This window comes from Synechococcus sp. RedBA-s (assembly GCF_024345495.1).
Classification (GTDB): Bacteria; Cyanobacteriota; Cyanobacteriia; order PCC-6307; family Cyanobiaceae; genus Regnicoccus_A.
In genome coordinates this window covers 1-48892 of record NZ_JAGQBF010000024.1, presented here as the reverse complement: position 1 = coordinate 48892, position 48892 = coordinate 1, and the positions used below count along the sequence as shown (strand labels likewise).

Genomic DNA, 48892 nt, shown 5'->3' with positions numbered 1-48892 from the left:
CCAAGAAGCGCTGGCGACGCGTCCTCTTTTTGGCGTAGATCTGCTCGTAGTCCGTGAAGCCCAGCTGGAGGGGGTCGGCCATCCGTTCCAGTCTCAGTCCTAGATCTGGACTGATTTTAGCGGGTTTTTCAGGGGTTCCCTAGGAATAGGGACCTAGCTGGCCAAGGCGACGGTGAGAGTTTCGCGCAGCTCACCGGAGTTGTACATCTCGATCAGGATATCGGAGCCGCCGATGAATTCACCGTTCACATACACCTGGGGAATGGTGGGCCATTCCGAATACTCCTTGATAGCCTGGCGCACCTCCTGATCGGAGAGCACATCGAAGGTTTCAAACGGCAGGCCCAGAGAGTTGAGGATCTGAACCACGTTGTTAGAGAACCCGCACTGGGGCATCAGCTTCGAGCCCTTCATGAACACCACGATCGGGCTGCTGCTCAGAAGGCTGTCGATACGTTGCTTGACGGCGATGTCCATGGATGCAAGGGGTGAAAAAGTTGGAAGAGTTGGGAGGGATGATCAGGCCACGCCCACGGGCGTGGTGGTCTGCAGGGCGAGGGCATGGATCGCCTCACTGGCCAGTTCCCGGCGCAGGGCCGCGTACACCAGCTGGTGCTGCTTGATCCTGGAGAGGCCTGCGAAGGCCGAGGACACCACTTTCACCTGGAGGTGATCGCCGCCACCGGTGAGATCCTCCACCTCCACCTCGGCATCGGGGAGGCTGGCGCAGATCGCTTCTTTCACCTGCTCCGATTGCACCATGACTGAGAATTCATCCACACAAAGGCGAATCTAGAAGCCAGAGCGCTGGCCTGCCTTACGGGGTGGCCGGGACGTCGCCGCCGCCGGTGTAGGGGATGGTGGCGAAGCCCAGTTCCACCAGGGTCTGGTAGGCACGGCGTCCCTCCTCGCGGGTGGGGGTCATCACCTTCACCACCTCCACCAGCAGCGGCACGGCCACCTCGGGCTGGTTCTGGCGACGCAGCAACGCGGCCAGGCGCAGGTTGGACTGGGCCAGCAGCTCCAGCGACTCGCGTCCCTTCTGGTCCATCTCGCGGGGGATGCGCGCATCGAGACCGCGGAAGGAACCGCTCAGGTCGCGATAGAAGCCCAGCAGGCGCAGGCTGGCGTCCCGGGCCTGGTCGTAGTCCTTGCGAGCGCCGGCCAGATCACCCCGGGCCACAGCGGCATCCCCGCGGCTGAGCAGATCCTTGACGGCCTGCAGGTTGAAGGTGCCAGCCGATCCTTCCAGCACCTTCGGCGGCTCCCCCTGGGCCTGCAGGGGCAGGGTCGGGGTGAGGGACAGCAGGGTTGCCGCCAGGGCAAGTCCGAGGGCAACGTGGGGCCGGCGCACAGAGACAACACCGAAAGTTCGTCGGACTCTACGGGGAAGCGATGGGACGACCCACGGCCAGGCGGGCCGCTTCCTCAGCTGATTGCATCCCCTGCGCCAGCCGCTGGTTGAGGTCGCGCACGGCGGCGCGGCCGCCATCCCTCTCCACCCTCAGGGCAGGGGCAAAGGCCAGGGCGGCCTGGCCCCGGCAGCGCGGGGGGGCGTGGCTGTAGCCGATTCCCACCGGAACGACCCGCACATCCACCCCCTGGCTGGCGGCCAACAGCGCCAGCCGCCCCAGTCCCTGGTGTACCCGAATCGCCCCATCCCGACGCCGGATCTGCCCCTCGGGGAACACCACCAGCTGCTGCGAGGCAGCCAGCAGATCAACGGCATAGCGCAGGGCGCTGGTGCCCGGCCGCCCCTGATCGATCGGGAAGCAGCCCAGGCGATCAAGAAACCAGCCCTGCAGCCCCCTCATCTCCGTGACGGTGACCATGAAGCGGCAATCGCGGCCACTGACCCGGCGGCCGGCGGCATGGGGCAGCAGCAGGGCATCCCAGCGGGCTCTATGGGTGGGGGCCAGCAGCACCGGACCCTCCAGGGGCAGATGCTCCGATCCCAGCACCTCAATCGAGCTGAAAAATCCTTGCAGGGCGATGTCCTGGGTCACCAGCATCGCCAGCGGTGACAACAGCGGACTGATGCCCCGGCAGACGCTGCTCTCCCGGGGCACCAGGCTGGAGCGTCGCTTCGGCTCAGGGCGCCTGGGCTCGGTCCTGGGTGGTCCCTCAATCACTTCCGTCGTCTCGGCCTTCACCTGAAGCCGCATTCGCCAGTGGCTGCAAGATAGAGCGCGCCGCCGTGCTTCGTCTCAGGCCACGGGCAGTTGCCTCTGCGGTCGAGCCAGCCCCCGCCGCGGCCCCTGAAGCACCGGGCCTGATCCATAGGATCAAAGGTCCTTCAAGCCCCTGAGCGAGCCATGGCCAGCCTTGGCGTGAACATCGATCACATCGCCAACGTGCGCCAGGCTCGCCGAGCCCTGGAACCGGATCCGGTCACCCTGGCCCTGCTGGCGGAACTGGGCGGCGCCGATGGCATCACCGTGCACCTGCGCGAGGACCGGCGCCACATCCAGGAGCGTGACGTGGAGTTGCTGCGGGCCACGGTGCGCAGCCGCCTCAATCTGGAGATGGCCGCCACCCCTGAGATGGAGGCCATCGCCCTGCGGATTCGCCCGGACATGGTGACCCTGGTGCCGGAACAGCGTCAGGAGGTGACCACCGAAGGGGGCCTTGATGTGGTGAGCCAGCTCGGCACGCTCCAGGCCCTGGTGGGCCGCCTGCAGGCTTCAGGCATTCCCGTGAGCCTGTTCGTGGATCCGGACGGCCCCCAGCTGGAGGCCTGCCGGGCCAGCGGCGCCCGCTGGGTGGAGCTGCACACCGGCGCCTACGCCGAAGCCGCCTGGGCTGAGCAGCCGCGGGAGCTGGCGCGGCTGGAAGAGGGCAGCTTCGTGGCCCGCTCCCTGGGCCTGCGGGTCAACGCCGGCCATGGGCTCACCTATCAGAACGTGGAGCCGATCGCGGCGATTGAGGGCATGGAGGAGCTGAACATCGGCCACACGATCGTGGCTCGGGCCCTGGCGGTGGGATTGCAGAGTGCCGTCAGGGAGATGCGCGCCCTGATTCAGAATCCCCGTCGCGACCCCCTGTTCAGCGGCAGCACCCCATGAGCGCCTCCCCCACCACCACGTATCACTTCATCGCCGCCAGTGAGCAGTTCCTGACGGTGGAGGAACCCCTGGAGGAGGTGCTGCGCGAGCGGGTGCGCAACTACGGCGAGGTGGGCAAGGCGATCGATTTCTGGCTGCTCAAGCGGCCGGCCTTCCTGAGCGCGCCTGAACTGTCGGCCCTGGCCACCACCGTGCCCAGCCCTGCGGCCGCCGTGGTCTCCACAGACCCCAAATTCATCGAATTTCTCAAGCTGCGGCTGGAATTCGTGGCCAAGGGCAGCTTCCAAGCCCCCAGCCCCAGCATTGAAGATGCCCTGGCTCAGCAGTCGAGCTGAGCGGCTGACGGGGTCAAGAGGCGCTCAGGCCAGCTGCTTCTGCTTGTTGACCACCCAGCCATCCAGCAGTTGAAGCTGCACCGGATTGAGAGCTGCATCGGCGAGAATCCGCTCCCTCAGACGCGCGAGATCGTCGGGATGCAGCTCTCCATTTGTCTGCCAGTGGAGATCCGTGGTCATCAAGGTGTTGAGGCGCTGACGTGTTGATCAATCCATGGTGTCAGCTCACACCCAGCCAAATCGGACTCAAATCCGATGATTTCCTTGAGAGCTTCAAACCACCCGGCGATCAGCCCAACCGGAATCCCGCCCCCCGCTCAGAACAGCCCAAGGAAGCGGCGGCGGGGCTCCGCCTCGCCCTCGCCGGCCTTCGGGGCACGGCCCTGCCCCCCGTCCTGCTGATAGCGGGGAACGTTGTCGCCGATGGTGAGCAGCGCTTCTTTGTTCTTCCACCAGATCCAGTCTCGGATCGGCGGGGTCCTCAGCAGATCCTCGCGGCTGAGCCCAAGACCGAGCTTGCGGGAGGCGTCCACCAGCACAACGATCATCTCCTCACCGTCACGGCAGCGGGCCAGCGCTTCATTGGTGCGCTGCGCTCCATTCAGGGCCTTCACCAGAGCCTGAACTTTCTGGGACACCGGCAGGGAAGCAGGATTCATTCAGACCCCAGCGGCACGGCTGGACCGTACCAGTTGCTGACAGAAGTGGAGCTCAGAGGTCACACTGGTGGCAGCGCAGCTTCACTTCGGCGCATCTTTTGCATGGCGTTTCCACCGCAGTCCCCCCGTCACTGGGTGATCGGTGACGTCCACGGCTGCGCCACCGCTCTTCAGGACCTGATCAGCCGACTGCCCACCAGCGACCGCCTGATCCTCTGCGGTGATCTGATCAATCGAGGGCCCCAGATCGAGCGCACCATGCTGCTGGCCTGGAGGCTGGTGGAGCAGGGGAGGGCCATCTGGCTGCGGGGCAACCACGAGCAGAACCTGCTAAAGGCCCTGACCAAGCAACGCGGTGCCAGTGATCCGGCCCTAGCGGGCTCCGACACCTACCGGCAGCTGGGGGGCCGTCAATGCCGCCTCTGGAGGACGCGGCTGGAGGGCCTGCCCCTGGCCTATTGGGGCCAGGGCTGGGTGGCCACCCATGCCGGCTTCGATCCCAGCAGTTGGAAGCCCGACCTCTCGATCCGCCAGCCCTTCTGGACCAAGTACGACGGCAGGTTCGGGGACGTGATCATCGGCCACACCCCCGTAGCCCGGGTAGAGCGCAGTGCCAACGGCATTGTCAAGATCGACACCGGCGCCTGCTACGGCGGCCGCCTCAGCGCCTACTGCCCGGAGAGCGGTGAGCTGATCAGCGTGCCAGGGCTGCGCAGCATCGGCTCCCAGCTGCCGGGCCGGCGCCGTTCAGCCAAGGCGGGGGCCGGCTCCCGCTGACGACCACCCCATGCTGACGGTGTATCGCAGCAACCGGGCCGACCTGCTGGCCCAGCTGCTGGGCCAGCACTTGCGCCTGATCCCCCCCGACCCGTTCGAAACGGTGTCGGTGGTGGTGAACACCTGGCCCACCAGCCGCTGGCTGGGCGAGCAGCTGGCCCTGGAACTGGGGGGCATCGCCGCCAACATCCGCTTCCCCTTTCCCGGCAGCCAGCTGCGCGCCGTCGTCGAGCAACTCCTGGGCGAGAGCGCCGAGGGCCCCGAGGGCAGTGGCGATCCCTGGCGAGCGGGTGATCTGGTCTGGCCGGTGCTGGAGCTGCTGCCCCAGCTGGTGGAAGCCCCGGAAGCCGCGCCACTGCGCCGCTGGCTGGACCAGCGCAACGACAGTGGCGAGCTGGATGAGCCCCTCTGGCAACTAGCCCGCGCCATCGCCGATGGCCTCGACGACCTCAGCCTCTACAGGCCCGCCATGGCCCAGGCCTGGTGGCAGGGCGGTTGTGGCGACAGCCGCGGCAATCCCCTGCCGGAGTCGCTGGCCTGGCAGCCCTTGCTGGTTCAGCGCCTGGGGGAGCGGCTGGGGCGGAAGCCCTTCGGGCTCAGGGCCCTGGAGTTGATCGAGCGCCTGCGCCAGGGCCAGCTCAGCGCCGAGGGGATCCCCGCCCCCCTGCGCCTGTTCGGCCTCAGCAGCGCTCCGCCGGTGCAGGTGCAGCTGCTGCAGGCCCTGGCCCTGGTGTTGCCCGTCGACCTCTACCTGCTCACCCCCTGCGCCGACCTCTGGCAGCGCTGCGTGGAGCGCCGCCGCGAGCTCCAGGATGCCCTGGCCCTGGAGCAGCCCTTCGGCCTCGACTGGTTGCTGCAGACCCCAGGACTGGAGGCCCGCTTCGGCCGCCTGGGGGGCGAATTTCAGCAGCTGCTGGAGGGCACCGGCGAGTCGCAGCTGGGCAGTTCCAAGGAGCTGGATCTGTTCCTGCTGCCGGCCACGGCGGCGGCCGGCGTCCGCCGCCAGCCCAGCCTGCTGGAGCAGCTCCAGGAGCACCTGGCCCAGCCCTCGGCCGCCGCTCCCCTGCAACGCTCCATCAACGACCACTCCCTGGAGTTCCACCCCTGTCCCGGTGGGCTGCGGCAGGTGCAGATCGTGCGTGATCGCCTGCTGCAACTGCTGGCCGCTGACCCCAGCCTCGAGCCGCGCCACATCTTGGTGATGACTCCCCAGGTGGATCAATTGGCGCCTCTGCTGGCCTCGGTCTTCTCGGACAGCGAGGCCACGGGGGTGGAGCTGCCCTGGCGGCTCACCGACCGCAGCCAGCTCGATGACGCCGGCATCGCCCAATCGCTGCTGCAGCTGCTGCGGCTGACGGGGGAGCGCCTGACCGCCTCGGGCCTGGAGGGCCTGCTGGAGGGCGCCGCCCTGCGGGAGCACCATCAGCTGGAGCCCCGGGAGGCCGCCGCCATCACCCGGGCGCTGCAGGCCTGTGGCTTCCGCTGGGGCCTGGACGGCGGTGAGCGGGGTGGTGGTGGTGAGCGGAACGGCGCCGAGCAGCACAGCCTGAGTTGGGCGATCGATCGACTGCTGCTGGGCCTGGTGCTCCCGGATGAACCCGGCCTGGCCATCGGCGACTGCGCCCCCCACCCCCTGGCCGGCACGCCCGAAAGCCAGGGCCGCTGGATCCTGCTGCTCAGCCGTCTGCGGCGGGCGATCACCGAGCTGCGCCGCAGCCGCCGCGCCGAAGAGTGGGGCCCCTGCCTCAGGGCGCTGCTGGAGGAGCTCTTCGGCGACGGCGGCGAGAGGGCCTGGGAGCTGGCAACGATCCACCAGGCCATCGCCGAGTGGACCACCGGCGCCGCCGGCTGCCACCTGACGATCCCGGCCACGGTGGTGGCGGCGGTACTGCAGGAGCGGCTGAGCGCCGACAGCGGCCGCTTCGGCCACCGCAGCGGCGCCCTGACAATCAGCGCCCTGGAGCCGATGCGGGCCATCCCTTACCGAGTGATCGTGCTGATGGGCCTCGATGCGGAGGTGTTCCCGCGTCGCCGTCAGCGGCCCAGCTTCCATCCGATGGAGCACCAGCGCCTGCTGGGCGACCCCGATCCCGCCGACCAGGACCGCTATGTGCTGCTGGAGGCGCTGCTCTCGGCCCGCGATCACCTGCTGATCAGCTGGAGCAGCCGCGATGAGCGCAGGGGGGACCCCCTGCCACCGCCGGCGCCGGTGCGCCAATGGCTGGACCAGCTACGGGCCGAGCTGGGCGCCGAGGGCTTCGAGGGGCTGGTGGTGGAGCACGCCGTGAACCCGCTCGATCGCCGCAATTTTCTGCCAACGGGTCTGAGGGCCCCCTCCAGCTGCGACCAGCGCCTGCGCCAGGCCCGCCAGCTCCTCGAGGATCCGGCCATGGCCGCCCAGCCGCTGCAACCCCTGGCCCGGCGCCAGTCGCCCGAGCCGGCGGCCGCCCCCGAGGGCAGCAACGTGCCCCGGCCGGATCCAGGCGTTGATGGTTTTGAAGATCTGCGCCGCTGGCTGATGGCGCCCCAGGAGAGCTGGCTGCAGCAGCTGGGGCTGCGGCCGCGGGAATGGGCCGAGCCTGTGGAGGACCTCGAAGCCCTCAGCCTCGATGAGCTGCGCCGCTCGCGGCTGCTGCGCGATCAGCTCGCCAACGGCAGCGATGACCCCTCCCCGCCCGACTGGCTGCGGCTGTGGCGGGGCCGCGGCCTGGCCCCTCCCCTGACGGCGGGGGAACTAGAGGGCGATGCCCTCAGCCAGCGCTGGTCGTCGTTGCAGCTGCTGTTGGAGCAGCTGGGGGAAGCCAGACGGCGGCGGCATCAGTGGCCAGGCCTGCAGGAGCGGCCGAACCAACCGCTGGGCGTGACCCTGGAGGCGGAGCTCGAATGGCGCGAGGATCGGCTGGTGCTGGTGCACACCGCCCAGGCCCGCACCCCCCACCGGCTCGATCTCTGGCTGCGCCTGCTGCTGGCCTGCGCCAGCGACCAGGCTCCGCGCCAGGCCCTGCTGATTGCCCGCGAGCAGGATCGTTTCGTGGTGGTGCAGCGCCTGCAGGCCCTGCAGGCGCAAGACGCGGCCGAGCAGCTGCAGCAACTGCTCAGCTGGCACCACAGTCACCACCAGTGCTGCTGGCCGGTGCCCCCGGAAACCGGCTGGGCCTACGCCCAGGCCGAGCACAGCCGCCCCGGCAGCGGTTCCGCCAAGGCGCTGCAGTGCTGGGAAGGGGCGCCCCCCTGGAGCGAGGGCGAACGGCAGCAGCAGGCGATGGCCCTTTGCTTCGGCCGCGACTGCCCGGCGGACTCCATCCTCCAGGGCGAGTTCGGCCCGTTCGTGTCCCTGGCCCTGGCCCTGCATGAACCGCTGCTGGAGCAGCAGCTGAAACCATGAGCAGCGCCCGTGCCCAGGGGCCGGTGGCGGCGGAGCTAGCGGCCAACGGCGTGTCCCTCGACCCCGGGGTGCACCTGATTGAGGCCAGTGCCGGCACCGGCAAGACCTTCACCCTTGCCCACCTGGTGCTGCGGCTGGTGGGCGAGCGGCAGCTGTCGCTGCGGGCGCTGCTGGTGGTCACCTTCACCAAGACCGCCGCCGCCGAGCTCCGGGACCGGATCGGCCGGCGCCTGCAGCAGGCCCAGCTGCTGCTGCAGAACCCTGATCCCGCGGGCCAGGAGGGTCTGGATCAGGAGCTGAGGGAGTGGCTGGGGAGCCTCCCCGCCGAGCACCACGAGCGGCTGCGCGCCCAGCTGCTGCTGGCCCTCGAGGAGCTCGATGCCGCCGACATCACCACGATCCATGGGTTCTGCCACCGCAGCCTGCAGCGCCAGGCCCTGGAAGCCGGCCTGGCACCGGAGGTGGAGCTGGAGAACGACGGGGCGCTGCTGCAGGAGCAGGTGGTGCACGACTACTGGCAGCAGCAGGTGCTGCGCCTGCCGGCCCATGCCCTGCGCGGACTGATCAGCCGGGGGGTCCAGATCGAGGCACTGCAAAGCCTGCTGGCCTCCCTGGAGGGGGATCCGACCCTGGCCAGCCCGGACCTGCCGCCGGGCTGGGACCCCGAGCGTCCCCTCGCCCCCCAGTGGCTGGCCCAGTGGGCCTGCGACTGGGATCGTTTCGGGACGCTCTTTGAGCAGCAGGGAGAAGCCCTGGAGCAGGCGATCTGCGCTGCAGCGGCGGAGCGCAGGCAGGCAGGCCTCAAGAGCAAGGCGCCGTACAGCGCCAACCCCCGACACAAACGCGTCCAGTTGCTGGGCGCCTGGCTGCAGGCGCAGCCCTGCCCAGGCTCCTACGCCGAGCTGCTGAACGACAAGACCAGCTGGATTCCCGACTACTTCCACCCGGGGCCCATCAGCCAGGCCTTGGCCGCCCTGGAGGGCCCGCGGCCGCGGCTGCCCCAGCCCGAGCTGCTGGCGGCGGCTGCGGCACTGGTGGACGGTCCAGCCGAAGCGGTGCTCAGCCATTTCTGCCACTGGGCCCGCCTGGAGCTGGCACGGCGGCGGCAGCGGGGGGGGCGCATGAGCTACGGCGACCTGCTCAGCGGCCTCGATCCCGGCGCCGACGGCAGCCAGCGGCCTGCCCTGATCGAAGCCCTCTCTCAGCGCTACCGGGCGGCGCTGATCGATGAGTTCCAGGACACCGATCCCCTGCAGTGGCGCATCCTGCAGCGGGCCTTCGCGCCGCCTGGAGCCCAGCCGCGCCAGCTGCTGGTGCTGGTGGGTGATCCCAAGCAGGCGATCTACCGCTTCCGCGGCGGCGATCTCGACACCTATAGGGCCGCCAGCCGGGCCGCCAGCGCCAACCACCGGCTGGCACGCAACTTCCGCTCCTCGCCGGCGCTGCTGGAGGCCCTCAACCAGCTGATGGCCCCGGGCCTGCCGCGCTCGCAGCTGCCGGTGCCCCCCCTGCGGCCCGCCCGAGCGGATGGGGGCGAGCCCCTGCTGCTGCCGGCGGATCAGCACCCCCTGCAACTGCTCTGGCTGGGGGATGAGAGCGGAGCCGTTGATGAACTCCCCAGCCGCAGCGAGCTGGAGGGTCGTGTGGGGGATCGGGTGGCGACCCTGGTGCTGGATCTGCTGCTGCGGGGATGGCGGATGGGCGCTGGGGAGACGAGCCGGCCGCTACGACCCTCCGACCTCTGCCTGCTGGTGGACCGACACCAGCAGGCCGAAGATCTGCGCGGGGCCCTGGAGCGCCGGGGAATCCCCAGCCGCCTGCTCAGCCAGGGGGATGTGTTCGCCGGCGAAGGAGCAGCCCTGCTGCAGCGCTTGCTCGATGCCCTGGCGGAGCCCGGCAGCGGCGACCGCCTGCGGCTGCTGGCCGCCTCCCCCCTGCTGGGCTGGAGCCCACAGCGGTTGGCGGCCGCCGACAGCCACGACTGGGATCGGCTCTCCGGCCAGTTGGCCCGCCTGGCGGAGCGGCTCCCCAACGATGGTCTGCTGGCCACCCTGGGGCGGCTGCTGCGCAGTGAGGAGCTCGCTCGGCTCTCCCTGCACGGCCGCTGGCTGGCCGATCTGCAGCAGTGCGCCGAGCTGGTGCAGGAGCGGCTGCATCAACAGCGGCTCGGGGCGGCCTCCGCCGCCGACTGGTTGCGGCGACGGCGGCTGCATCCACCTGAAACCGTGCCGGACCATCAACAGCCCCACAGCGATGCGGTCAGCTCAGCGGTGGGAGTGGTGACGGTGCACCGCAGCAAGGGCCTGGAATTCCCCGTGGTGATCTGCCCCTACTTCTGGCAGGGGGTGGGCAGCCCCACCCGCCGGAGGGGCAGGAGCCTCGGGCGCCGCTGGAGCCCGACCAACGCCAGCGGGCCCCAGCTGGATGTGCATCTCGATCCGCGCTGGGGTCTGGCTCAGGAGGCGGCGGAGCAGGAGCAGGCCGCCCTGGCGGCGGAGCGGGAACGGCTGGCCTACGTGGCCCTCACCCGGGCCAGGGAGCTGCTGGTGCTCGGTTTCGCCCCAGCCCGGGGCCAGGCCAGCAATCCCCTGCTCCCCTGGCTGTTCAGCGACGAGCCCCTGGCTGCGCTCGATGCCGGCGACGAGACCTGCAGCGATCGCTCCGATCGCGACTGGCTGGAGCATCTGGACGCAGAGATCCAGCGGCGCTCCCTGCCGGTCACCCTGATCAGGGGTGATCCCGAGCAGCCGGCCGCGCGGCGCTGGCAGGCGCCGGCGGCGGCCGGAGACCTGGGCACCGGGCCGGTGCCCCGCTGGTCACTGTTCTCGGGCTGGGGGCGTAGCAGCTACTCCAGCTGGACCCAGGGGGCCCACGCTGCCCCCCTGGCGCCAGAGACGATCGAGGAGGGCCGTGAAACCGATGGCCTTGATCGCACTGCCAGCGATGGGGAGAACCCAATCAGCCCAGGCCCTCAGCTCAGCGGCCCCGCCGGAGCGGAGTGGCTGCCGGATGCCACGGCCCCGCGCAGCGGCCCCCTGGCGCTGTTTCCCCGCGGCGCCGCCGCCGGAGATGCCCTGCACCGCATCCTGGAGCGGGTGGATCACCGCATGGGCGGTCACGACCCGCTGCACCGAGAGCTGGTGGAGCGGGAGCTGGAGCGCGCTGGACTCGACCTGGAGCACGCCCCGGCCACCCTGGAGTTCCTGGAGCAGCTGCGGCACACGCCGATGGGCGGGGCCCTTGGGGCGCTGGGGCTGGCCCAGCTGGATCCGCGGCGGCAGCTGCGCGAGATGCCCTTCGATCTGCCCCTGGCCCTGGGCGCAGAGGCCTCAGCGCAGCACGCCCTGGTGCGGGCCCAGGGGTTGGCTGCGGTGTTCAGCGGCCACCTCGAGGGCAGCTTCGGAGAGGACTACGCCCAGCGGCTGGCGGAGCTGTCCGTGGCTAGCCGCGGCTTCCTCACCGGCTCGATCGATCTGGTGTTCACGGCGCCGGGGCCTGACGGGCACGAGCGCTGGTGGGTGGCCGACTGGAAGAGCAACTGGCTGGGCCAGCGCGATCCCCTGGGCCAGCCGATCGCCTGCGGGCCCCTCGACTACGGGCGCGCCCAGATGGCCGCTGTGATGGAAAGCCACCACTACCCGCTCCAGGCCCACCTCTATCTGGTGGCCCTGCACCGCTACCTGGGCTGGCGCCTGCCGGGCTACCGCCCTGAGCGCGATCTCGGCGGCTACATCTATCTGTTTCTGCGGGGCGTCCCCGGAGCGATCCGCCCACCAGCCGGCCTGACGATGGCGGAGCTTTCGGTGCCCGGCATGTTCGTGGAGCCAGCCCCGCTGGAGCGGCTTAAGGCCCTCGATGCGCTGCTGCGGGAGGGCCAGCAATGAGCCCACAGCCGCCCCTCACTCCCCTGGGCCCCGCCCTGGCCGAAGCCCTGCCCAGGCTCTACGGGATCGGGAGCGATCCGTTGCTCTGCGAGCTGATCGGCGCCCTGAGTGCGGCCCTGGTGCGCGGTGAGTTGCATCTGCCCCTGGAGGGGCCTGCCCCCGAGGGGATCATCAGCGTTGAGCACTGGCCTGAGGGCCACCGCCAGGCCTTGGTGCGCTGCGGCTGGGCTCTGGGGGCGCAGCAGCCGGCAGCACCTGCTGCGCCCCCGGCGCCCAGCGGCGATGCCCCGCCCCCAGTGATGCTGAGCGAGCGGGGTCTGGGCTGGCGCCGCTGGCTGCTGCAGCTGGAGGGCACGATGGCCGAACTGCAGCGGCGGGCCAGGGCCAGCGTGCAGCCTCCCCTGACTGGCGCCCGCCGGAAGGCCGCCGCCGAGCGGGCCCAGAAGCGGGGCGGGCTGGATTCCCGCCAGCAGGCGGCGGTGGTGGCCCTGCTCAGCCAGGGCCTGGTGCTGCTCGGGGGCGGACCCGGCACCGGCAAGACCAGCACGATCGTGCAGATGCTGGCGGCGGTGCTGGAGGAACGTCCCGGCTGGAAGCTGCACCTGGCTGCACCCACCGGCAAGGCCGCCGCCCGCCTGCGCCAGGCCATCGCCGCCGGGGGCTCCACCCTCCCTCCGCCGCTGGCCGCGCAGCTGGCGGCCAGTCCCTGCACCACCCTGCACCGGCTGCTGGAGAGCCGAGGCGACGGCTTCGGACGCCACCGGCAGCGGCCCCTGGCCCTGGATCTGCTGGTGGTGGATGAGGTGTCGATGCTGGATCTGCCGCTGATGGCGGCCCTGCTGGAGGCCATGCCGACCGATGCCCAGCTGGTGCTGGTGGGAGATCCCGACCAACTGGCCCCGGTGGGACCCGGAGCGGTGCTGCAGGAGCTGCAGGCCCCAGCCCGGCTCCAGGAGCTGGGGGATGCGGCGATCGAGCTGATCACCACCTACCGCAATGACGGGGCGCTGGCCCTGGCGGCGGGCCACCTGCGGCGGGGTGACACCCCTGGATTTCTGGACCACCTGAGCGAGCTGAGCAGCACAGACAACCTCAGCTGGTGGCGATCTCCAGTGGGCCGACTGCCCGCCGAGTTGCTGGAGCGACTCAGGGCCCATCAGACACGGCTGGCCCAGCTGGCCGCCAGCTGGAGCGTGGATCCTGAGCGCTTCAGCCGGGAGCTGCTGGAGGAGCTGGAGCACTGCGTGGTGCTGGCCCCCACCCGACGCGGGAGCTGGGGGGTGCAGGCGCTGAACCAACGGCTGCTGGGCGACGACTGGGGCCGGGGACCGGCGTTCTGGCCACCCGGCACTCCGGTGCTGTGCCAGCGCAACCTGCCGGAGCAGGGGCTCGCCAATGGCGATGTGGGTGTGGTGGTGGACAGCGACGGCCAGCGCAGGCTGCTGTTCTGGGGAAGCCAGGACCTCGGCGTCGCCGGGGAGGAAACAAGGCTGGTGCACCCCAGCCGCATGGCCGCCGCCGAAGCGGCTTTCGCGATCACGATCCATAAATCGCAGGGCAGCCAGTACCAGCAGGTGCTGGTGCTGATGCCGGAGGCGGAGGGCCGCTGGGACCGGCGCCTCCTCTACACAGCCCTGACCAGAGCACGGCGGCAGGGGGTGCTGATCACCCCCGAAGGCCAGGGTTGGCTGCCCGATTGAACAAAGGGCAGCCAGACCCCCTCAGGTTCAGCGGATGAACAGCATCTCCTGGTAGGTGGGCAGCGGCCAGGTGTTGTCGTCGACCAGGGTTTCGAGCCCGTCGACGGCCTCGCGGATCTTGTGCATCAGCGGCAGCAGCGTGTCGGCGCAGTGACGCATGTGCGCGACAGGGTCGTGGGGAGGATTCGGCAGGGCTGATTCCAGCGCTGTGCAGTTGGCCAGGAGCTCCTGGTTGAGGCTGGCGATGCGGCCGGCCATGGCCCGATCGGGGGGAAGGCCCAGATCCTCCTGGTAACGCAGGGAATTGGCCAGGTTGCCGAGATACTCCATCACAGCGGGATAGACCTGGATGCGGGCGATCTGCAGGGCCAGCTTGGCCTCCACTTCCACCGCCAGCACGTACTGCTCGGCGTAGACCTCGAAGCGGCTCTGCAGTTCCACCGGGGTGAGCACCCCCGTGCGCGCGAACAGGTCCTTGACGTTGTCGCGCTCAAGCACGAGCAGGGCGTCGGCTGTGGTGGGCAGGTTCTCCAGCCCCCGCTCGTTGACGGCCATCTGGTGCCACTCGCTGGAGTAGCCGTCACCGCCGAAGACGACGTTGCCGTGCTGTTCCATGATGGCCTTGAGGACAGCTGCGGCGGCGTCCTCAAGGCTGGCTCCGGCAGCCATCTTCGACTCCATCTCATCGCAGATGAACTTGAGGGAGTCAGCCATCATCGTGTTCATCGCCACCAGCGGGCCCGCCACTGACTGGTTCGAGCCCACAGCCCTGAACTCGAAACGGTTGCCGGTGAAGGCGAAGGGGGAGGTGCGGTTGCGATCGCCGGGATCCTTGGGAAACTCCGGCAAGGTGTCGACGCCCAGCTGCATCAGGCCACCGTGATCGGTGCTGCCGAGGTTGCCGTTCTTGATCATCGTGAAGACCTCCTCCAGTTGGCTGCCGAGGTACACGGAGATGATCGCCGGAGGAGCTTCGTTGGCACCGAGGCGGTGATCGTTGCCGGCCGTGGCCACCACGGCACGCAGCAGCGGCCCGTAGAGATGGACGCCACGGATCACCGCTCCGCAGAACAGCAGGAACTGCATGTTCTCCTCCGGGCTGCTGCCGGGATCGAGCAGGTTGCCCTGGGTGGCGTTACCCACCGACCAGTTCACGTGCTTGCCGGAGCCGTTGATGCCCTCGAAGGGCTTCTCGTGCAGCAGGCAGTTCATGCCGTGCTTGCGCGCCGTGTTCTTCAGCAACGTCATGGTCAGCTGCTGGTGGTCGGTGGCCACGTTGGCCGCCTCGAAGAAGGGGGCCAGCTCGAACTGGCCGGGCGCCACTTCGTTGTGACGAGTCTTGGCGGGGATGCCCAACCGGTACATCTGGTACTCCACGTCCTGCATGAAGATCTGAACCCTCTGGGGGATCGCACCGAAGTAGTGGTCATCAAATTGCTGACCCTTGGGGGATGGGCTGCCAAAGAGGGTGCGGCCAGTGAGCAGCAGGTCGGGGCGGAGGCTCACGAACGCGCTGTCCACCAGGAAGTACTCCTGCTCAGCGCCACAGCTGGAGTTCACCGGGGCCACGTCGGTGTTGCCCAGCAGCTTCAGCAGACGCTGGGCCTGCTTGTTCATGGCCGCGTTGGAGCGCAGCAGCGGCGTTTTCTTATCGAGGGCCTCTCCTGTCCACGACACGAAGACGGTGGGAATGCAGAGGGTGACGCCATTGGGCGTCGACATCAGGAAGGCCGGGCTGGTGATGTCCCAGGCGGTATAGCCACGCGCCTCGAACGTGGAGCGAATGCCGCCGTTGGGGAAGGAGGAGCCGTCCGGTTCCCCCTGCACCAGCACCTTGCCGGTGAATTCACAGATGGCGGAGCCGTCGCTCTGGGTGGAAATGAAACCGTCGTGCTTCTCGGCGGTGGAATTGGTGAGCGGGTAGAAGACGTGGGCGTAGTAGAGGGCGCCGCGGCTCACGGCCCAGTCCTTCATCGCCTGGGCCACCACGTTGGCGACGGAGACATCGAGCTTGCCTCCCTCCTTGATCGTCTTCTGAACCGACTTGAAGATCTCCTTGGGCAAGGATGACTTCATCTTCGAGAGGTTGAAGACGTCAGCGGCCCAGATCTCATCAAGGGAGGCGATGGGGGCCGTGACCGTCGCTGGGCGCTCCTGGGTGCGCTGAATGGCGGCAAGGCGATTGGTGCTGGGCATCTCAGACCATGTGTCTGCGGGGCATCCAAGACGGCAGCCATGCCCTGAGAAGAAGCCGTTGCTACAGAGACGCCAGGCGACCCCACCGCCATGGGACAGACTGGAGTCATTCCGTGCCCGGTACGCATGATCCGCTACTACCTTCTGCTGCCGGGCCCCCAGGGTGAGGAGCCGACCCTGGGCCGGATGCTGGATGACCGCAGCGAAGCCTGCTTCGACGCCAGCACCACTCCGCCCACCTGGCAGGGCTGCAGCAACCAGATTCAGCGCCGTCTGCACGCCCACGACAAGATCGCCGAAATCAGCCAGGCCAGGGCCCAGGCCTGGAAACCGGCCGCCTTTGGCTGATCGGCCATGGCGGAACCGGCCAGGCGAAGCGAGCACCGCAGCGAACGCCCCTGGGGCTGGTTCGAGACCCTCGCCAGTGGTCAGGGCTACCTGATCAAGCGGCTCTGGTTGCATCCCTCCAGCCGCATCAGCCTTCAACGCCATCACCACCGCAGCGAGCACTGGGTGGTCGTGGAAGGTGCCGGCATCCTTGAGTGCGCGGGCACACTGCTGAGGGCAGCGCCTGGCACGACGCTGACCATCCCCACCCTGGCTGTGCACCGGGCCAGCTCCGGGGAGCAGGGGCTGATGATCGTCGAGGTGCAGCGGGGCGATGCCCTCAGCGACGACGATATCGAGCGCTTCGCCGACGACTACGGACGACTGGGGGGACCCACATCCCCCGGAGCCGTTGGGCCCAGGGGGAGTCGCTGAGGGCGAGGTGTTACAGTTAATACTCACCCTTTAATAAAGGGCAAGGCAGTCTTTTTTCAGGCCCTGTGGCCGCGAGATACGGGTACCTGCCGGCCTGCGTTGAAGGAACTCCCAGGCCAAGGCCCCATCAACTCATCGTGACCCAGTTCAACGCGAGCGAGAGCTTTGCGTGCTCCATCGACCTGAGCGACCATCCCGCCCAATCCCCCATCCAACCCATCGCGAGCGATCCCATCACCACCACCCCCTCCATCCAGCCCGGCACTCTCTCCAGCAGCGTCGATCTGAGTGCCCTTGAAGGGCAGCCTTCGGCCGAAGTCACCGCCGTCGAGTCCACCCTGATTGGCCCCCTTGATCAACCCACTGAGGAGGCTGATCCCCCCCCTGCTAACGGGTTCGCCAGGTTCGGCCTCGGGGCTGAGCTCCTCGCCGCCGTGGCCGATTGCGGCTATAGCGACCCTTCACCGATTCAGAAGGCCGCCATTCCCGAGCTGATGCTTGGCCGCGACCTGGTGGGCCAGGCCCAGACGGGCACCGGCAAGACCGCTGCCTTCGCCCTGCCCCTGCTGGCCCGCCTCGACCCCCAGCAGCGCACCCCCCAGGTGCTGGTGCTCACCCCCACCCGTGAACTGGCCCTTCAGGTGGCTGAAGCCTTCAACGGCTACGCCGCCAAGCTCCCCCAGGTGCGGGTGCTGCCCATCTATGGCGGTGCCGATTTCCGTGACCAGATCGTTCGCCTCAAGCGCGGCGTACAAATCGTGGTGGGCACCCCCGGCCGGGTGATGGACCACATGCGCCAGGGCACCCTCGATCTCTCCGGGCTGCGCTGCCTTGTGCTCGATGAAGCCGACGAAATGCTGCGCATGGGCTTCATCGACGACGTCGAGTGGGTGCTGGAGCAACTCCCCGAGCAGCGCCAGGTGGTGCTCTTCTCCGCCACCATGCCCTCGGAGATCCGCCGGCTCTCGCGCAAGTATCTGCAGAACCCGGCTGAGGTCACCATTCAGCAGAAGGGTGCCGAGAACAGCACCATTCGCCAGCGCCATCTGGTGGTGCACGGAGCCCAGAAACTCGAGGCGCTCACCCGAGTGCTCGAAGCAGAGACCAGCGGGGGCGTGATCATTTTCGCTCGCACCAAGGCGATCACCCTCACCGTGTCCGAAGCCCTGGAGCAACAGGGCTACGACGTGGCCGTGCTCAACGGCGATGTGCCCCAGAACCAGCGGGAGCGCACGGTGGAGCGGCTGCGCAGTGGCCAGGTAAACGTGCTCGTGGCCACCGACGTGGCCGCCCGGGGCCTGGATGTGGATCGGATCACCCTGGTCATCAACTACGACATCCCCTTTGACAGCGAGGCCTATGTGCACCGCATCGGCCGCACCGGCCGGGCGGGCCGCCAGGGCGACGCGATCCTGTTCCTCACCCCCCGCGAACGCCGTTTTCTCGGCGGCCTGGAGCGGACCGTGGGCAAGGCGATCACGCCGATGGACGTGCCCAGCAATGCCGACATCAACCAGAGCAGGCTCGATCGTCTGCGCGAGCGCCTCACCGCCCTGGTGGGGACCCCCCGCTCCAACGAGCAGGAGCTGGCTCTGCTGAGCGAAATCCTGCAGCGGGTGGGCAGCGAGATCGGCACCACTCCCGAGCAGCTGGCCCTGGCCGCCCTGCAACTGGCCGTGGGCGATCGCCCCTTGCTGGTGCAGGGCACCGAAAGCTGGCACCAGGCCGCCCCCAGCCGCGACCGCCAGCGCGGCGGTGACGACGACCGCCGCGGCGGTGATCGCCGCTCCCCCTCCCGATCCGGCGGCGGCCGCCTCGAGGCCTCCACTCCCCCAGATGCCGACATGGAGCGGTTCCGGATCGAGGTGGGCTGGCAGGACCGGGTCAAGCCCGGCAACATTGTTGGAGCCATCGCCAACGAAGCCGGCCTGACCGGTCGCAGCATCGGTCGCATCCAAATCTTTGACACGCACAGCACCGTGGATCTCCCCAGTGGAATGCCCGAAGATGTGTTCACCGCCCTGCGGCGGCTGCGGGTGATGAACAAAGAGCTTCAGATCACCCGGCACCAGTCCTGAGTCAGCTCGAGCCGCCATACCGCCTTGTTTCCGCCCCTATGTCAGCCCTCTCCAGCACCAAGGCCACCGGCCAGCGCAGTCCTTCCAGCTCGGTTGGGATGTTGCTCCGTCTGGCCACGGTGGGGCTGGCGGGCCTGGCTGATCTGACGATGACGGCGGGGCCCGCGGAGGCCGAGGCAGTGCTCAAAGCCTCGGCGGGCGGCAGCCAGCGGGATGAGCAAGTCAGCAAATTCTGTCAAGCCACCGTCAGTGCGGCCTTCCAGGCGGCACGCAAGGTTCAGCCACCTGGGCTTGGGACCTTCGCCTGCTCCTGTTTCCTGGATCAGGTGAACCTTGGGGCGGGCCTTGATGTGGCGCAGAACACCTGCCGCCTACGCACCATCGCCCGCTACAGCCTCTGAAAACCGTCTACTGCCCCTGAATGCCTGGCCTGTGCTCAGAACTCAGGCGCACATCCCGGTGACATAGTCGGTTTGCAATACACTCACCTGGCTCAGGCTGAGCCGTTCCATGGCCGCGATCAGAGTGACCTGGACCTCGGATGTCTCACTGAGCACCAGGGTCTGCAGCAGATCAAAGCGATCCTGGGGGGCGAGCTCGCCGTCCTCACACCAGTCGAGGCTCCAGGGAACAGGGGCAGCCATGGCGTCGGGATCAATGCGTCTTGGTTTCATGACATTGGGACATCCCTCGCCGCCGGCCCCCATTCCTTGGATTTGCTTCCAATCTGCTTTACGCTTCGACATCTAGCCCTGATTCGCCTCACTCTCAGACCAAAGAGGCTGCAGCGCAGGCTTTAAATTGTGCATGAGGCGCAGCAGAACGCCGCCGGCAGGACTCCAGGCGTTTCGCTCCTGTATCATTGCCGCGATCTGCGCATCGCAGGACTGATCTGAGCGGTCCTGAGCTGAAGTCCGTCGCTGCGGCTGGCCCCTTTAAATGGCCTCTGGCCCCACGGGCCGATGCCCAGTCGCCTGAGTTCATGGCCCATCCGAGCGCGCGCAGCCCGATCAACCGCCTGTTGCAGGCCCTGAGGCCCCACCGGCGGCTGGTCTGGCTGGCCTCGATCTGCTCGGTGCTCAACAAGCTCTTCGATCTGGCCCCACCGGTGCTGATCGGCCTAGCGGTGGATGTGGTGGTGCGTCAGCAGACCTCCTGGCTGGCTGATCTGGGGCTGCGCAGCGTTCCCTCCCAGCTCACGGCCCTGGCGGTGGCCTCCTTTGTGATCTGGAGCGCCGAATCCCTGTTCGAATACCTCTACGGGGTGCTCTGGCGCAATCTGGCCCAGACCATGCAGCACGAGCTCAGGCTGGAGGCCTATGGCCACCTGCAGCAGCTGGAGATGGCCTTCTTCGAGGCCGGCAGCAGCGGCCGGCTGATGGCGATCCTCAACGACGACATCAACCAACTGGAGCGTTTTCTCGACCACGGCGCCAACGAGCTGCTGCAGCTGAGCACCACCGTGCTGGCGGTCGGTGCGGTGATGGCGGCCATCTCACCCGGTGTGGCCGGGGTGGCCTTTCTGCCCATCCCGGTGATCCTCTGGGGCTCGATTCGGTTCCAGAAACGACTGGCTCCCCGTTACCGCGAGGTGCGTGATCGGGCCGGCGATCTCAACAGCAGCCTCTCGAACAACCTCGGCGGGATGCTCACGATCAAGAGCTATGCAGCCGAGTCCTGGGAGCTGGAGCGCATCAGCGGTCAGAGCGAGGCCTACCGGCAAAGCAACCAGCGAGCCATTCGCCTCTCGGCCGCCTTCATTCCCCTGATCCGTTTTGCCATCCTTTTCGCCTTCCTGGCGATCCTGGTGATCGGCGGACTGCAGGCCTGGCGGGGCACGATCGCTGTGGGCTCCTACAGCTTCCTGGTGTTCATCACCCAGCGGCTGCTGTGGCCCCTCACCACCCTGGGGCGCACCCTCGACGACTACCAGCGGGCCATGGCCTCAAGCAACCGGGTGTTGGATCTGCTGGAGACCCCCATTGCCATCCCCGGCGGCGAGCGACCCCTGCCCCTGTCCGGTGTGCGCGGCGTCATCGAATTCCGCTCGGTGAGCTTCGGCTATGCCGGCCGGGACCCCCTGCTGGTCGACTTTTCCCTGGCGGTGCCGGCCGGGCACACGGTGGGCATCGTGGGGGCCACGGGCTCCGGCAAGAGCACCCTGGTGAAGTTGCTGCTGCGGCTCTATGCCGTGCAGGCAGGGGAAATCCTGCTGGATGACCAGCCGATTCAGGAGCTGCAACTGGGCGACCTGCGCCATGCCATCGGCCTGGTGAGCCAGGAGGTGTTCCTGTTCCACGGCAGCGTGGGCGAGAACATCGCCTACGGAACATTTGACGCCAGCCCCAGCGCGATCGAGCGGGCCGCTGCCCTGGCCGAAGCCAGTGACTTCATCGAAGCGCTTCCCCAGGGATACGACACCCTGGTGGGGGAGCGGGGCCAGCGGCTCTCGGGCGGCCAGCGCCAGCGCATCGCCCTGGCCAGGGCCATTCTCAAGAACCCACCGGTGCTGATCCTCGATGAGGCCACGGCCGCCGTCGATAACGAAACGGAGGCCGCGATCCAGCGCTCACTGGAGCTGATCACCGCCGAGCGCACCACCCTGGTGATCGCCCATCGGCTCAGCACCGTGCGCCATGCCGATCGGATCGTGGTGCTGGAGCAGGGCCGGATCGTCGAGCAGGGCTGCCACGACGACCTGTTGCGCCGCGGCGGTGCCTACGCTCGACTCTGGCGGGTGCAGGCCGGTCTGCGCGCCGACGAAGCACTCCTGGCCTGAATGCACCAGCATGGGCTGATGTGATCTCAGGTCCCCAACGGCGGCGGGCCCTCGCCCATGGCCCAGACACCCGGTCCCCTCGAGCTGCCGCCCCTGGCCCGGCAAGACCTACTGGAGCTGCCCATCGGCCGGCTGCAGCCCACCCAGCTCTGTCTGGGGCTGGCGGAAGTACGCTCCAGGGCCAGGGATTTCGCCAGGGAATCGGCGGCGGAGCGCAGGCGTTATCTGCGTACCCGACCGGTGCCGGTGGCGGTGAGCAGCGCCGGGGAGCACTGGATGATCGATCGTCACCACCGGCTGCGGGCCCTGATGGAGGTGGATTCCAGCGCCACAGCCTTCTGCGCGGTGGTGCTGGAGCTGGTGGGAGCCAGTCGCGCTCACTGCCTGGAGGAGCTGAACCGCCGCGGTTGGCTGTATCTGCGGGATGGCGAAGACCGGGGCCCTCTACCGCCCGAGCGGCTGCCGATTGACCTGGGCGGCCTGGAAGACGATCCCTTCCGCAGCCTGGTCTGGAAGCTGAGGCAGGAGGGGCTGATCCGCGCCCAGCCCCAGGTGCCCTTCCTGGAGTTTCACTGGGGCCGCTGGTTGCGTCGCCAGGAGCTGCCCGCCTTTGACTCCATGGACCTGAGGCCCGCCCTGCCTGCAGCGAGAAGACTGCTGCAGGGACAGCTGGGCCATGGGGGACCGCCGTCCATCTGAGTGGGTCCAGCCCAGGAACTGGAACAAATCCGTCCGGGCCGAGGGGGAGCGGATCGGCGTGGATGAAATAAGGTTTCATCAATGTGACAAAGGGCCACAACTCTGCTCCTGTCGCCAATGCCTATGCCCAGCGCTTCCTTCCACGCCCAGCAGCCGATGCCCGTCGTTGACACGACCATTGCTCCGCTGTGGTCTTGAAGCGCCAACTCCCCCCGGCGCCCGTGAGTGCTCACCAGGGGTCCCGTCCCCTGACCATCGCCCTGGCGATGCTGATGGGCCTCGCGGGAGGTCTGGCCCTCTCCGGCCCCCTGTCTTCGGTGCTGCCACGCGACTGGGCCAGCCAGACCGCCAGGCTCACCGGCCAGCTCAGCAATCCCTTCGCCGCCTGGGGCGCCAATGGTCGTGATGTGCTGGTGCTCGGCACTGATGTGGGCGGTGGCAACACCGATGTGATGTTCTCGATCCGCATCGAGAACGGCGTCACCAATGTCACCCAGGTGCCCAGAGACACCTACATCGACTCAGCCCGCTTCGGCGGCATCAAGGCCAACGCCCTCTATGCCTACGGCGGAGCCGATGCGGTCAAGCAGGAGCTCTCGGAGCGGATGGGCCGACCGATCGACCATCACCTGCTGGTGAACCTGGGGGCGATCCGGCGCATGGGCGATGTGCTCGGCGGTGTCGAAGTGAACGTGCCCAAGCGCATGTATTACGTCGACAACAGCCAGGGCCTCTACATCGACCTGCAGCCGGGCCTGCAGACCCTCAAGGGCCGAGACCTGGAGGGATTCCTGCGCTGGCGCCATGATGAGGAGGGCGATATCGGCCGGATCGACCGCCAGAAGCTGGTGCTCACCGCCCTGTTCAGCAAACTGACCCGCCCCGAGAACCTGGTGCGGCTGCCGAGCCTGATCGCAGCGGCCGGCCAGGACCTCCAAACAGACCTGGGGCCCATGGAAATCGGCGGACTGATCACGGCCATGGCCACCACCCGTTTTGACGCGGAACGGCTGGGCGGCCGTCCCTTCGATCTCAACGGCATCAGCTACTGGGAAGCCGACTGGCCGCAGCGCAATGTGGAGGCCGTCAACGCCAGCACCGATGAGCCCAACGGCCGCGAGCGGTATCTGTTCTGAGCTGAGACTCAGATTCGAGGTCTCAGATTCAAGGTCCCAGATTCTGAGGCTCAGCCCCAGCTGCTGCTGGGTTGAGTGGAAGCCCCGGGCAGCCGCTCCAGGGCCCGACGCTCTCCGCTGATGGCCTCAGCCAGCAGCACCGCCAGGGCGGGTGCCAGAGCGAACGGGCCGCTGAGCCCCGCAAACAGCCAGAGCCCAGGGGCCCCTGCCACCGGACCCACCAGCGGCGGACCACTGCTGCAGAAACTCACAGGCAGCTGCACAAAGCTGGCGGCCAGCTGCCCCAGGCGGGGGTCGATCCGCCCCAGCGCCTGGCGCAGCTCCAGCTCCAGGGGCGGGGCCTCGGGTGGGGCGCCGCAGCAGCTGCCCGGCCTGATCAGGCTGCTCTGGCCCAGCAACAGGCCCTCGCCCCAGGGGGCCAGACCCGCATCGACAATCCACTCAGGGCGCTGCAGCTGATCCGCCCGTTGCTCAAGAGCCTGGCGCTGGGCGAGCAGCGGCATGAGGATGTCGTTGGGCCCAAAGGATGCGGAGCCGCTCAGCCACTCGCGGCTGAGTGGGCCAGCCTCGAAGCGCAGCACACCGGCCCAGCTCACCCGCAGGCGATCGGGCAACGCCGGCCAGAGGGCCCGGCAGCCGGCTCCAGCGGCCAGCACCACCTGCCGGGCGGGCAGGGCTCCCGCCTGCAGGGGGCCGCAGCGGCCCCTGCGGCGGCGCACACCGGCGCGCTCCAGGGCCAGCGGCAGGGTCAGGGCCAGCCGGCAGCTGTCGACGCGCCCGTACTCCAGCCGCAGCATCCGCCGCCCACCGAAGGCCGGCGAAGGAGCGAGCCGCTCCACCTGATCAGCCCCTAGATGGCGGCGCGCCAGCGCCTCCACCCCGGCCAGGGTCTGCTCCAGGACAGCGCTGCCGCCAGCCGCGGAAGCCGGATCGCCAACCGCCCGATCGGTTTCAGCGGCAGGTTCGGCTAGAGCGGCAGGCTCGGGGTCGGCGTCGCTCCAGTGCAGGCGCAGGCTGCAGGGACTCCAGCCCAGGGGGCCGTGGCGCTGCTCCAGCTGCCGCCAGGCCGCCGGGGCTGAAGCCATCAGCTCATTCATCGGCCCGGAGGCGCCCGCCCACCAGGGAACGCCTCCATAACTCAGAGCGGTGGCCGCATCGCCCTGCCCCGGATCCAGCAGTTCCACCTCAGCGCCGCGCTGGGCCAGCTCCAGGGCCACCAGGGAGCCGGTCAGGCCGGCGCCGATCACCAGCACATCGGCCAAGCGTCAGATCTGCAGGGTGAAGGAGGTGATCACGTTGCGGAACAGGTCCTTCACCTTCGGCCAGCGCAGTTCATTGGTGCTGGCCGCCAGGGTGTAGAGGCGGCCGCGGTCAACCACCACCGTGGCCAGCTCATGGCGGTCACGGTCGGAGAGATGCACCGCATATTCCAGGTCGTAGAAGGTGTGGCCGCCGTCCTGACGCTCACTGGCCTCCACCAGTTCGGCCTCACGGCCGCTGCCCTGCGGGGCAATCACGATGCGACCCAGCTTCTCGCCCACCGCCACAGCACTGCCCAGGGACTCCAGGTCGTTGGTGGCGTTCACCTGCGTGATCACCAGGCTGAGGGTCTCATCGCTGTTGATCAGATCGTGGAAGACCACCTGGGGGCCGTTGCTCACCGCCACCCGGGTCCAGCCGGTGGGATAGAGGAAGGCATAGCGCCCGTCGGGGCTCTGGAAGGAATTCAGCCCGGCCGCCGCCGCGCTGCAGCCGCTCAGCCCGCCCAGCAGCAGCAGGCTGCCCAGCAGCAGGCCGAGCACGCCCCGGAGCCCTCCCCAGCGCAGACCCCGTCGCATGGAGAGAAGCCAGGGGAACGGAGGGCGCAGCGCCATGGGATACCGAGCAAGCGGGAGAGGTGGGGATCACACCGACTCCATTGTTGCCGGTGGCCTCGCTCCTAGATTGACTCCACTTGCGGCGGATTCCTGAGCGGCTTCACCAGGCCCCTGGCGCGGCTGATCGATCAGTTCGAGCGACTGCCTGGCATCGGTCCGCGCACCGCCCAGCGCCTGGCCCTGCACCTGCTGCGCCAGCCCGAGGAACAGGTGCAGGCCTTCGCCGATGCCCTGATCGCCGCCCGCAGCCAGGTGGGTCAGTGCACGCGCTGCTTCCACCTTTCCGCTGATTCCCTCTGTGACATCTGCCTCAATGAGGAACGCCGCAATGGCCAGCTCTGTGTGGTCTCCGACTCCCGCGACCTGCTGGCCCTGGAGCGCACCCGTGAATACAAGGGCAACTACCACGTGCTGGGTGGGCTGATCTCGCCGATGGATGGCATCGGACCTGAACTGCTGCAGATCCAGCCCCTGGTGAACCGGGTGGATCAGGAGGCGATGACGGAGGTGATCCTGGCCCTGCCGCCCAGCGTGGAAGGGGACACCACCAGCCTCTACCTGGCCCGGCTGCTGCGGCCGTTCTGTCTGGTGAGCCGCATCGCCTACGGCCTGCCGGTCGGCAGCGAGCTGGAGTACGCCGATGAGGTCACCCTGGCGCGGGCCCTTGAGGGTCGTCGCCGCATGGAGTGACCGCCATGATTCGCCCGATCAGCCGCTACAGCGCCATCGCGCCCGCCGAGCGGCTGCCCGCCTGGTTGCGCCGTCCGATCGGCAGCGCCTCGGAACTGGAAACGGTGCAGGCCGTGGTCAAGGGGCAGCGGCTGCACACCATCTGTGAGGAAGGCCGCTGTCCCAACCGAGGGGAGTGCTACGCCGCTGGCACCGCCACCTTCCTACTAGGCGGTCCGATCTGCACCCGCAGCTGCGCCTTCTGTCAGGTGGAGAAGGGCCGTGAGCCCGTGCCCTTCGATGCCGATGAAGCCGAGCGGGTGGCGGAGGCGGTGGAGCAGCTGGGCCTGCGCTACGTGGTGCTCACCGCCGTGGCCCGCGATGATCTGGCCGACCACGGCGCCGGACTGTTCACCGGCACCATGGCGGCGATCCGGCGCCGCAATCCCCTGGTGGCCATGGAGGTGCTCACCCCTGATTTCTGGGGCGGTCATGCCCACCGCGGTGAGGGCGAAGCCGCCCAGCGCCAGCGGCTGGCGACGGTGCTGACCGCAGGGCCGGTCTGCTTCAACCACAACCTGGAAACGGTGCAGCGGCTGCAGGGGGAGGTGCGCCGGGGCGCCACCTATGAACGTTCCCTGGCTCTGCTGGCGGCGGCCCGGGAGCTGGCCCCGGGAATCCCGACAAAATCAGGGCTGATGCTGGGGCTGGGCGAATCCCTTGAGGAGGTGGTGGCCGCCCTGGAGGATCTGCGGCGGGCCGACTGCCAGCGCCTCACCCTGGGCCAGTACCTGCGCCCGTCCCTCGCCCACCTGCCGGTGGCCCGCTACTGGCACCCCAGCGAGTTTGAGGGCCTCGGGGCGATCGCCCGTGAGCTGGGCTTCCAGCAGGTGCGCAGCGGCCCCCTGGTGCGCAGCAGCTATCACGCCGCAGACGAGTGATCACCAGGCGACCGAATCCAGCACCGTGGAGCAGAGGCGGTACAGGCGCTCCCCACCCACCGATTCCTTACCTTCGGCCTTGAAGCCTGGCAGTACCGTCTGAATCGAGCGGATGACAACGCTGGGCTTTTCTCCGGAGGCATAGAGCAGACAACTCCAGTGCAACCTGTGCTCAGCAGCACGAATCCAGAGCTGAGAGGCAGCGCTCAGAGCAATCACCACCAAACTGAATGTCGCCGCGATCTGGCAGGGCCTGGAGAACATCGGCTGCGGAGAACGACTCCACCACCATGCCACGGGCCCTCCTCGTGTTAGCGCCAAGGCAACGATTGAGAGGACTGAATACAGACCCGTCCATCATGATTCGGAGAGCAACACATCCTCCGAGTGATGCACATTGAGCGACCTTGCGCAGCAAGCCACCCGCTGCCGTGAAGGAATCTTGCGTTGGACGAAGGCTTGTGTGGAATTGCGCGGAAACGCTCACATTGCGTAGAGTTCGACTTGCGCCAAGAGCTAAAGGCTCGTCTTCAGGCCTCGAGCCTCAGCCCATCGACTGGCTTTGATCTCAACTGGTCGCCACTCTGCTCCCTCCCGTCCCACTCGAATTCCTCCCTATGGCACTGGTCCAGGCACCCGCCTTAGGCATTGACCGCTTCGCCAATGATCGCAACAGGGAAAGCTGGTCGAATGGCTCCGAGCAGGACACCAAAAAGATCATTCGGGCTGTCTATCAGCAGGTACTCGGTCAGCAATATGTGATGGCTAGTGAGCGGCTCAACGGAGCTGAATCCCTATTCCACAACGGTGTTCTCAACGTGCGGGGACTGGTGCGCACTTTCGCCAAGAGCGGTCTCTATCGCTCCAGATTCTTCGAGAACTGCAATCCCTATCGCTTCATTGATCTGAACCACAAGCATCTGCTGGGGCGTGCACCTCAGAACAAGGCGGAGATGCTACATCACTTCACCATTCTGCAGGATCAGGGTTTCGACGCCGAGATCGATTCTTACCTCGACAGTGACGAATACCAGGAGCGTTTTGGCCTTGACAGTGTCCCCTACCTGCACGGCTGAGATTACTCCAAAGGCCACGAGGGGCGTCAGTTCTCCTGGCTGATGCGGCTCGCCCGCGGAGCCGCGGCCTCAGTGAAGGGGGATGCCAGCGGCACCCAGTTCCGCCTGGGCAAGGCCCTGCATCAGGACAGAGCGATGCCGGTGCGGGGTGCCGGTGGCCGCGTGGTGATCGTCTCCACCGAGGGGCCGTTCAAGGCGCTGGTGAGCAGCGAATCGGGGATTTCCTCCAAGTTTGCCCATGAAGCACCCCTGCGGGCCCCATCCCAGGAGCACCGGCTGGACGCCATGCGGGTATCGTCTGGGCAGAACAGCTCCAGCAGCGGCCGGATGGTCACCATCTCCGCCACGGGGCTGGTCAACAATGACTATGTGCGCAGCAGCGCCTACGTGATCCGCGGGCCCCTCAGCCGCATGAACCAGGCCCTGCAACGGGTCAATCGTCTCGGCGGGCGGGTCACCAACGTGACGGTGAGCTGAGGCCAGGCATCCGGGTTCCACCAGGCCATCAATCTTCAGAAAGATGAAACTCCTGGGGGAACCGCCGTGCCTCATCCCATAGTAGGAATGGCACGCCCTGATTGATGGAGGGCTGGATCGCCCGCTGCTTGGTTGCTTTGTCAGAACGTCCATGGCTGTGAGAATCGATCGCGACACCTTCCTGCAGCGGGCGCTTGAGAGGTTCGGCCATCGCTACAGCTACGAGGAGATTGATTACCGCAGCTATCGCACGCCGGTGAAGATCCGCTGCCTGGATCATCCCGTTCGCCTGATCGTGATCACCCCAGAGCGCCACCTGCAGACCACCGGCGGCTGCAAATACTGCCTACGCCGCTATCGCCAGCAGGCCATGGAAGCGGCGGTGACCGTGGCTGCGGGCCCTGGGGACCGGCAACCAGGCGCAACTCAGCAGCCTGGTGCCGCTCAGCCGTGGGCTCAGGCCGAGGTGTCGGCTACGGCCACCGGATCCTGGTAATAGAACCCACCAGCTGGGCCCTGCTGGCTCACCACCGCACAACGGCTGGCGATGCGCCACAACGCCCGGTGGATGGGCGTGGGATCGAAACGCACCAATTCGGGGTAGCGGGCACGAAGCAGCTCATTGCCACGCCAGGCGTTGTAGTGGGGAATCCTGGGATTCACGTGGTGGCAGACGTGGGTGGAGCCAATGCCGTGGTGCAGAAAGTTGAGCAGTGGTCCGTAGGGCCGATCAACCGTCTGCAGGGCCCCCTTGGCCCAGGTCCACTGGGCGGTGGAGAAGTGGGGAATCGTGGTGTCGGTGTGCTGCAGCCAGGTGTATCCCACCAGCCAGGCGTTGATCACCAGGTAAGGCAGGCCATACACCGCCAGCACCCGAGCGGGGGAGGTGAGCACCATCGCCAGGCCCAGGGCCAGCAGCATCACCACCAGGCCCACGTTGGAGAGCAGCATCCCGCGACGGCTGGAGTCGGGGAAGAGAGGCCGGCGACCATTCCGAAAGGGGCTGCCGTGCCAGAAGTGGGAGGTGGGGGCGCCGTGGTCCTCACCACCGGCCACACCGATGAGGAGATAGAGCGGCCAGCCCAGCAGCAAGTGGGTCACCATCGAGAACAGCCCGTAGGCCACAGGGCCCGCACCACTCACCAGGCGCTGCACCCCCTGCGCGGAGGCTGAGCCCGCCCTCGGCGGCACATGGGTTTCACCCCCCTCGAGGTGGTTGCAGTTGGCATGGTGCACCGCATGGCTGCGCTGCCAGCTGAAGTAAGGCACCAGCAGCAGGCTGTGCAGCACGAATCCCACGGTTGCTTCCACCCGGCGGTTGGGGTGGAAGGCCTGGTGACCGCACTCGTGGGCGATCACCCAGCAGCCACCGGCCACGGTGCCGGTGATCAAGGCGTAGAGCAGCCAGAGCGGCGCCGCGATCGGCGTCAGGGGGATCCTGCTGCCCACTCCGTAGGCCAGCAACGAGAGGCCGAGGGAGAGACCCAGGCTGCCCCAGGCCTTGGTGGTGTCGATCTTGAGCAGCTCAGGCGTCAGGCAGGCCAGCAGCTCGGCTTTGGTGGGATATCGGAGCTCCTGCGGAGCGGCTGTCTTCAGGGGACGGATGGAATTCGAGGGCTCGGGGCGGGAGCGGAGAGAGCTGGAACGGATCAAGGACGCTGACGCATGAGTGGAGCGAACGGGCCGGGGGCGCCAGAAGCCGCGTGACCCTAACCAGATCCGCCTGGCCGCCCGGCCGGCCAGCGGGCGCAGGAGAATGCCACTGATGCTCCGCGACGCGGCGATGACCGGCAACCTTCAGGCCATTGGCTTCATGATCAGCTGGGTGCTGGGTTGGGGGATCGGCGGATCGCTGATCGATGCCGGCTTGATCCAAAGCGGCGTGTACTCAATCGAGACCAACCAGCTGGGCACCCTGGCCACCTTCACGGTCTGGACGCTGCTGTGGGGCGGCCTGGGCTTTCGCCTCTACCAACGCTTCACCCGCTCCAACCAGGAGAGCTGAGGGCCAGGCCTGGGCCCTCGCTCAGAGCTCAAGCTCAGCGAGGGAAGTCAGGCAGCGCACCTGCTGGGGGTAATGCTCCCGGCCGAGGCCGTCGGGGAGCAGCACGTGCACCAGGGCGCCCGCGGCCAGGGCTGCTTCAGCGCCGGCGCGGGAATCCTCAAACGCCCAGCAGTCGCTGGCGGCCACTCCCAGCCGCCGGGCCGCCAGCACAAAGATGTCGGGAGCGGGCTTGCCTTCCCCCAGCTCGGGGTCATCCCCGCAGACGATCAGCTCGATCAGCTCCAGCCAGGGGTGGGGGGCGCACTTGATCCCCACGGAGTCGTGGCTGCTGCTGGTGGCCAGGGCCATTGGAATCGCCAGCTCCCGGCAGCGCCGCACCAGCTCAAGTGCTCCAGGCATCGCCCGCGCCCCGGGCAGCAGAGCTCGAGCGATCGGCTGCTGCACCGCCAGCAACTGCTCGGCGCTGGGGGGCTGGTGGCCCGCCGCTGCGATCCAGGCGATCACGCTGGCGGTGTTATCCAGGCGCCGGCGTCCACGCAGCAGCAGCAACTTCTGATCAGTGAGCTCGAGGCCGAATTCCCGTGCCGCCTGCCGCCAGGCCTGGCCGTGCAGGGGCTCAGTGTCGAGCAGCAGACCATCGAGGTCGAACAGACAGGCCGCGGGGCTGTTCATTCCCGCATCCTGTCAGTCCACAATGACCGGGTGTCGCTCCCGACCCGATGAGCCAGGTCACGATCGAATCGGTGCTGCAGGAGGGCCGGGTGTTCGAGCCGCCGGCGGAGCTGGCGGCGGGGGCCCGCATCGGCAGCATGGACGCCTACCGGGAACTGGTGGCGCGCGTCGAGGCCGACCCCGACGCCTTCTGGGGCGAGCAGGCACGGGAGCATCTGCACTGGTTCGAGCCCTTCCACACCGTGCTCGATTGGAGCAACCCACCCTTCGCCCGCTGGTTCGAGGGGGGCACCACCAACCTGGCCTACAACTGCCTCGATCGCCATCTCGATGGCCCGAGGGCCGAGAAGACCGCCCTGATCTGGGAAGGGGAGCCCGGGGACAGCCGCCGCTTCAGCTACCGCGAACTGCACGCCCAGGTCTGCAAGGCCGCCAATGCTCTCAAGGCCCTCGGCATCGGCAAGGGCGATCTGGTGGCCCTCTACATGCCGATGGTGCCGGAAGCGGCCATCGCCATGCTGGCCTGCGCCCGCATTGGAGCGCCCCACTCGGTGGTGTTCGGCGGCTTCTCCGCCGAGGCCCTGCGCGACCGGTTGATCGATGGTGGCGTCAAGGCCGTGATCACCGCCGATGGCGGCTTCCGCAAGGACAAGGCTGTGGCGCTCAAACCCGCGGTGGACCAGGCCCTCGCCGATGGCGCCTGCCCCACGGTGGAGCAGGTGCTGGTGGTGCGCCGCACCGAGCAGCCCACGGCGATGGCGGAGGGCCGCGACCGCTGGTGGCATGAGCTGGTGGAGGCCCAGAGCGCCAACTGCCCGGCGGAGCCGATGGCCAGCGAAGACCGCCTGTTCGTGCTCTACACCTCAGGCTCCACCGGCAAACCCAAGGGGGTGGTGCACACCACCGCCGGCTACAACCTCTGGGCCCACCTCACCTTCCAGTGGATCTTCGACATCCGCGATGACGACGTGCACTGGTGCACCGCCGATGTGGGCTGGATCACCGGTCACAGCTACATCGTCTATGGCCCGCTCTCCAATGGCGCCACCACGGTGATGTACGAGGGGGCTCCGCGGCCGTCGAAACCCGGTGCGTTCTGGGAGGTGATCCAGAAGCACAAGGTGAGCCTCTTCTATACCGCCCCCACGGCGATCCGGGCCTTCATGAAGAGCGGCCGCGCCGTGCCCGATCAGTACGACATGAGCAGCCTGCGCATTCTGGGCACGGTGGGGGAGCCGATCAATCCCGAGGCCTGGATGTGGTATCGGGAGGTCATCGGCCATGACCGCTGCCCGGTGATCGACACCTGGTGGCAGACCGAAACCGGAGGCGTGATGATCAGCCCCCTGCCCGGGGCCACCCCCACCAAACCGGGATCGGCCACCCTGCCGCTGCCCGGCATCGTGGCCGATGTGGTCGACAGCGAAGGTAGAAGCGTGGGGGTCGATGAAGGTGGCTACCTGGCGGTGCGCCGCCCCTGGCCGGGGATGATGCGCACGGTCCATGGCGACCCCGAGCGCTTCCGCAAGAGCTACTGGGAGCACATCAGTGGCGCCGATGGCCGCCCGCTGTACTTCGCAGGCGATGGCGCCCGCCGCGATGCCGACGGCTACTACTGGGTGATGGGCCGGGTCGATGACGTGATCAGCGTGTCGGGCCACCGGCTGGGCTCAATGGAAATCGAATCGGCCCTGGTGAGCCATCCGGCCGTGGCCGAAGCCGCCGTGGTGGGCCGGCCTGATGCGCTCAAGGGCGAGGGCATCGTCGCCTTTGTGACCCTGCAGGCGGGCCTCAGCGGTGACGACGCCCTGGGCAACGAACTGCGCCGGCATGTGGGCAGCGAGATCGGTCCGATCGCCAGGCCCGATGAGATCCGCTTCAGCGATGCCCTGCCCAAAACCCGCAGCGGCAAGATCATGCGGCGCATCCTTCGGGCCTTGGCGGCCGGCGAGGAAGTGAGCGGTGACACCAGCACCCTCGAAGACCGCTCGGTCCTCGACGCCCTGCGGGTCTGAACCGGCCCGCTCAGCAGGGGATGGAGGGGAGCACCAGCAGCACGATCAGCCCGACTGCTCGCCCAGGCGCCACCAACCGTCGATCGCGGCGGCCAGGCGATCAATCTGGCGCTGGCGCTGGGGGTCATCCGCCCAGCTGCCCAGCAGGTTCTGGCGCAGGCCGGCGCTGGCGGGGGTGAGGTGGTCGCCACCCAGCTGCAGCAGGGAGCTGTCGTCACCGGGGCGCTGCTGCAGCACCGCCAGCAGGGGGGGGCTCTGGTCGAGAGCATCGCTGCCGAATCGGATCAGCAGGTTGCGGGGGACGCCGTAGAGCTGGCCCACCAAGCGCAGGGTTTCCTGTGGTGAGGGGCTGAATTCCGTGCGCACCCCCAGCCGAGGCGCCAAGTCGGCCAGCAGAGGGATCGAGCGATCAGCGGAGAAGTTGTTGAAGCTCATGGCCGCCAGGGCACTGCTGCCCCGGCCCCCGTCCGGGGCCAGCAGATGCAGCTTGCACCCGAGGCTGTGGCCCAGGCGCAGCACCGGCAGCGCCGAGGCTGCGCCTGGGCCCTGCCGCGCCCCGCGAAAGGCGCGCCAGGCTTCGGTGGCCTGGGCCTGATGGTCGAACCCCGGCACATAACTCCAGGCCCGCAGGCTGAGCCCACGCCGGCACAAGGCCTCCAGCAGCCTGCGGTAGCTGATCTGGGGGGTGGCCGCCAGCACACTGCCGCCGATGAACTCGATCACACCCGATGACTCGGGCGGATCCAGGCACCAGAGAGGCCCCTGCTGACGCCAGCGACTCACGGCGCTCAGGCCTGGGGAGCCAGCCGCTGCAGGGCGGCCATGGCCTCACGGGCATGGGCCGGCCCATCCAACAGGTTGCTGAACACGTGGCGCACCACGCCCTCGCCATCGATCACATAGGTGACACGGCCCGGCAGCAGGTTGAGCAGGGCGCCGGGCACGCCGAAGGCCTGGCGCAGGCTGTTGCCCTGGTCCACCAGCAGCGGATAAGGAAGCTGGTGCCGTTGGGAGAAGCGCCCGTGGCTGGCAGTGTCATCGCCGCTCACGCCCCAGACCTCAGCGCCGAGGGCCTGCAGAGCGGCGTAATTGTCGCGGAAGGCGCAGGCCTCCATCGTGCAGCCAGGGGTGTCGTCCTTGGGATAGAAGAACAGCACCAGGGGGTGGCCGGCGAGCTGATCACTGCGGCGCGCGCTGCCGTTCTGATCCTTCAAATCGATCAGGGGAGCCTTCTCACCAACCTGAATGGCCTTGCCCACAGGTGCATCAAAAAAACAGTGAAGGCACCCTAGGAGTTTGTTCCGGGGGGCCGTTCCGGCTCAACTCCACACCAGGCGATGCCGGCCAGCTCCGCCAGGTCTCGATGCCAGCTGGTCAGGTCATTTCTGTTGAAGCCCTGGAGCGTGGTGTGGCCGCAGGCACGGGCCATGACCTGCATCAGCGCCACAGTTGCCTCGAAGAAACGGGCCAGGCGATCGGAGGCATGGTCGATGTTCAGCCTCCGCCGAAGCTCCGCATCCTGGGTGGCGATACCGGCCGGACAGTTGTTCGTGTGACAGAGGCGGGCGCCGACGCAGCCGATCGCCTGGATCGAGGCATTCGCCAGAGCGATCCCATCGGCGCCCAGGGCCATGGCCTTGATGCAATCGGCGTGGGTGCGAAGACCACCCGTGATGATCAGGGTCACGCGGCCGCTGGCCTCGCGGCGGTCCAGATGGCGGCGCGCCCGCGCCAGGGCAGGGATAGTGGGAACCGAGATGTGATCCCGGAACAGCAGGGGCGCCGCCCCGGTGCCGCCACCCCGTCCATCGAGAATGATGTAATCGGCTCCGGCGTCGATGGCGAAATCCAGATCAGCTTCGATGTGCTGGGCGCTGATCTTGAAGCCCACGGGGATCCCGCCACTGATCTCCCGCACCCGGTCGGCGAATCGACGGAAATCATCCACCGTGCTCAGATCCGTGAAGGTTGGCGGAGAGATCACCGGCTCGCCCACAGGAACGCCGCGCAACGCCGCAATTCGAGCAGTGGTCTTGATGCCGGGCAGGTGGCCTCCGGCTCCGGTCTTCGCCGCCTGCCCGCACTTGAAGTGGAACGCCTGGACCTGTTCGAGCAGCTCCTCTCGGTAGCCGAATCGTCCCGGGGCAAGCTCATAGAGATAGCGGCTGTTGGCTGCCTTTTCTTCGGGAAGCATGCCCCCCTCCCCTGAGCAGATGCCTGTTCCAGCCTGTTCGGCTCCCCGCGCCAGGGACACCTTCGCCTCCTCGGAGAGGGCGCCGAAACTCATGTCGGACACGAAGAGCGGAATCCGCAGATGTAGAGGCTTGGCGGCCTGCGGACCCAGCACCAGCTCCGTGGCGACCGGCGCGTCGTTCTGCAGTGGCTGCCTAGCCAGCTGGGCCACCAGAATCTGGAGGTGATCCCAGTTGGGCAGCTCCCTGCGGGGAACCCCCATCGCCGCGATCGGCCCCTGGGGCCCCACGTGCTCCAGCCCGTGCTCGGCAAGTTCGTGGATGAGGGTCAGCGCGGGTTCCTCAGCCGTGGGATGGGGCTCCGGCATCAGATCCTGGTCAGGGTCCTGGTCAGGCCGAGTCGGGTCCTGGTCCTCGGGTTCTTCGGGCGATTTGGTTGCACTGGTGAGGGAGACGTTCTGCCCCACCAGCTCGGCTGGCACCTGGGCATGGCTGCCATCGCAATAGGGTGCATGGCCCGTCTGCTTGCAGCGGCAGAGCCAGGTTTCTCCATCGGAGTTGGCCGTGAAGGACTGGGGCGAGAATCCACTGCCCTGGTGGGAGCCGTCGCAGAACGGTTGATCCTTCGAGCGGCCGCAGGTGCAATAGAGATAAGTTTTTCCTTTCTTCAGCTCAACGGCAATGGGTTCGTTGGCGGCCACGACCGGCTTCTCCATCAAGGGCCTCTGCTGGGGGTGGACGGGGAACCATTCTGATCGCACGGTGAAGCTTTCAAACCTGGAGAGAGGAGATTACAGCGCTGATTCAGCCTTTCCCTGAGGACCGTTGGGCTGCCGGTACGGCCGCCAGGAGCAACTGTTCAGCGAAAAGATCGGGGTCGGCAATCGCATCGATCTCTGGTCCGGCATTCCCCATCAACTGGGGATGGGAGTACAGCCTGTCGAGCAATCTGACTAGAAAGGTATCATTGTCTTCCACAAGTCCGGGATTCATCCTTCCCTTGCGGCCGCATCCTGCAGGCCCGCCTGCAACGTCTGGATTTGCTTCGACGAGGCCTCAACCTGGGCTTGCTTCTTATCCAGGATCGCCGCCATGAGTTGTTCGTTCACCTGGCCTTGGTCAACGACACTCCGGTTGGCTCTCGTGGTCATGGGATTCATCTCCAGTGTTTCAACAGCGGAAGCACTCACTCGCACAGCGCAGGGATGGTTCTACGAACCACGAAGCGGGCACGACCCAGACCACGCAGACCAGGGGGAAGTCTTTGCCTAAGCAAGATTTGAGCCAGTCGGATCTGCATGATATTGAGCAGCCAAGCGGGAATGACAAAGACAGAGGGCGAACGCGCCAGCTGACTCATTTATTCGCAGGGCCATGCGCAACCGATGACCGGAGCATATCACGAAGTTCATCCCTGTTAATATCTTAGCGCTACATCTGCCACAGTTCGGGCGTCCTCAGCCTGCGCAGATCCCTTGAACTCACTGATATCCAAGCAGCTGGGACAAATTCTTGACCTACCAGACATCGACTGACTGGTTCAGTGAGTGTCTGAGCCATCGGAACCCCGTCCTGAGGGGTCCCCACAGAAGCGCTCATCGGCCCGGCGAGGGAATGCATGCCCAGCACCAGCGCCTACCCCATGGGCTCCCCGGAACTGGGATCATGGAAAGCAACCACCCGGGGGAGCAGGCCCATGGCAGCAGCGTCGGGATCCCCGCAATCCCCGGATCCAGGGGGCCAGCAGGCCCATTGCTGGCAGCAGACCAGCTTGCTCAGCCTCGTGCCCGACGCAACTGAAGCAAGCCAAGCTGAACTTGAATCGCCTGATCTGGCTGATCCTGCTGCTGTGGTGGTGCCCACGCCCCTGCGGACTCCTTTGCAGACTCCACCAGCCGAGGCCACCGGCCCCGATCTGGCCTGCCCCCAGCGGCTGCTGATCCTCGACACCGAGACCACCGGCCTGGATCCCGAGAGCGACCACTGCATCGAAGTGGGGGCGGTGTTGTTTCATGTGCAAAGCCGCGCTGTGCTCAGCCAGCTGTCGCTGCTGCTGCCCTGCCAGAGCAACGCAGCCGAGGGGATCAACGGCATCGATGCCAGCGTGAGCCGATTGGAGCAGCCCTGGCAGGCGGGACTCCTCTACTTCCAGCAGCTGGTGGCCAGCGCCGATGTGATCGTGGCCCACAACGTGGCCTTTGACAGGCCCTGGTTCGGTCGCGGTCCGCTGCCGGCGATTGAGAAACCCTGGCTCTGCAGCATGGAGGACCTGCGCTGGCCCAGCGAGCGCCGCCTCAAGACCACCCCGTCGGTTCGGGACCTGGCCCTGGCTTACGGCATTCCGGTCTGGGCCGCCCACCGGGCCCTCACCGACTGCATCTACCTGGCCCAGGTCTTTGAGCGCTGCACTGAGCTGGACTCCCTGCTGCTGGCGGGGCTGGAGCCGCGGCAGCTGTACCGGGCCGAGCTGCCCTACGACCAGCGCCACCGGGCCCGCGCAGCGGGATTCCGCTGGAACGAGCCGGTGGCCAAGGCCTGGAGCCGGCGCCTGAGTGAACGGGAGGTGAGAGAACTGGATTTCTCCGTCAGGCCGGTGGAGCCGGAGTCAGCCGCTCGACGGGCTGCCTGAAGCCCACCAGCGCAGGGCACAGCTTGATGCCCACCGGCTCGTATGCATCCGATCACGACTGCATTGTTGAGAAGGGCTGTCAAGACCAGCGGCCAGGCACAAGCTGTGGGCAGCAGCGCAAGGTCTGAGGGCAGCCATGGCGATGGAGCAGCGGGTAGAATCGGCCCCGCCCCAGGGGCGCCGTCAGCAGCAGCAGTTGCGCCGCTGGCAGAAAGCACGCACCTGGGCGCGGCTGATCCGCGAAGCGGAGGCGCTCTGGCGGGTGAACGTGCGCGATCTGCGCCGGCTGGGGGCCCTTGAGCTCGACCAGTTGCTGCAGGAAGTGCCCCCCTCGATCCGTCCTCGGGTGAACCGCTGGCTGGCGGGGTACGGAGCGCTCACCAGGTTGGCCTGAGCATGGGTGGCGGTGCCGCCATCACGGCGGCCCTGCAGTCGTCATCGGCCACCACCGTGGCCACGGTGGGATTCGTTCAAGCCGGGCTGATCAGCTTTCCCAGCTCTCTGGGCATCATCTTCGGAGCCAATGTGGGCAGCACCGGCCTGGGCTGGCTGGTGGCCCTGGCCAGGGGCTCCGGTGCGCCCCCATGCCCCACGATGTCGCCCGGACAGCAGCGCGGCAGGGGCAGGTGGTCTCAACTGCAGGACCCCTTCCACTGATGTCATGACGGGCCTGCTCTGGGAACGCCGCGCACAGATCGGCTGCTGCCTGCTGCTGCAGGGCACCCTGCTGGCCTCGGGCCTGGCCCTGGAGCACCTGCTTCAGCGCAGCGCCCCCTCCCCAGGGGGTGCAAGGGTCGCCACACTCCGTGGATGATGCGCATTGATCCGGGCAGCCTTCGCTCCAGGCGACTCACGGAGAGGCCCGGCGATCTCCCCAGCCAGCTGTTCATCCATGGGGGCAGGGCGCCCACGCGGCTCTCGGTGCTCTGTTTTCAACCCACTGGGATCGAGGAAGTGGAGCTGGCGGGCGCCCGGGATCTTGAGCCGCTGCTCAGTGGAGGGCTTCCGCTCTGGGTGCGCCTGCAGGGTCTGGCCGACACGACTCTGATCCGCACGGTGTTCGACACCCTCGGGGTGCCGGCCCACATGCAGGCTCCTCTGCTGGAGCATCCCCAGCGTCCCCGGGTCGATTCGATCGGTGATGCGGTGCTGACGGTGCTGCACCGCCTCAGCTTCTCCGAAACACCCGACCGCCTGATCGCCGAGCAGGTGGGATTCCTGCTACTGCCCGACCTGCTGATCAGCCTCGAGGAGGTGCCCAGCGCCGGGTCGTTTCCGCAGCTCACCCAGTGGCTCAGGTGCCTGGATCCGGCCCCGACGCGGGACGATCTGGATGACATCCTCCACTTCCTGATCGACGAGCTGCTCGACGGTCTCTTTCCATTGCTGGAACATCTGGCGGAGCTGCTGGAGCAGCTGGAGGAGGCGGCCCTGCTGCGGCCCAAACCACGACTGCTCAGCCGCACGTACCAGATCCGCAGCAGCCTGAGGGACATCCGGGGCCAGGTGTGGCCGCTGCGCCATCAGCTGATGGTGCTGCTGCGCCAGACCCAACGGCTGCTAGGCCCCGACGCCCTGCATGGCTTCCAGGACATGGAGCAGCGGGTGATCCTGATCTTTGAGGCCTGTGAACTCATCCGCCATCAGTGCGATTCAGTGACCGAGGCCTATATGGCCAGCATCAGTAACCGCATGAACCAGGTGATGAAGACGCTCACGATCGTCTCTACCATCTTTGCGCCACTCACCTTCATCGCCGGCATCTATGGCATGAATTTCGTGAACATGCCGGAACTGCACCTGAAGTATGGCTATGGCATCGTTCTGGTGTTCATGGTGCTGGTCGCCCTGGTTCAGAGTTACTGGCTGTGGCGCCGCGGCTGGTTCCAGGACTGGACGGCGCCCCGGCACTGAGGGTCGCAAGGATCGCCCAGGCCAGGCTGCGACGGGCTGGTGTAATCGATCGATTTGTGGAATGCCCGCACAGCGACGAAGATCTACAACACAGCTTCATAATGGCCACCAGCTCCGATGAGGTGGTGGTGAAGAAGTTCGATAGCGCGCTCATCGAGGCCGAGCGTGGCTCAGGATCCAGCGCCGCCAACTCGCCGATGATCTCCCGTTCACCCAGCTCCACGATGGTCTGGTCGTCGATGTGAACGCGCATGCGTCCCTCCACGATCACGTACATCGCCGTGCCAATGTCGCCATGGCTGAAGCGGATGGAACGCCAGGCTGCAGAGGGCACAGGTCAGCAACAAACCGTCGTCGGGGAGCCCCTGGCCACCTCCCACGGGATGCAGGAAGTTCAGAAGCAGCAGCAACCTCTGGCGAACACGATCCAACTCCTGGCAGAAGGCCGAGGACAGCATCAGAGGAGTCTCTGGTCGACTGGATCCGGTTCGCGTGGGTGCCTGGTTGATCCATGGCCAGTCCCTGATGCCGCAGGCGGTGACGCCTACATCGAATTCCAACCGGGGGCTAACCGGAAGTTAACCGAACGGCTGAGGTCAAGGGCCACAGTGACGTGTACGAGCTTTAACCTCATGGCTGGTCTGTCCATTCCGCAACCCCTGAAGCAGCGGCATCCACCGGAACCGGCCAGCTACACGAATCCCCAACGCACCGGCCTGTGCGCCAACGATCCTTTCTTGGCACCTGCCCACATCGCCGATTACCTGAGTGCGCAGTTGGACTGGCTTCGGCGCTCACTGCTGAACATGTCCCGCAACTGCTACTTCTCCTCCGACCGCTCCATCCGCGAGTACGCCAGAACTATCTGGGATGTGCAGCCGCTCCCCGTTTCCATCGGCTGAATCCCAGTCCTCTCCCTTCTCCCGACTCGATCCAACCATGACAACGACTCAAGACGGCGCCCTCTCCACCATCCGGGCCCTTTCTCACGACGGCAACACGCGGCACTTCAATGATGGAGATGTGGTATTTCGCAGCGGCGAATCGGGTGACTGCCTCTACGGCATCGTCTCTGGATCCGTGAAGGTGGACTGGGACGAGGGGCGGATGCAGGAGACGCTCGGCCCGGGACATTGTGTTGGTGTGGGAGCACTGGTCGAACCAGAGCATCTCCGCTACGGCAACGCGATCGCCCTGGGCGACGCCGAGCTGCTGGTGATGAACCGCGAACAGTTCCTCTTCGCCGTGCAGGAACTGCCGGTATTCGGGCTGGAGATGCTCCAGAAACTCGACAATCGCCTGCGCAACCTCAAGGCGCGCACCCACGCGCCGGCAGTGGAACAAGTCAGCGACCCTGAGTTCTGAATCCACCTTTGACCTCACGGCGCCAGGGCGCTGTGGTTGGTCGCCAGTTCCAGCCGCCGGAACAAGGAGCGCGTCTTGTGCTGGTGGCCGTGCATGCGCTGCCGGATGCCGTGATGGGCCAGTTCCTCGAGCACCTGGGTGGCCCAGATGCAGGGCAGATGGGCGGCTTCGCAGAACCGCAGGATTTCCGCCTGCAGCTCTGCCAGCCTTTCCCAGCCGCACTCGATCACCAGATCACCCCGGGCGATCATCACGCCCAACGGCGCGTTGGAAGCCATGGCGCTCAGCAGTATGGCGGGCAGATCGTCGAAGGCCTGGCGCGTCTCGATCTTCAGGATCAGGCCATGATCTGCCCGGTTGAGTTGACAGAGCAGGACGTGAAGCCCCTCCACATCCGCCGGAGATTGCACGTACGAGAAGGTCACGCTATTGGTGTGGCGGGCGACGAATGGCAGCACGGCTCGGTCGCGGTCGCGCTGCGTGAGGGCCGGTAGCACCAGCGCTGTGTCGGGGAGGTTGATGCCCTGATCCGCCCGCAGGCGGCTGCCTCGGCGGCGGGCCTCGGTGATCTCCACCAGCAGGGCCTGCGGCTCCACCGCAACAATCACCCCACAGATGCATCCGTCATCGAAAGATATCCGCTCACCCGGCTTCACCTGGCCGAACACAGCCGGGAGAGTGCCGCCGATCTGCGCCGGGCGCAGCTCAGAGCCTGGCTTACCGGGTGCTGTGGGAAGCGGTGGAAGAACGCATCGAAAGTCGGACCGGAGGTGACTTCTGACAGGAAGATCGACCCACCTCACCCCATGCCCTCAACGCTGCGGCATGTCGATGGAATCCACAGCAGGCAGTGGGATGGGATGAATGACTGCCAGCGAGAGCATTGCCCTGTGGATCCAGCCGTGCAGCCGTCGCAACGAGGTGGTGGGGCTTAGGGATGACGCGGTGGTGATCCGGCTGACGGCCCCGCCAGTTGAGGGTGCTGCCAATGAGTCATTGCGGCGATTCGTCGCCGAGCGACTTGGCGTCGCTCCCAGCAGGGTGGCACTGGTGCGTGGCCAGAGCAGCCGGCGCAAATGGATCGCCGTGGAAGGGTTCTCGGTGGACGAGGTGCGGTGTGCGCTTCTTGGGTTGAGCGGCCGCCAGTGATGAGCAGAGAGTCTCTGAGCTGATGCCCTGCGGCTGCGATCGGCTTGCCGTACTGACACGGCGGGCCGGCGGGGCTATTAATGAATCAGAGGCCTCGACTAGGGCGGTTCCAACCAGTTTCCTGCAACCGGCCCTAGCCCTTGGCTTCTGCGAAGCAGTAGGGCGCTCGACTCGGGGCGCCCTTATCATTGGCCCCTTTCAGGCCGCTGTTGAAGCAATGCCTCAACGCTGGCCACCTTCTCCTCCAGCGTCTGGTCCCGATCGGTGCGGGTGTTGACCTTCACGGTGGTGTAGATGCGGGGGCAGCCCATGGCGTGCACGGCCTGATGGCAGGCCTCGATGGCTTTGAAGACAGGCACCCACTCGCCCTCGATCGCGGTGCCGTTGGGATGCAGCTGGATCTTGAGGCCGGCGTTGAGCAGCACCCGTTCGCAGGCAGCGATGTAGGGCGCCAGGTTGACGCCAACCCCGATCGGTACAACGCAGAGATCGACGATCACCTTCATCGATGTGTCTCCGGAGGCTTCATTAAAAGGGTGCCATCCTGCTGGCCCCCTCTACCTCCCGGCCAAAGAGTCCTCAGGCTTCCCCCGCGGCGCCAAGCCTGCTCAGGTGGCCATGCCTAGCGTTCAGTCAATGCCGCCGGGTGGGCCATGGCCGTGGTGAACCGCTGCGCGGTGGGGATCTACCCCAGCCAGCAGCTGCTCGAGTGGGCCAAGCCTCTGGATCTGGATGTCAATGCGGCCGACGCCAGGGAGCCCTGCCTGTACCTGATCCCTGACTACGCCACGCAAGAGGAGGCCGAAGAAATCCTCGAGGAGGTCTACGAGGCGATCTTTGAAGCCGAGCTCGACTACTGGCATCGCGACACCGGCACCTGGCCGGCGGAGCGCACTGACCCAGTGTTCCGCAAATGGTTCGAGGTGCGCTTCTATCCCCTGATCCAGGACCTGGTGGGCGAGGAACTCAGCGCCACCGAGCTGGATGAGAAGTTCATCGGTGAGCTGCGCACGGCGCTGGAGGGAGTGGATCAACACTCCTGATGGCTATGGCGCCACCTCTTGCTTGAGAAGATCGAGCAGCCGCTCCACCCGGCCTGCCGCCACCTGACTCAGACGTTCGTAGGCTTTTCGCTCCTGCTCCTCGATCTGGACCTGGCTGAGCAGGGAACGTTGGGCTTCCAGCTCAGGCCAATGCGCCAGGACCGCTGGTTCAGCTGCTGGACTATGCGCACCGTGTGTGCCCACGGCGTTCGTTCTCCCTTCTCGTAGCCCAGATCCACCATTCGCTGCAGCCTGTGCCAGTTGCTTGAGCGCTGTCATCGGTTCATGGTTGATCGATTGGATCGGACCGAGGGCCAGCAGAATGCGGGCCATTCGCTGCCGGTTTATGTCGTTGCGCCGGACCGCTTCCATCGGCCTGCTGGCGATGGTGCCGGTGTCCATCGCCGCCGAGGCCCTGCACTGGGGCGATGGCGCCGTGTTCGTGACCTCTGCGATCGCGATCATCCCCCTGGCTATCTGGCTGAGCACCGCCACAGAGGAGCTCTCGATCACCCTGGGCCCCTCGATCGGCGCCCTGCTCAACGCGGTGTTCGGCAACGCCACAGAACTGATCATCGCCCTGGTGGCCCTCAAGGCCGGCCTGGTGGAGATCGTCAAAGCAAGCATCACCGGCACGGTGATGGCCAACCTGCTGCTGGCCCTGGGACTTTCGATGCTTGTGGGGGGCATCGGGCGTAAAGAACAGACGTTCCAGCCGGTGGTGGCGCGGGTCAACGGCTCGGCCATGACCCTGGCTGTCCTGGCGATCCTGATTCCCAGCCTGTCCGTGCTCTCGGGCGGCCATACGGCGGAGAGCACCCAGGGCTTCTCCACCTTCGTGGCCTGGGTGCTGCTGGCGGTCTATGGCCTCACGTTGCTGTTCTCCCTTGGCACTCATCGAAGCCTCTACGAAGTGGCCGCCGCCGATCTGGAAGCCCAGGAGCCCACGGCCCACGGGCAGACCGGTGAAAGCGCCAGCAAGCCGCCGCTGCTGCCCTGGCTGGGGGTACTGCTGGCGGCCACCGCTGTGCTGGCCTACGAATCGGAGCTGTTCGTCGGCGTGGTGGAGGCCGTGACCGAGGGACTGGGGCTCACGGCCCTGTTCACCGGTGTGGTGCTGCTGCCCCTGCTGGGCGGTACGGCCGAGTACCTCACCGCCGTAACCATGGCCCGCAAGAACAAGATGGATCTCTCGGTGTCGGTGTCGCTGGGCTCCACCCTGCTGGTGGCCCTGCTGGTGGTGCCGGTGCTGGTGCTGATCGGGCCGCTGCTGGGCCATCCCCTCGATCTGAGCTTTGATGTCTATGAACTCGTGACAGTGATCACAGCTGTGGTTGTCAGCAACCTGGTCAGTGTCGATGGCCGCTCCGACTGGCTAGAGGGGGTGCTGCTGCTTGCGGCCTACCTGATCCTGGCGGCCGGCTTCTACTTCCAGGCGGCCTGAGCGCCATGGCCGCCACCCCCGATGAACGACCGGTGCTGCCGTTCCGTAGCCGGGCGGCCCTTTCTCGGCTCAAGGAGCTGCCGGCCCTGCAGTTGCTGTTGGCCGTTTTCGTCACGTTGGCGGCCCTGGTCCTGGGCTGGACCTGGCTGGCCCTGCTGGGGGGGCTCCTCACCCTGGTCCTCTCCCTGCTGCAGCTGCTGCCACCTCTGTGGGTGGTGCTGCGCTCGCGGCTCGAGGAACCCGCCACGGTGCAGACCCTGGCCCTGCTCGGTCTGGTGCTGGGGGCGGTGGCGATCAGCTTGGCCCTGGGCTGGTGGGAACCCCTGGCCGCGATCTACCGCAGCGGCGACTGGACCGCGATCGGAGCCGTCGGGGAGGGGGTGATCGGAGCCTTCGGCCAGATCCTGGTGGCCTTCGTGGCCTTGGTGATCGCCTGGCGCCAGTTTGTGGTCGACCAGAGGCTGACCACCCAGCAGAACCGCATCACCCAGGCCCAGACCATCGATAGCTTGATTCAGGGCCTCTCCGAGCTGATCAGCGATGAGGACGGCTTGCTGGAGGATTGGCCCCTGGAGCGCATGCTGGCCGAGGGCCGCCTAGCGGCAGTTTTGGGCAGCATCGACAGCGAGGGCAAGGCCAAGGTCCTGCGCTTCCTCGCCCACGCCCGCCTGCTCACGCCCCTACGCCGGGACCAACGCCTGGGCCGGGCGATTCTCGATGGAGAGGGCAACTACGAGGTGGACCGCCTCGATGGGGTGCCCGTGATCCACCTGAAACAGATGCTGCGGGGGGTGGATCTTTCGGGCGCGGACCTGCGGGGGGTGGATTTCAACGGTGCCAACCTGGGCGGGACCAACCTGCGGGATTCCGATCTGGCGGATGCCAACTTGGCGGGGGTCAACCTCAGTGGTGCCGATCTCGATGGAGCCCGGCTGGAGCGCACGCGTTTCTTTTACGGCACCGCCGAGACAGCCACACCCGCGGATCCACGCATCCCACCGGATTTCCAGTCGGGAGCAGGGTCAGGTGCGATCGTCGAGAACGCCAACCTCTCCGACCTGCGCCAGCTGGACGCCGAGACGCGCCTTTACCTGGCCTCCTGGGGCGGCAGCCGCACGCGCCAGAGCCTTGCCGGCAGCCTCAAGGCCATTCCCAGCAAGCTGGAGCACTAAGAGTTCGCTGAAAACTCGGCCAGCTGAGGCAACCAGGGGCGGAATGTTTTGGGCTTGCTCGTGGCCCATTCTCTCGCCCAAAGCCATTGCTGTCACAAGCTTTTGGGCAGATACTTGGCCGTCTGTGGAGAAGGTGCGGCGTGATCTATGTGCAACAGCCTCCTAGGAGCCTGTTGCGCGTAGATTCGCTTCGGCGATGATGAAGAGGTTCCAGGGGGCGACCCTTTAAAACCATCTCAAGATCATGAAAAACTTTATCGTTACGCTAGCTCCTTGTGTTACTGTCTCTTGCATGACCGTCTTTCCATCACCACCAGCGCAGGCTAACTGCAGCCAGCATAACGGTTACAATGTCTGCATCAATGGCACGAGCTATACAATCGCGAACATCCAAAGTGGTGAGATTGCAATATCTGGAGCCTGCGGAAGTGGTGCACGGTGGCAGGACTACGTGTCATATGGGGAGGCATCCGATTGGCACAGGATTGCGTGTGGGGAGGGTCTCGACCCTTAAACACAAGGATTGCCAATAGCCGGGTCGGTCTGAATACAACACCCATGACGAGGAATAAGGACACCGCGTTTCGTTTCTGAGGTGGCGATCTCGCCGGCATCGGAGACCCGACAAAACTTTCTCCCAACACCCACCCCAATACCTCAACAGCCTGCCTCCCCCTCGGGCGGGATTTTTGGGTAAGCATGAAGGTGGGCGGGCTACGCGCAACAAGCTCCTAGCTCGCATCAGTCCTTGTGCGGCCGCGCATGCTGAGGGGGCCTGAGCGTGTTCCCCTCCTGGGATTAGCGTGGCCTGAAGATGCGCGGCAAGTAGAACAGCCTGCACTTACCCATCAATGGGTGCATAAGTGCACCTCGAATAATCAACAATTTGCAGGGTCTCTGCGGACACGAAAAAGCCGCCGAAGAGGCGGCAGAGCAGGAGAATCTTATCTCGAGCATTGACGAGATCTCCTGAGCCATGGGAGCTTCTGCGGAAGATTCATGCAACAGTTGCTATATGGAAAGAGCGCTGGAGACAACGAAGTAAGTTAAAAGTCAGGCACTTGAGGCCCCACCAAGCATCATTCTTTTCTAGTCCAATCTTTCTTATCAGTTTTCCGCCCATGGACATAGTCATGCAGCCGAAGACATGCTCTACACAAGCTCTGATTGACGACTTGACCCGATTCAGTTCCTTGGCTGCGTCGATGAGCGGATGATTGCGAGCACCTTTTTCATGGATCAGGCTTTCGAAGCCGCCGAGACTCAGAAGATCCTCAAAGCATTCACCTGAATACGCTGAGTCTGCCCAGACATAGTCATGTTCGCTTTCTGGATCCAGCAAGCGTGGAAGCATCTGTATGTCGTGGATATTGGCAGAAGTGACAGCATATCGGCGGATGAATCCATGGTCGACATCGATGCAGAGGCTGTTCTTGTAACCGTAGTAACTGATGCCGTTCTTTTTTGTCCAGCGAGCATCTAAATCTTTCTGCTGCAAGCGATCTGGGTTTTCATCCCAGCCCTCCGGCAGCCTTCTGGCTTTGATTTCTTTGTTCTCCTCGCGGGTATTGCGTTGCTTGGGAACCGGGACGAGAGTCGCATCGATGATCTGGCCACCGCGGGCTTGGAGGCCCTGGGAGCGGAGGTATGCCTCAAACATCTCGAAGAGCTCCTCGATAACTTCCGCCTTGCGCAGACGCTCTCTGAAGAAGGCGACTGTGGTGGCATCTGGAATGCTGTTCATCACACCAAGTCCGACAAACTCCTCAAAGGAGCTCCTGTCATTCACCTGGAATTCAAGCTCTTCATCGCTGAGGTTGAAAAGCTGCTGAAGAACGAGCATCTTGAAAAGGATCAGCAGATCAATCCTCTTGCGCCCTGCATTGGTCTTGCGCTCCTGGACATAGCCCTTGTCAAGCAGTGGGCGGAATGATGCCCAGGGAATTGAATCAGCCAGGCTTTTGAGAACTGGTTTTTTGTCCTGGAGCCTTGTGACTCTTTGCTGCTCCTCGCAGAAGACTCTCTGACCCACAGTTGTCGTGAAAATTGCTCAACCGATGATAATAGGAATCATGCCTCAATCAAGTGTTTTGCTGATTTTTCGAGGTGCCCCACAGTGGATTACGGAGGCATAGTTCAGTCTTCGGGGCCCAGGCTAAGGGTGGAGGGCAACATGATCGGAGTAGAGTATGGAGTCGATGGAAAGGACTAGGAGGCCGAAACCATCCCGGGCAGGAGGGATTCGTAGAGATACTGGCGGCTGTCAGTCTCGATCAACCGCTGGGCATGGGATTACCAGTCGTTCCAGCGCTGATGCATGGCGGCTTCGAGTGCACCATGCAGGCCTGGCAATTCCCTGGCCAGTTCACCATCAAGCTGATGGCCGACGTACTCAGCGAGTACCTGGAGATCATGCAGATCCCCTAAATGGTCCTGGGCCGTGCGCAGGTCCGTGACCCAGTCCCTCAGGCCGGCTCCGGCGAAGGGTTCGAGATGTTCGAGTCGGTAGCGGACGCCTTTGATTGCCTTGCGGAGAACGTGAAGGTCTGAGGTGGATGGCTTTTATTGGACAGATTCGGCCCCTGACATCGTTAACTCCGGGCGGGAGGAACATGGTTTGGTCTCAGTGTAGACCTCATGGGGAGTTTTGCCTCCCAGGGAGCTGTGTGGTCTTACATGGCCATACCTCCAGAAGAAGCGGGCCAGGCTGATCTCGGCTTCCCAGCCATCGCCATAGGCGCGGAGGTAGACCTCCTCATATTTGACGGTGCGCCAGAGCCTCTCCACCAAGATGTTG

The 48892-nt window shown here is 66.5% G+C and carries 52 protein-coding genes and 2 pseudogenes; 30 read left to right on the top strand and 24 right to left on the bottom strand.

Annotated features, from left to right (window positions below):
* Positions 1 to 153: 153 nt before the first annotated feature.
* The 4 genes from grxD to KBY67_RS10870 are packed head-to-tail and all read right to left on the bottom strand — an operon-like array spanning position 154 to position 2153.
* The gene (gene grxD, locus KBY67_RS10885) at positions 154 to 477 is read right to left on the bottom strand and encodes a Grx4 family monothiol glutaredoxin (protein ID WP_255111047.1); all 324 of its coding nucleotides are present in this window, start codon (positions 475 to 477) and stop codon (positions 154 to 156) included.
* A 42-nt stretch (positions 478 to 519) separates the two neighbouring features.
* The gene (locus tag KBY67_RS10880) at positions 520 to 762 is read right to left on the bottom strand and encodes a BolA family protein (RefSeq protein ID WP_255111046.1); all 243 of its coding nucleotides are present in this window, start codon (positions 760 to 762) and stop codon (positions 520 to 522) included.
* A 55-nt stretch (positions 763 to 817) separates the two neighbouring features.
* Positions 818 to 1354 carry a hypothetical protein gene (locus KBY67_RS10875; protein WP_399214323.1) on the bottom strand — a complete coding sequence of 179 codons (537 nt, stop codon included), beginning with the start codon at positions 1352 to 1354 and terminating at the stop codon, positions 818 to 820.
* Positions 1355 to 1382: 28 nt separating this feature from the next.
* A complete protein-coding gene (locus tag KBY67_RS10870) occupies positions 1383 to 2153 on the bottom strand; it encodes a 1-acyl-sn-glycerol-3-phosphate acyltransferase (RefSeq protein ID WP_255111053.1) in 771 nt (256 codons plus the stop codon).
* Between the two features lie 162 nt (positions 2154 to 2315).
* Between KBY67_RS10870 and KBY67_RS10865 the strand changes: the two genes are divergently transcribed.
* Together KBY67_RS10865 and KBY67_RS10860 are read left to right on the top strand one after the other, a co-directional pair.
* Positions 2316 to 3065, top strand: coding sequence for a pyridoxine 5'-phosphate synthase (locus tag KBY67_RS10865; protein ID WP_255111045.1), 750 nt, complete (start codon positions 2316 to 2318; stop codon positions 3063 to 3065).
* Positions 3062 to 3400, top strand: a complete 339-nt coding sequence (locus KBY67_RS10860; RefSeq protein ID WP_255111044.1) for an MgPME-cyclase complex family protein — start codon at positions 3062 to 3064, stop codon at positions 3398 to 3400. Before KBY67_RS10865 ends, KBY67_RS10860 begins: the two co-directional genes overlap by 4 nt.
* 24 nt (positions 3401 to 3424) lie before the next feature.
* Here KBY67_RS10860 and KBY67_RS10855 read toward each other — a convergent pair whose 3' ends face one another.
* A complete protein-coding gene (locus KBY67_RS10855) occupies positions 3425 to 3580 on the bottom strand; it encodes a hypothetical protein (protein WP_255111043.1) in 156 nt (51 codons plus the stop codon).
* 137 nt (positions 3581 to 3717) lie between these two features.
* Positions 3718 to 4059: a hypothetical protein gene (locus KBY67_RS10850; protein ID WP_255111042.1), complete on the bottom strand. Its 342-nt coding sequence runs from the start codon at positions 4057 to 4059 to the stop codon at positions 3718 to 3720.
* Between the two features lie 102 nt (positions 4060 to 4161).
* Here KBY67_RS10850 and KBY67_RS10845 point away from each other — a divergent pair, with 102 nt between their 5' ends.
* The 4 genes from KBY67_RS10845 to KBY67_RS10830 are packed head-to-tail and all read left to right on the top strand — an operon-like array spanning position 4162 to position 13805.
* Complete coding sequence (locus KBY67_RS10845; RefSeq protein WP_255111041.1) at positions 4162 to 4836, top strand: metallophosphoesterase; 675 nt, start codon at positions 4162 to 4164, stop codon at positions 4834 to 4836.
* 10 nt (positions 4837 to 4846) lie between these two features.
* The gene (locus KBY67_RS10840; RefSeq protein ID WP_255111040.1) at positions 4847 to 8221 is read left to right on the top strand and encodes an exodeoxyribonuclease V subunit gamma; all 3375 of its coding nucleotides are present in this window, start codon (positions 4847 to 4849) and stop codon (positions 8219 to 8221) included.
* The gene (locus KBY67_RS10835; protein ID WP_255111039.1) at positions 8218 to 12105 is read left to right on the top strand and encodes a UvrD-helicase domain-containing protein; all 3888 of its coding nucleotides are present in this window, start codon (positions 8218 to 8220) and stop codon (positions 12103 to 12105) included. Before KBY67_RS10840 ends, KBY67_RS10835 begins: the two co-directional genes overlap by 4 nt.
* A complete protein-coding gene (locus KBY67_RS10830) occupies positions 12102 to 13805 on the top strand; it encodes an ATP-dependent RecD-like DNA helicase (protein ID WP_255111038.1) in 1704 nt (567 codons plus the stop codon). The genes KBY67_RS10835 and KBY67_RS10830 overlap by 4 nt, the downstream gene beginning before the upstream one ends.
* A 27-nt stretch (positions 13806 to 13832) precedes the next feature.
* Here the strand turns inward: KBY67_RS10830 and KBY67_RS10825 are convergent, their stop codons facing one another.
* Positions 13833 to 16001: a glutamine synthetase III gene (locus tag KBY67_RS10825; protein WP_255111037.1), complete on the bottom strand. Its 2169-nt coding sequence runs from the start codon at positions 15999 to 16001 to the stop codon at positions 13833 to 13835.
* A 90-nt stretch (positions 16002 to 16091) separates the two neighbouring features.
* Between KBY67_RS10825 and KBY67_RS10820 the strand changes: the two genes are divergently transcribed.
* The 4 genes from KBY67_RS10820 to KBY67_RS10805 all read left to right on the top strand — a co-directional run bounded on the left by KBY67_RS10820 (position 16092) and on the right by KBY67_RS10805 (position 19242).
* On the top strand, positions 16092 to 16349 hold the full coding sequence (locus KBY67_RS10820) for a hypothetical protein (RefSeq protein ID WP_255111036.1): 258 nt from the start codon (positions 16092 to 16094) through the stop codon (positions 16347 to 16349).
* 6 nt (positions 16350 to 16355) lie between these two features.
* Positions 16356 to 16763, top strand: a complete 408-nt coding sequence (locus tag KBY67_RS10815; RefSeq protein WP_255111035.1) for a phosphomannose isomerase type II C-terminal cupin domain — start codon at positions 16356 to 16358, stop codon at positions 16761 to 16763.
* 233 nt (positions 16764 to 16996) lie between these two features.
* Positions 16997 to 18841: a DEAD/DEAH box helicase gene (locus KBY67_RS10810; protein WP_399214327.1), complete on the top strand. Its 1845-nt coding sequence runs from the start codon at positions 16997 to 16999 to the stop codon at positions 18839 to 18841.
* A gap of 38 nt (positions 18842 to 18879) precedes the next feature.
* Positions 18880 to 19242 carry a hypothetical protein gene (locus tag KBY67_RS10805; protein WP_255111033.1) on the top strand — a complete coding sequence of 121 codons (363 nt, stop codon included), beginning with the start codon at positions 18880 to 18882 and terminating at the stop codon, positions 19240 to 19242.
* 42 nt (positions 19243 to 19284) lie between these two features.
* Here the strand turns inward: KBY67_RS10805 and KBY67_RS10800 are convergent, their stop codons facing one another.
* Entirely contained in the window at positions 19285 to 19485 is a 201-nt protein-coding gene (locus KBY67_RS10800) for a hypothetical protein (RefSeq protein ID WP_255111032.1), read from the bottom strand.
* A 338-nt stretch (positions 19486 to 19823) separates the two neighbouring features.
* Between KBY67_RS10800 and KBY67_RS10795 the strand changes: the two genes are divergently transcribed.
* The 3 genes from KBY67_RS10795 (at position 19824) to KBY67_RS10785 (ending at position 23455) form a co-directional block, all read left to right on the top strand.
* Positions 19824 to 21620 carry an ABC transporter ATP-binding protein gene (locus tag KBY67_RS10795; RefSeq protein WP_255111031.1) on the top strand — a complete coding sequence of 599 codons (1797 nt, stop codon included), beginning with the start codon at positions 19824 to 19826 and terminating at the stop codon, positions 21618 to 21620.
* A 57-nt stretch (positions 21621 to 21677) separates the two neighbouring features.
* Positions 21678 to 22319: a ParB/Srx family N-terminal domain-containing protein gene (locus KBY67_RS10790; RefSeq protein WP_255111030.1), complete on the top strand. Its 642-nt coding sequence runs from the start codon at positions 21678 to 21680 to the stop codon at positions 22317 to 22319.
* 266 nt (positions 22320 to 22585) lie between these two features.
* Complete coding sequence (locus KBY67_RS10785) at positions 22586 to 23455, top strand: LCP family protein (RefSeq protein WP_255111052.1); 870 nt, start codon at positions 22586 to 22588, stop codon at positions 23453 to 23455.
* 50 nt (positions 23456 to 23505) lie between these two features.
* On the opposite strand, the gene KBY67_RS10780 is transcribed toward KBY67_RS10785, so the two are convergent.
* Together KBY67_RS10780 and psbP are read right to left on the bottom strand one after the other, a co-directional pair.
* Positions 23506 to 24708 (bottom strand): FAD-dependent oxidoreductase, encoded by a 1203-nt coding sequence (locus KBY67_RS10780; RefSeq protein WP_255111051.1) that lies wholly within the window; start codon positions 24706 to 24708, stop codon positions 23506 to 23508.
* 12 nt (positions 24709 to 24720) lie between these two features.
* The gene (gene psbP / locus KBY67_RS10775) at positions 24721 to 25293 is read right to left on the bottom strand and encodes a photosystem II reaction center PsbP (RefSeq protein ID WP_255111029.1); all 573 of its coding nucleotides are present in this window, start codon (positions 25291 to 25293) and stop codon (positions 24721 to 24723) included.
* Positions 25294 to 25452: 159 nt separating this feature from the next.
* Between psbP and recR the strand changes: the two genes are divergently transcribed.
* Both recR and lipA read left to right on the top strand, forming a co-directional pair.
* Positions 25453 to 26022, top strand: a complete 570-nt coding sequence (gene recR, locus KBY67_RS10770) for a recombination mediator RecR (RefSeq protein ID WP_255111050.1) — start codon at positions 25453 to 25455, stop codon at positions 26020 to 26022.
* Positions 26023 to 26039: 17 nt separating this feature from the next.
* Entirely contained in the window at positions 26040 to 26942 is a 903-nt protein-coding gene (gene lipA, locus KBY67_RS10765) for a lipoyl synthase (protein ID WP_255111049.1), read from the top strand.
* Here the strand turns inward: lipA and KBY67_RS10760 are convergent, their stop codons facing one another.
* Positions 26943 to 27164 carry a hypothetical protein gene (locus KBY67_RS10760; RefSeq protein WP_255111028.1) on the bottom strand — a complete coding sequence of 74 codons (222 nt, stop codon included), beginning with the start codon at positions 27162 to 27164 and terminating at the stop codon, positions 26943 to 26945. It lies immediately after the preceding gene.
* A gap of 395 nt (positions 27165 to 27559) precedes the next feature.
* Between KBY67_RS10760 and KBY67_RS10755 the strand changes: the two are divergent.
* Together KBY67_RS10755 and KBY67_RS10750 are read left to right on the top strand one after the other, a co-directional pair.
* Positions 27560 to 28495: pseudogene (locus tag KBY67_RS10755) on the top strand (phycobilisome rod-core linker polypeptide).
* A 151-nt stretch (positions 28496 to 28646) separates the two neighbouring features.
* Positions 28647 to 28991, top strand: a complete 345-nt coding sequence (locus KBY67_RS10750) for a hypothetical protein (RefSeq protein WP_255111027.1) — start codon at positions 28647 to 28649, stop codon at positions 28989 to 28991.
* Here the strand turns inward: KBY67_RS10750 and KBY67_RS10745 are convergent.
* On the bottom strand, positions 28952 to 30148 hold the full coding sequence (locus KBY67_RS10745; protein ID WP_255111026.1) for a fatty acid desaturase: 1197 nt from the start codon (positions 30146 to 30148) through the stop codon (positions 28952 to 28954). The two genes, KBY67_RS10750 and KBY67_RS10745, sit on opposite strands and share 40 nt — an antisense overlap.
* A 112-nt stretch (positions 30149 to 30260) precedes the next feature.
* Here KBY67_RS10745 and KBY67_RS10740 point away from each other — a divergent pair, with 112 nt between their 5' ends.
* A complete protein-coding gene (locus KBY67_RS10740) occupies positions 30261 to 30500 on the top strand; it encodes a hypothetical protein (protein ID WP_315855580.1) in 240 nt (79 codons plus the stop codon).
* A 21-nt stretch (positions 30501 to 30521) separates the two neighbouring features.
* Here the strand turns inward: KBY67_RS10740 and KBY67_RS10735 are convergent, their stop codons facing one another.
* Positions 30522 to 31172 (bottom strand): HAD family phosphatase, encoded by a 651-nt coding sequence (locus tag KBY67_RS10735; protein ID WP_255111024.1) that lies wholly within the window; start codon positions 31170 to 31172, stop codon positions 30522 to 30524.
* A 47-nt stretch (positions 31173 to 31219) separates the two neighbouring features.
* Between KBY67_RS10735 and acs the strand changes: the two genes are divergently transcribed.
* Positions 31220 to 33187, top strand: coding sequence for an acetate--CoA ligase (acs, locus tag KBY67_RS10730; protein ID WP_255111023.1), 1968 nt, complete (start codon positions 31220 to 31222; stop codon positions 33185 to 33187).
* Positions 33188 to 33232: 45 nt separating this feature from the next.
* Here the strand turns inward: acs and KBY67_RS10725 are convergent, their stop codons facing one another.
* The 4 genes from KBY67_RS10725 to KBY67_RS10710 form a co-directional block, all read right to left on the bottom strand.
* Entirely contained in the window at positions 33233 to 33970 is a 738-nt protein-coding gene (locus KBY67_RS10725) for a DUF1350 family protein (protein WP_255111022.1), read from the bottom strand.
* A 5-nt stretch (positions 33971 to 33975) separates the two neighbouring features.
* Positions 33976 to 34446 carry a peroxiredoxin gene (locus KBY67_RS10720; RefSeq protein WP_255111021.1) on the bottom strand — a complete coding sequence of 157 codons (471 nt, stop codon included), beginning with the start codon at positions 34444 to 34446 and terminating at the stop codon, positions 33976 to 33978.
* Positions 34447 to 34475: 29 nt separating this feature from the next.
* Complete coding sequence (locus KBY67_RS10715; RefSeq protein WP_255111020.1) at positions 34476 to 36095, bottom strand: glutamate synthase-related protein; 1620 nt, start codon at positions 36093 to 36095, stop codon at positions 34476 to 34478.
* A 273-nt stretch (positions 36096 to 36368) separates the two neighbouring features.
* The gene (locus KBY67_RS10710) at positions 36369 to 36530 is read right to left on the bottom strand and encodes a hypothetical protein (RefSeq protein WP_255111019.1); all 162 of its coding nucleotides are present in this window, start codon (positions 36528 to 36530) and stop codon (positions 36369 to 36371) included.
* Positions 36531 to 37075: 545 nt separating this feature from the next.
* Here KBY67_RS10710 and KBY67_RS10705 point away from each other — a divergent pair.
* The 5 genes from KBY67_RS10705 to corA all read left to right on the top strand — a co-directional run bounded on the left by KBY67_RS10705 (position 37076) and on the right by corA (position 39922).
* Complete coding sequence (locus KBY67_RS10705; RefSeq protein ID WP_255111018.1) at positions 37076 to 38008, top strand: 3'-5' exonuclease; 933 nt, start codon at positions 37076 to 37078, stop codon at positions 38006 to 38008.
* Between the two features lie 136 nt (positions 38009 to 38144).
* Complete coding sequence (locus KBY67_RS10700) at positions 38145 to 38402, top strand: hypothetical protein (protein ID WP_255111017.1); 258 nt, start codon at positions 38145 to 38147, stop codon at positions 38400 to 38402.
* A gap of 2 nt (positions 38403 to 38404) precedes the next feature.
* Positions 38405 to 38665 carry a Na/Pi symporter gene (locus KBY67_RS10695; protein WP_255111016.1) on the top strand — a complete coding sequence of 87 codons (261 nt, stop codon included), beginning with the start codon at positions 38405 to 38407 and terminating at the stop codon, positions 38663 to 38665.
* Between the two features lie 4 nt (positions 38666 to 38669).
* Positions 38670 to 38822 carry a hypothetical protein gene (locus KBY67_RS10690; RefSeq protein WP_255111015.1) on the top strand — a complete coding sequence of 51 codons (153 nt, stop codon included), beginning with the start codon at positions 38670 to 38672 and terminating at the stop codon, positions 38820 to 38822.
* Positions 38822 to 39922 (top strand): magnesium/cobalt transporter CorA, encoded by a 1101-nt coding sequence (gene corA, locus KBY67_RS10685; RefSeq protein ID WP_255111014.1) that lies wholly within the window; start codon positions 38822 to 38824, stop codon positions 39920 to 39922. Before KBY67_RS10690 ends, corA begins: the two co-directional genes overlap by 1 nt.
* On the opposite strand, the gene KBY67_RS10680 is transcribed toward corA, so the two are convergent.
* The gene (locus KBY67_RS10680) at positions 39840 to 40175 is read right to left on the bottom strand and encodes a cyclic nucleotide-binding domain-containing protein (protein ID WP_255111048.1); all 336 of its coding nucleotides are present in this window, start codon (positions 40173 to 40175) and stop codon (positions 39840 to 39842) included. The genes corA and KBY67_RS10680 overlap by 83 nt on opposite strands.
* A 379-nt stretch (positions 40176 to 40554) precedes the next feature.
* On the opposite strand from KBY67_RS10680, the gene KBY67_RS10675 reads away from it, so the two are divergent.
* Both KBY67_RS10675 and KBY67_RS10670 read left to right on the top strand, forming a co-directional pair.
* A complete protein-coding gene (locus KBY67_RS10675; protein ID WP_255111013.1) occupies positions 40555 to 40824 on the top strand; it encodes a glycogen/starch/alpha-glucan phosphorylase in 270 nt (89 codons plus the stop codon).
* 37 nt (positions 40825 to 40861) lie between these two features.
* Entirely contained in the window at positions 40862 to 41287 is a 426-nt protein-coding gene (locus KBY67_RS10670) for a Crp/Fnr family transcriptional regulator (RefSeq protein WP_255111012.1), read from the top strand.
* Between the two features lie 14 nt (positions 41288 to 41301).
* Here the strand turns inward: KBY67_RS10670 and KBY67_RS10665 are convergent, their stop codons facing one another.
* Positions 41302 to 41955 carry a pyruvate kinase gene (locus KBY67_RS10665; RefSeq protein ID WP_255111011.1) on the bottom strand — a complete coding sequence of 218 codons (654 nt, stop codon included), beginning with the start codon at positions 41953 to 41955 and terminating at the stop codon, positions 41302 to 41304.
* Positions 41956 to 42151: 196 nt separating this feature from the next.
* Here KBY67_RS10665 and KBY67_RS10660 point away from each other — a divergent pair, with 196 nt between their 5' ends.
* On the top strand, positions 42152 to 42436 hold the full coding sequence (locus tag KBY67_RS10660; protein ID WP_255111010.1) for a DUF167 domain-containing protein: 285 nt from the start codon (positions 42152 to 42154) through the stop codon (positions 42434 to 42436).
* Positions 42437 to 42621: 185 nt separating this feature from the next.
* On the opposite strand, the gene KBY67_RS10655 is transcribed toward KBY67_RS10660, so the two are convergent.
* Positions 42622 to 42942 (bottom strand): MTH1187 family thiamine-binding protein, encoded by a 321-nt coding sequence (locus KBY67_RS10655; RefSeq protein ID WP_255111009.1) that lies wholly within the window; start codon positions 42940 to 42942, stop codon positions 42622 to 42624.
* A 147-nt stretch (positions 42943 to 43089) separates the two neighbouring features.
* Between KBY67_RS10655 and KBY67_RS10650 the strand changes: the two genes are divergently transcribed.
* Entirely contained in the window at positions 43090 to 43479 is a 390-nt protein-coding gene (locus tag KBY67_RS10650) for a hypothetical protein (protein ID WP_255111008.1), read from the top strand.
* A 3-nt stretch (positions 43480 to 43482) separates the two neighbouring features.
* Here the strand turns inward: KBY67_RS10650 and KBY67_RS10645 are convergent, their stop codons facing one another.
* Entirely contained in the window at positions 43483 to 43881 is a 399-nt protein-coding gene (locus KBY67_RS10645; RefSeq protein ID WP_255111055.1) for a hypothetical protein, read from the bottom strand.
* Here KBY67_RS10645 and cax point away from each other — a divergent pair.
* Both cax and KBY67_RS10635 read left to right on the top strand, forming a co-directional pair.
* Entirely contained in the window at positions 43826 to 44923 is a 1098-nt protein-coding gene (gene cax, locus KBY67_RS10640) for a calcium/proton exchanger (protein ID WP_255111007.1), read from the top strand. The genes KBY67_RS10645 and cax overlap by 56 nt on opposite strands.
* A 5-nt stretch (positions 44924 to 44928) precedes the next feature.
* Positions 44929 to 46095 carry a pentapeptide repeat-containing protein gene (locus tag KBY67_RS10635; protein ID WP_255111006.1) on the top strand — a complete coding sequence of 389 codons (1167 nt, stop codon included), beginning with the start codon at positions 44929 to 44931 and terminating at the stop codon, positions 46093 to 46095.
* Positions 46096 to 47092: 997 nt separating this feature from the next.
* On the opposite strand, the gene KBY67_RS10630 is transcribed toward KBY67_RS10635, so the two are convergent.
* The 3 genes and pseudogenes from KBY67_RS10630 to KBY67_RS10625 form a co-directional block, all read right to left on the bottom strand.
* Complete coding sequence (locus KBY67_RS10630) at positions 47093 to 48127, bottom strand: IS5 family transposase (protein ID WP_255111005.1); 1035 nt, start codon at positions 48125 to 48127, stop codon at positions 47093 to 47095.
* Positions 48128 to 48546: 419 nt separating this feature from the next.
* Positions 48547 to 48618: pseudogene (locus KBY67_RS14960) on the bottom strand (hypothetical protein); the annotation flags it as partial.
* A 39-nt stretch (positions 48619 to 48657) separates the two neighbouring features.
* Positions 48658 to 48892: transposase (locus KBY67_RS10625; RefSeq protein ID WP_255111004.1), on the bottom strand; the 235-nt coding region annotated here is incomplete at its 5' end.

What these genes read in the sequence shown, in the direction of transcription:
- KBY67_RS10880 (WP_255111046.1), bottom strand. Translation starts at nt 762, where the DNA reads ATGGTGCAATCGGAGCAGGTGAAAGAAGCGATCTGCGCCAGCCTCCCC.
- KBY67_RS10830 (WP_255111038.1), top strand. Translation starts at nt 12,102, where the DNA reads ATGAGCCCACAGCCGCCCCTCACTCCCCTGGGCCCCGCCCTGGCCGAA.
- KBY67_RS10645 (WP_255111055.1), bottom strand. Translation starts at nt 43,881, where the DNA reads ATGGACACCGGCACCATCGCCAGCAGGCCGATGGAAGCGGTCCGGCGC.
- KBY67_RS10835 (WP_255111039.1), top strand. Translation starts at nt 8,218, where the DNA reads ATGAGCAGCGCCCGTGCCCAGGGGCCGGTGGCGGCGGAGCTAGCGGCC.
- KBY67_RS10785 (WP_255111052.1), top strand. Translation starts at nt 22,586, where the DNA reads ATGCTGATGGGCCTCGCGGGAGGTCTGGCCCTCTCCGGCCCCCTGTCT.
- KBY67_RS10695 (WP_255111016.1), top strand. Translation starts at nt 38,405, where the DNA reads ATGGGTGGCGGTGCCGCCATCACGGCGGCCCTGCAGTCGTCATCGGCC.
- KBY67_RS10790 (WP_255111030.1), top strand. Translation starts at nt 21,678, where the DNA reads ATGGCCCAGACACCCGGTCCCCTCGAGCTGCCGCCCCTGGCCCGGCAA.
- KBY67_RS10865 (WP_255111045.1), top strand. Translation starts at nt 2,316, where the DNA reads ATGGCCAGCCTTGGCGTGAACATCGATCACATCGCCAACGTGCGCCAG.
- psbP (WP_255111029.1), bottom strand. Translation starts at nt 25,293, where the DNA reads ATGCGACGGGGTCTGCGCTGGGGAGGGCTCCGGGGCGTGCTCGGCCTG.
- KBY67_RS10670 (WP_255111012.1), top strand. Translation starts at nt 40,862, where the DNA reads ATGACAACGACTCAAGACGGCGCCCTCTCCACCATCCGGGCCCTTTCT.
- KBY67_RS10850 (WP_255111042.1), bottom strand. Translation starts at nt 4,059, where the DNA reads ATGAATCCTGCTTCCCTGCCGGTGTCCCAGAAAGTTCAGGCTCTGGTG.
- KBY67_RS10855 (WP_255111043.1), bottom strand. Translation starts at nt 3,580, where the DNA reads ATGACCACGGATCTCCACTGGCAGACAAATGGAGAGCTGCATCCCGAC.
- KBY67_RS10700 (WP_255111017.1), top strand. Translation starts at nt 38,145, where the DNA reads ATGGCGATGGAGCAGCGGGTAGAATCGGCCCCGCCCCAGGGGCGCCGT.
- KBY67_RS10705 (WP_255111018.1), top strand. Translation starts at nt 37,076, where the DNA reads ATGGCAGCAGCGTCGGGATCCCCGCAATCCCCGGATCCAGGGGGCCAG.
- KBY67_RS10650 (WP_255111008.1), top strand. Translation starts at nt 43,090, where the DNA reads ATGGCCGTGGTGAACCGCTGCGCGGTGGGGATCTACCCCAGCCAGCAG.
- KBY67_RS10660 (WP_255111010.1), top strand. Translation starts at nt 42,152, where the DNA reads ATGACTGCCAGCGAGAGCATTGCCCTGTGGATCCAGCCGTGCAGCCGT.
- grxD (WP_255111047.1), bottom strand. Translation starts at nt 477, where the DNA reads ATGGACATCGCCGTCAAGCAACGTATCGACAGCCTTCTGAGCAGCAGC.
- KBY67_RS10800 (WP_255111032.1), bottom strand. Translation starts at nt 19,485, where the DNA reads ATGGCTGCCCCTGTTCCCTGGAGCCTCGACTGGTGTGAGGACGGCGAG.
- KBY67_RS10840 (WP_255111040.1), top strand. Translation starts at nt 4,847, where the DNA reads ATGCTGACGGTGTATCGCAGCAACCGGGCCGACCTGCTGGCCCAGCTG.
- KBY67_RS10845 (WP_255111041.1), top strand. Translation starts at nt 4,162, where the DNA reads ATGGCGTTTCCACCGCAGTCCCCCCGTCACTGGGTGATCGGTGACGTC.
- KBY67_RS10825 (WP_255111037.1), bottom strand. Translation starts at nt 16,001, where the DNA reads ATGCCCAGCACCAATCGCCTTGCCGCCATTCAGCGCACCCAGGAGCGC.
- KBY67_RS10750 (WP_255111027.1), top strand. Translation starts at nt 28,647, where the DNA reads ATGGCTGTGAGAATCGATCGCGACACCTTCCTGCAGCGGGCGCTTGAG.
- KBY67_RS10675 (WP_255111013.1), top strand. Translation starts at nt 40,555, where the DNA reads ATGGCTGGTCTGTCCATTCCGCAACCCCTGAAGCAGCGGCATCCACCG.
- KBY67_RS10710 (WP_255111019.1), bottom strand. Translation starts at nt 36,530, where the DNA reads ATGACCACGAGAGCCAACCGGAGTGTCGTTGACCAAGGCCAGGTGAAC.
- KBY67_RS10860 (WP_255111044.1), top strand. Translation starts at nt 3,062, where the DNA reads ATGAGCGCCTCCCCCACCACCACGTATCACTTCATCGCCGCCAGTGAG.
- KBY67_RS10715 (WP_255111020.1), bottom strand. Translation starts at nt 36,095, where the DNA reads ATGGAGAAGCCGGTCGTGGCCGCCAACGAACCCATTGCCGTTGAGCTG.
- KBY67_RS10635 (WP_255111006.1), top strand. Translation starts at nt 44,929, where the DNA reads ATGGCCGCCACCCCCGATGAACGACCGGTGCTGCCGTTCCGTAGCCGG.
- KBY67_RS10655 (WP_255111009.1), bottom strand. Translation starts at nt 42,942, where the DNA reads ATGAAGGTGATCGTCGATCTCTGCGTTGTACCGATCGGGGTTGGCGTC.
- KBY67_RS10735 (WP_255111024.1), bottom strand. Translation starts at nt 31,172, where the DNA reads ATGAACAGCCCCGCGGCCTGTCTGTTCGACCTCGATGGTCTGCTGCTC.
- acs (WP_255111023.1), top strand. Translation starts at nt 31,220, where the DNA reads ATGAGCCAGGTCACGATCGAATCGGTGCTGCAGGAGGGCCGGGTGTTC.
- corA (WP_255111014.1), top strand. Translation starts at nt 38,822, where the DNA reads ATGCGCATTGATCCGGGCAGCCTTCGCTCCAGGCGACTCACGGAGAGG.
- KBY67_RS10690 (WP_255111015.1), top strand. Translation starts at nt 38,670, where the DNA reads ATGACGGGCCTGCTCTGGGAACGCCGCGCACAGATCGGCTGCTGCCTG.
- KBY67_RS10805 (WP_255111033.1), top strand. Translation starts at nt 18,880, where the DNA reads ATGTCAGCCCTCTCCAGCACCAAGGCCACCGGCCAGCGCAGTCCTTCC.
- KBY67_RS10815 (WP_255111035.1), top strand. Translation starts at nt 16,356, where the DNA reads ATGGCGGAACCGGCCAGGCGAAGCGAGCACCGCAGCGAACGCCCCTGG.
- KBY67_RS10740 (WP_315855580.1), top strand. Translation starts at nt 30,261, where the DNA reads ATGCTCCGCGACGCGGCGATGACCGGCAACCTTCAGGCCATTGGCTTC.
- KBY67_RS10680 (WP_255111048.1), bottom strand. Translation starts at nt 40,175, where the DNA reads ATGCGCGTTCACATCGACGACCAGACCATCGTGGAGCTGGGTGAACGG.
- cax (WP_255111007.1), top strand. Translation starts at nt 43,826, where the DNA reads ATGTCGTTGCGCCGGACCGCTTCCATCGGCCTGCTGGCGATGGTGCCG.
- KBY67_RS10795 (WP_255111031.1), top strand. Translation starts at nt 19,824, where the DNA reads ATGGCCCATCCGAGCGCGCGCAGCCCGATCAACCGCCTGTTGCAGGCC.
- KBY67_RS10820 (WP_255111036.1), top strand. Translation starts at nt 16,092, where the DNA reads ATGGGACAGACTGGAGTCATTCCGTGCCCGGTACGCATGATCCGCTAC.